The sequence below is a fragment of the Methanobrevibacter sp. UBA417 genome, from assembly GCF_002508845.1.
Lineage (GTDB): Archaea > Methanobacteriota > Methanobacteria > Methanobacteriales > Methanobacteriaceae > Methanobrevibacter_A > Methanobrevibacter_A acididurans.
Map to the genome: position 1 here is coordinate 534 of NZ_DAZC01000008.1, position 44,387 is coordinate 44,920.

45 protein-coding genes and 1 pseudogene are annotated in these 44,387 nt (G+C 27.4%); 19 read left to right on the forward strand and 27 right to left on the reverse strand.

All coding sequences use genetic code 11. The features are described from left to right. Positions 1-366: 366 nt before the first annotated feature. From BP769_RS00865 to BP769_RS00875, 3 genes are all read right to left on the reverse strand, one after another. The gene (locus BP769_RS00865) at positions 367-2,022 is read right to left on the reverse strand and encodes an ABC1 kinase family protein (RefSeq protein WP_409197973.1); all 1,656 of its coding nucleotides are present in this window, start codon (positions 2,020-2,022) and stop codon (positions 367-369) included. 68 nt (positions 2,023-2,090) lie between these two features. Further along, positions 2,091-3,998 (reverse strand): MutS-related protein, encoded by a 1,908-nt coding sequence (locus tag BP769_RS00870; RefSeq protein WP_413823551.1) that lies wholly within the window; start codon positions 3,996-3,998, stop codon positions 2,091-2,093. Positions 3,999-4,029: 31 nt separating this feature from the next. After that, positions 4,030-6,702 carry a DUF3656 domain-containing U32 family peptidase gene (locus tag BP769_RS00875; RefSeq protein ID WP_413823553.1) on the reverse strand — a complete coding sequence of 891 codons (2,673 nt, stop codon included), beginning with the start codon at positions 6,700-6,702 and terminating at the stop codon, positions 4,030-4,032. Between the two features lie 66 nt (positions 6,703-6,768). Here BP769_RS00875 and tmk point away from each other — a divergent pair, with 66 nt between their 5' ends. After that, the gene (gene tmk / locus BP769_RS00880) at positions 6,769-7,356 is read left to right on the forward strand and encodes a dTMP kinase (protein WP_409197970.1); all 588 of its coding nucleotides are present in this window, start codon (positions 6,769-6,771) and stop codon (positions 7,354-7,356) included. Between the two features lie 39 nt (positions 7,357-7,395). After that, entirely contained in the window at positions 7,396-7,797 is a 402-nt protein-coding gene (locus BP769_RS00885) for a hypothetical protein (RefSeq protein WP_409197969.1), read from the forward strand. Between the two features lie 16 nt (positions 7,798-7,813). On the opposite strand, the gene BP769_RS00890 is transcribed toward BP769_RS00885, so the two are convergent. From BP769_RS00890 to BP769_RS00910, 5 genes are all read right to left on the reverse strand, one after another. After that, positions 7,814-8,014, reverse strand: coding sequence for a hypothetical protein (locus BP769_RS00890; RefSeq protein WP_409197968.1), 201 nt, complete (start codon positions 8,012-8,014; stop codon positions 7,814-7,816). Positions 8,015-8,073: 59 nt separating this feature from the next. After that, positions 8,074-9,033, reverse strand: coding sequence for a tyrosine--tRNA ligase (locus tag BP769_RS00895; RefSeq protein ID WP_413823555.1), 960 nt, complete (start codon positions 9,031-9,033; stop codon positions 8,074-8,076). Positions 9,034-9,058: 25 nt separating this feature from the next. After that, positions 9,059-10,099, reverse strand: coding sequence for a 60S ribosomal export protein NMD3 (locus BP769_RS00900; RefSeq protein WP_413823556.1), 1,041 nt, complete (start codon positions 10,097-10,099; stop codon positions 9,059-9,061). 67 nt (positions 10,100-10,166) lie between these two features. Beyond that, positions 10,167-10,574, reverse strand: a complete 408-nt coding sequence (locus BP769_RS00905; RefSeq protein ID WP_409197965.1) for a translation initiation factor IF-2 subunit beta — start codon at positions 10,572-10,574, stop codon at positions 10,167-10,169. A gap of 184 nt (positions 10,575-10,758) precedes the next feature. Continuing rightward, a complete protein-coding gene (locus tag BP769_RS00910; RefSeq protein ID WP_413823557.1) occupies positions 10,759-12,759 on the reverse strand; it encodes an ATP-binding protein in 2,001 nt (666 codons plus the stop codon). Between the two features lie 158 nt (positions 12,760-12,917). Between BP769_RS00910 and BP769_RS00915 the strand changes: the two genes are divergently transcribed. Next, positions 12,918-13,349, forward strand: coding sequence for a hypothetical protein (locus BP769_RS00915; RefSeq protein ID WP_409197963.1), 432 nt, complete (start codon positions 12,918-12,920; stop codon positions 13,347-13,349). A 431-nt stretch (positions 13,350-13,780) separates the two neighbouring features. On the opposite strand, the pseudogene BP769_RS00920 reads toward BP769_RS00915, so the two are convergent. From BP769_RS00920 to BP769_RS00940, 5 genes and pseudogenes are all read right to left on the reverse strand, one after another. Further along, positions 13,781-13,960 (reverse strand): annotated as a pseudogene (locus BP769_RS00920) (hypothetical protein); the annotation flags it as partial. Positions 13,961-13,980: 20 nt separating this feature from the next. After that, positions 13,981-14,589 (reverse strand): transposase, encoded by a 609-nt coding sequence (locus BP769_RS00925; protein WP_413828448.1) that lies wholly within the window; start codon positions 14,587-14,589, stop codon positions 13,981-13,983. A gap of 47 nt (positions 14,590-14,636) precedes the next feature. Next, entirely contained in the window at positions 14,637-15,197 is a 561-nt protein-coding gene (locus BP769_RS00930) for a transposase (RefSeq protein WP_413828975.1), read from the reverse strand. Positions 15,198-15,549: 352 nt separating this feature from the next. Beyond that, a complete protein-coding gene (locus tag BP769_RS00935) occupies positions 15,550-15,861 on the reverse strand; it encodes an MJ0307 family thioredoxin (RefSeq protein WP_413823687.1) in 312 nt (103 codons plus the stop codon). Between the two features lie 39 nt (positions 15,862-15,900). Then, the gene (locus BP769_RS00940) at positions 15,901-16,761 is read right to left on the reverse strand and encodes a S49 family peptidase (protein WP_413823684.1); all 861 of its coding nucleotides are present in this window, start codon (positions 16,759-16,761) and stop codon (positions 15,901-15,903) included. Between the two features lie 164 nt (positions 16,762-16,925). Here BP769_RS00940 and BP769_RS00945 point away from each other — a divergent pair, with 164 nt between their 5' ends. The 8 genes from BP769_RS00945 to BP769_RS00980 all read left to right on the forward strand — a co-directional run bounded on the left by BP769_RS00945 (position 16,926) and on the right by BP769_RS00980 (position 24,207). After that, complete coding sequence (locus BP769_RS00945) at positions 16,926-17,804, forward strand: shikimate kinase (protein WP_413823681.1); 879 nt, start codon at positions 16,926-16,928, stop codon at positions 17,802-17,804. 91 nt (positions 17,805-17,895) lie between these two features. Beyond that, positions 17,896-18,231: a chorismate mutase gene (locus BP769_RS00950; RefSeq protein ID WP_409197959.1), complete on the forward strand. Its 336-nt coding sequence runs from the start codon at positions 17,896-17,898 to the stop codon at positions 18,229-18,231. Next, positions 18,224-18,421 (forward strand): 30S ribosomal protein S17e, encoded by a 198-nt coding sequence (locus BP769_RS00955; RefSeq protein WP_409197958.1) that lies wholly within the window; start codon positions 18,224-18,226, stop codon positions 18,419-18,421. Before BP769_RS00950 ends, BP769_RS00955 begins: the two co-directional genes overlap by 8 nt. A 321-nt stretch (positions 18,422-18,742) precedes the next feature. After that, entirely contained in the window at positions 18,743-19,963 is a 1,221-nt protein-coding gene (locus BP769_RS00960) for an aspartate kinase (protein ID WP_413823678.1), read from the forward strand. Beyond that, positions 19,960-20,856 (forward strand): 4-hydroxy-tetrahydrodipicolinate synthase, encoded by an 897-nt coding sequence (gene dapA, locus BP769_RS00965; RefSeq protein WP_409197956.1) that lies wholly within the window; start codon positions 19,960-19,962, stop codon positions 20,854-20,856. Before BP769_RS00960 ends, dapA begins: the two co-directional genes overlap by 4 nt. 34 nt (positions 20,857-20,890) lie before the next feature. Further along, positions 20,891-21,709 (forward strand): 4-hydroxy-tetrahydrodipicolinate reductase, encoded by an 819-nt coding sequence (gene dapB / locus BP769_RS00970; RefSeq protein ID WP_413823676.1) that lies wholly within the window; start codon positions 20,891-20,893, stop codon positions 21,707-21,709. 35 nt (positions 21,710-21,744) lie between these two features. Then, positions 21,745-22,794: an aspartate-semialdehyde dehydrogenase gene (gene asd, locus BP769_RS00975; RefSeq protein WP_409197954.1), complete on the forward strand. Its 1,050-nt coding sequence runs from the start codon at positions 21,745-21,747 to the stop codon at positions 22,792-22,794. Between the two features lie 30 nt (positions 22,795-22,824). Beyond that, entirely contained in the window at positions 22,825-24,207 is a 1,383-nt protein-coding gene (locus tag BP769_RS00980) for a hypothetical protein (RefSeq protein ID WP_413823674.1), read from the forward strand. Positions 24,208-24,237: 30 nt separating this feature from the next. Here BP769_RS00980 and BP769_RS00985 read toward each other — a convergent pair whose 3' ends face one another. Continuing rightward, a complete protein-coding gene (locus tag BP769_RS00985; RefSeq protein ID WP_409197952.1) occupies positions 24,238-24,864 on the reverse strand; it encodes a cyclase family protein in 627 nt (208 codons plus the stop codon). Between the two features lie 379 nt (positions 24,865-25,243). On the opposite strand from BP769_RS00985, the gene thsA reads away from it, so the two are divergent. Next, the gene (gene thsA / locus BP769_RS00990; protein WP_413823672.1) at positions 25,244-26,863 is read left to right on the forward strand and encodes a thermosome subunit alpha; all 1,620 of its coding nucleotides are present in this window, start codon (positions 25,244-25,246) and stop codon (positions 26,861-26,863) included. 170 nt (positions 26,864-27,033) lie between these two features. Further along, positions 27,034-27,681: a class I SAM-dependent methyltransferase gene (locus tag BP769_RS00995; protein ID WP_409197950.1), complete on the forward strand. Its 648-nt coding sequence runs from the start codon at positions 27,034-27,036 to the stop codon at positions 27,679-27,681. A 151-nt stretch (positions 27,682-27,832) separates the two neighbouring features. On the opposite strand, the gene BP769_RS01000 is transcribed toward BP769_RS00995, so the two are convergent. Next, a complete protein-coding gene (locus BP769_RS01000) occupies positions 27,833-28,441 on the reverse strand; it encodes an RlmE family RNA methyltransferase (RefSeq protein ID WP_409197949.1) in 609 nt (202 codons plus the stop codon). 22 nt (positions 28,442-28,463) lie between these two features. Then, the gene (locus BP769_RS01005; protein ID WP_409197948.1) at positions 28,464-29,021 is read right to left on the reverse strand and encodes a metallophosphoesterase; all 558 of its coding nucleotides are present in this window, start codon (positions 29,019-29,021) and stop codon (positions 28,464-28,466) included. Positions 29,022-29,269: 248 nt separating this feature from the next. Here BP769_RS01005 and BP769_RS01010 point away from each other — a divergent pair, with 248 nt between their 5' ends. Further along, positions 29,270-30,364, forward strand: a complete 1,095-nt coding sequence (locus tag BP769_RS01010; RefSeq protein ID WP_409197947.1) for a formate--phosphoribosylaminoimidazolecarboxamide ligase — start codon at positions 29,270-29,272, stop codon at positions 30,362-30,364. 99 nt (positions 30,365-30,463) lie between these two features. Here the strand turns inward: BP769_RS01010 and BP769_RS01015 are convergent, their stop codons facing one another. The 6 genes from BP769_RS01015 to BP769_RS01040 all read right to left on the reverse strand — a co-directional run bounded on the left by BP769_RS01015 (position 30,464) and on the right by BP769_RS01040 (position 36,099). Further along, positions 30,464-30,928, reverse strand: a complete 465-nt coding sequence (locus BP769_RS01015; protein ID WP_409197946.1) for a hypothetical protein — start codon at positions 30,926-30,928, stop codon at positions 30,464-30,466. 28 nt (positions 30,929-30,956) lie between these two features. Next, positions 30,957-31,340: a DUF5518 domain-containing protein gene (locus tag BP769_RS01020; RefSeq protein WP_409197945.1), complete on the reverse strand. Its 384-nt coding sequence runs from the start codon at positions 31,338-31,340 to the stop codon at positions 30,957-30,959. A 136-nt stretch (positions 31,341-31,476) separates the two neighbouring features. After that, complete coding sequence (locus BP769_RS01025) at positions 31,477-32,490, reverse strand: epoxyqueuosine reductase (protein WP_409197944.1); 1,014 nt, start codon at positions 32,488-32,490, stop codon at positions 31,477-31,479. 20 nt (positions 32,491-32,510) lie between these two features. After that, positions 32,511-32,939: an NfeD family protein gene (locus BP769_RS01030; protein ID WP_409197943.1), complete on the reverse strand. Its 429-nt coding sequence runs from the start codon at positions 32,937-32,939 to the stop codon at positions 32,511-32,513. Between the two features lie 19 nt (positions 32,940-32,958). Further along, entirely contained in the window at positions 32,959-33,435 is a 477-nt protein-coding gene (locus BP769_RS01035; RefSeq protein WP_409197942.1) for a flavodoxin family protein, read from the reverse strand. A 63-nt stretch (positions 33,436-33,498) separates the two neighbouring features. Next, positions 33,499-36,099: an ATP-dependent helicase gene (locus BP769_RS01040; RefSeq protein WP_413823669.1), complete on the reverse strand. Its 2,601-nt coding sequence runs from the start codon at positions 36,097-36,099 to the stop codon at positions 33,499-33,501. 219 nt (positions 36,100-36,318) lie between these two features. On the opposite strand from BP769_RS01040, the gene BP769_RS01045 reads away from it, so the two are divergent. The 3 genes from BP769_RS01045 (at position 36,319) to BP769_RS01055 (ending at position 39,032) form a co-directional block, all read left to right on the forward strand. Next, the gene (locus tag BP769_RS01045; RefSeq protein ID WP_409197940.1) at positions 36,319-37,032 is read left to right on the forward strand and encodes a HEAT repeat domain-containing protein; all 714 of its coding nucleotides are present in this window, start codon (positions 36,319-36,321) and stop codon (positions 37,030-37,032) included. 116 nt (positions 37,033-37,148) lie between these two features. Next, a complete protein-coding gene (locus tag BP769_RS01050; protein ID WP_409197939.1) occupies positions 37,149-37,619 on the forward strand; it encodes a MarR family winged helix-turn-helix transcriptional regulator in 471 nt (156 codons plus the stop codon). Between the two features lie 12 nt (positions 37,620-37,631). Further along, positions 37,632-39,032, forward strand: a complete 1,401-nt coding sequence (locus BP769_RS01055) for an MATE family efflux transporter (RefSeq protein ID WP_413861822.1) — start codon at positions 37,632-37,634, stop codon at positions 39,030-39,032. 37 nt (positions 39,033-39,069) lie between these two features. On the opposite strand, the gene BP769_RS01060 is transcribed toward BP769_RS01055, so the two are convergent. Beyond that, the gene (locus tag BP769_RS01060) at positions 39,070-39,921 is read right to left on the reverse strand and encodes a carbon-nitrogen hydrolase family protein (protein WP_409197937.1); all 852 of its coding nucleotides are present in this window, start codon (positions 39,919-39,921) and stop codon (positions 39,070-39,072) included. Positions 39,922-39,996: 75 nt separating this feature from the next. Continuing rightward, a complete protein-coding gene (locus BP769_RS01065) occupies positions 39,997-41,070 on the reverse strand; it encodes a zinc ribbon domain-containing protein (protein ID WP_413823667.1) in 1,074 nt (357 codons plus the stop codon). Between the two features lie 166 nt (positions 41,071-41,236). On the opposite strand from BP769_RS01065, the gene BP769_RS01070 reads away from it, so the two are divergent. Both BP769_RS01070 and BP769_RS01075 read left to right on the forward strand, forming a co-directional pair. Further along, positions 41,237-42,016: an EFR1 family ferrodoxin gene (locus BP769_RS01070; protein ID WP_409197935.1), complete on the forward strand. Its 780-nt coding sequence runs from the start codon at positions 41,237-41,239 to the stop codon at positions 42,014-42,016. A gap of 49 nt (positions 42,017-42,065) precedes the next feature. Continuing rightward, entirely contained in the window at positions 42,066-42,560 is a 495-nt protein-coding gene (locus BP769_RS01075; protein WP_409197934.1) for a hypothetical protein, read from the forward strand. A gap of 17 nt (positions 42,561-42,577) precedes the next feature. Here BP769_RS01075 and BP769_RS01080 read toward each other — a convergent pair whose 3' ends face one another. From BP769_RS01080 to BP769_RS01090, 3 genes are all read right to left on the reverse strand, one after another. Next, complete coding sequence (locus tag BP769_RS01080; RefSeq protein WP_409197933.1) at positions 42,578-43,129, reverse strand: manganese efflux pump MntP family protein; 552 nt, start codon at positions 43,127-43,129, stop codon at positions 42,578-42,580. Positions 43,130-43,154: 25 nt separating this feature from the next. Next, entirely contained in the window at positions 43,155-43,940 is a 786-nt protein-coding gene (gene nucS / locus BP769_RS01085) for an endonuclease NucS (protein ID WP_409197932.1), read from the reverse strand. A gap of 83 nt (positions 43,941-44,023) precedes the next feature. After that, a complete protein-coding gene (locus BP769_RS01090) occupies positions 44,024-44,338 on the reverse strand; it encodes a hypothetical protein (RefSeq protein WP_409197931.1) in 315 nt (104 codons plus the stop codon). Positions 44,339-44,387 lie beyond the last annotated feature (49 nt).

The following is a 44,387-nucleotide window of genomic DNA, read 5'->3' on the forward strand; positions in this document are numbered from 1 at the left end:
ATGGGAATTTCATTTCGCTGCCAATTCATTTTATAATTACTAATTTTATTATTCCAATTTTTATACTAATTTTTATATATTCTTTAAAAAATGTTATATACTATTTTTAATATATTTATTATTGTCGTATCATTAATTTTTTTTAGTGAACAATGATATAGGTATTTTTTATGAGATAAAGTTATATTTTTTTACCATCTGTGACTAAATTAATAACCTAACATTGCACAGGCTGCCTGTTTCGAGGGTTGCTCGAGGAGGGAAGGGTAATCTACCTATGATTCATGAGAGTTAGTATACGGGTAATATTTAGTCATAATCTATTTATTTAGGTTATGACTTTTTTTTAAAAAAAATAGTATGTTTTTATTTTCTTTCTTTTTTTATAAAGAAATTATAAACACTTATTAATGCTACAAATAAACTTATTGTAAATCCAATAAATCCTAAAAATGGATAACCCATTATCATTAAACCTTTATTTGTTATCATTACTAATGATGATCCCATTAACAATGCAGCTAATATGATTGACATTGATACCATATCTGTAGCACGTGAAAGGCCTTTAGGTTCTATTTCTATTTCTATTTTACCTTCTTCAATTTTGTATAACATACTTGTTGCAAATTTTGGTAAAATTTTCATTATATGTTCTACTTCTATGATATTGTGTTTTATATAATCTACTCCACGATGTGGACTAAATTTGTCTAGTAATATTTTTTCTGCTAGTGGACTTAATACTTTAACTACATTAAATTCAGGATCTAAAGCTAATCCTGTTTCTTCTATCATTCCTATTCCTCGTGCCATTAATACAAATTCTCTTGGTAGGGCAACATTATAATCTATCATTAAGTTAATTAAATCTGTCATTCCACCTTGCATTTTTTGTAATTCTGCACCATAATATTTTGCTATTAAATCATTTAAATCATATTTTAAGGATTTTATATCTGTTTCATCAGTTAATATGTCCATATATCTTAATTGGTTTATCATATTATCTGCATCTTTTGATATTAAAAATAGGAATAGTTCGGCTAAGTTTTCACGGAATGTTGTATCCATCCATCCCATCATTCCTTCATCTAAATAACATACTATGTTATTATTTAAAATGTATATGTTTGCAGGGTGTGGGTCTGCGTGGAAAAATCCATCTATTAAAATTTGTTTAAAATAGGATTTTACTCCTCTATTTGCTATTAATTTAGCATCATATCCTTCAGGATTTTCTATTACTTCTGATACTTTTTTTCCTTTAATAAATTCCATTGTTATTAATTTTTTTGTGGAATATTCTGGGTATCCTTTAGGTATATAAATTCCATAATCATCTTTGAAATTTTCTCTAAATCTTTGCATATTTGAAAGTTCTTGGTTATAATCTATTTCTTTGTTTAGGGATCTTTCAAATTCTTTTTCGATAGCGGGTAAGTTTAAAGTTTTTGCTCTGTATATATATTTGTCTATACGTTTAGCGAAGAATCTCATTAAGTTTAAATCAGTTTTTATTATTTCTTCTAATCCTGGTTTTTGTACTTTTACTACAACTTCTTTTTTTTCTTTTTTTAGGGTTGCATGATGTACTTGTCCTATACTTGCTGTTGCAATTGGTGTTTCATCAAAATCTGAGTAAATTTCTGTTAAGGGTTTTTCTAATTCTGTTTCTATTTGTGTTTTTATTTCATCAACTGGTATGGCAGGGTTATTATCTTGTAATTTACTTAGTTCATCCGCCATTTCATATCCTACTAAATCTGGACGTGTACTTAATGTTTGGCCTAATTTTATGAAAGTTGGTCCTAATTCCTGGAAACTTTTTCTTACTCTTATTGCAAGTAAGTTTGTATTTGCTTCTAATTCTTCTTCTTCACTACTTTTTTTCTTAAATGGATTTTTGTGTGATAGTTTTGCGTGTTCGTTAATATGTTCTAATCCATTTTTCCGCAGTACTTTGATTATTTCGTTTAATCTTTTTAGATTAGGATTTCTTGTGTTGCTTGTAACTTTCATTTTTATCTTTAGGCCTTTAATTTATATTTATTTAATTTTTGTTGTTTTTGTATTTTATTATTTTCTTTTTAAAATTTTTTAAGTATTTCTCCATATACTTCTTTTAATTTTCCGTGTGAGTTTTCATATATTCTTTTTAGAATAAGTTCAGGTGTACTTTTTGCTAGAAGATTGATTTGTGGAGTTCTATTCACTATTAAATTATAGTTTTTATCTAATCCTTTTGCTTCTATTCCATCTATACGTACTTTTGTGTAATTACTTAATTCTTTTGCCATATGGGTTACTATTATTCCATATGATTCTGTTTCTTTTAACATTTCAATGAAACTACTTATTATTTTCACTGCTGCTTCTAATTCTGTTATTCCTTCTAATTCATCTAATAATACTAATTTTTTATGATTATTTGTTACTATTGGCATGAATACATTAAGAAATGATTCAAATGCTCCTGCATCTAATGATCTTCCTTTGCTAAAGTAATATATTTCATTTAATATTTTTACTTCTGCTTCTTTTGCAGGTATAGGTAAACCCATTTGGGTCATTATATTTATTTGACCGATTGTTTCTAGAAGTGTTGTTTTTCCTCCACTATTTGCCCCAGTTAATAATGCTATATTATCTTCAGGGGATAAGTGATAATCTATTTTTTGGATATTTTGATTTAGGGCTAAATTTAAGTTTATTCCTTGTGTTATTTTTAAATTTTCACTTATTTTGGGTTTGTTTAAATTGTATGTGTATGCGAAACTTCCTAATGTGAATTCATAATCAAATTTTATAGTTTCTTCTATTTCCTCTTCAGCTTGTTTTCTGATATTATATAATTGGGATGCTATTGTTATTTTTTTATCATATAAATTTGTTGTTTTGATATTTTCTTGTTCTTGGTTTATTCTTTCTAATTCTTCTTTATCTATTTCGATTGGATATTTTTTTATGTAAGGATCAAAGTCAATATGGGTAGCTTCTAATAATTTTTCTTTACCTTTACTTATAATCTCTTCAAATATTTCCTCTATTTTTTTAGGTAAATCATTATTTAATAAATCGAGGACTTCATCTCCTCCAATATCAACATTTTTTATACTATTTTTTAACTCTTCATCCATATCTTGCTTAACATTTAAAACAATTTCTTCAATATTTATATCATTACTTTTAAAATCATCCAAATCACTTAATAAAGGTTCAACACAATCACAAACACTATTTAAGCCTAAAATATTACGAATTTCAAAAATTTTTTCAAATAATTCTCTATTATTATCAAAATAATCAATTACCATTTCGGGAACAATCTCATAAACAGGAGATTCATGACTAATCATAATAACATTACCCATATCACCAAAATCCAAGAAACCTTCATTATAAACATAAAAAATTACTTCATAATCTCTAATTTCATCAGCAAACAATTGGGAATTACTAGCAACAACAATAGGATAATACTTATTTAAATTCAAATCAGTTAAATAATTCCCATCTTCCTGAGATTCCACAACAATAACTTTACTTGGATCATAAGAACCTTTAACTTCTTCTGGTTCTCCTAAATTTTTCATTAAAACTTTTAAATCATCAATAGGTAAATGACTAATTTTATCCTTAGCTTCCATTACAAAATCTAAATGCCTATTAATCTTATTAATATCTGTTGTAGGGGACAATAATTGGACACGATTACGACTATAATTTGTATTAGAAAAATTTAAAATTTTACTTATAATCTCTTCATACAAAACATGAGCCCTTTCACTTTTTAAAAATTTCTCTTGAGGGTTTCCTAATAAACTATTCATAATTTGAATAGCTTTTCTTTGTGAAATACCATCAATTTTACTTAATTGCTCCAAATCTAGGTTTTCAACGATTTGGGAAAGATTTTCCTTTCCCCCAACACTATTTAATATTTTCTTAGATAATTTAGTTCCTACACCATCAATTTGTTCTAAATCCATTGCCATAATAAATAACCTACAATAATTAAATCGCTGTTTAAAATCCACGAGTAAAATTTCCACTACTAATATTAGGAGAATACTTCTTAATACTATTTAAATTATTTTTAGAAACATCATCAAGGTTAATAGCATCTTTATATATTTTCCCAATATTATTAACATAATCTATATTTTTCCATCTAGCATCTATACTGAAATTATTAACACCACTATCTTTAAAAAAATCAACTTCATTAATAAGACATAAATCTTGATAATTTAACATCATTACACCATCTTCATTAAGTGGACGATAAAGAGAATATTTATTCTTATTTTTATCATTTAAGTAAACATTATTAATCTCATTATTTGGATTATCCAATTTTTTAAGGGAATTCTTTATATCATGTGGAAGAATATTTTTTCTACTAATTAATGATTCCATATTTCCATGGATAAGAATTTCTAAAACTGGAAACTCTTTATTATAACTATTAAAAATATTCTTAAAATCTTTTTTACTTAACTCCGGGGAAATAGTAAGTAATTTGAAATTATTTAACTTTTTAACACTTTCACTATTAGAAATATTTAAATGATATGTTCCATAAATTTCAATTTTAAATTTATCCTTTAAGTATTCACCAATCCCTAAATTAGAAATCATTATTGAAGGAACTGTGCTTACTTTTGAAAGAATTCCACAAACTTTAACCAAATCTTCAAATAATTCGTCATGGACTATACTTGGCCACATCCAAATAAAATTACAATTTTTTTCAGCACAAATTCTATTAGCTTCTTTAATAATATTAACACAATAACTAATATCTAAACTTTTATGTTCATCTATTAACTTACTATTTTTTGTTGGAATATCAAAATATATATTATTAAAAATATTTTCATTTAAATTTTCTAAAACTGTTAAATTATTAATGTATACATTTAAGTTTTTATCTATTGATTTATTATTTATTGAGATTTGATTCTCTTTTTTAAGATATTCCTTAATCTTTTCTTTTGAATTTTTAAGATCCCTATTTTTAGGAAGATATGTACCTAAAATTTTTTCTTCAGCTTTTTTGAAAAAATTTCTTCTTAATTGATTCAAATCACTTATAGGAGTAAATAAATTTCTATTTATTCTCCCTACTTCTACTGTTTCTAAATAATAAGGCAAATCACTAATTTTGCTGATTTGTTTTTCTATAGTTTTTTCATTAATAGGTCGGTTTTTAGCTGTTTCCCAAGGTTTCAATCCTTTTTGTTTAACTGTTACAAGTTCACCATTACTTAATTTAATAGTTCCTTTTATTATTGGATAATTTTCTTTATCCACATTAAATTTTATGTGAAGTGTAGATTTTCTAAAACCTTGACTTTGAGAATCATGCTCTAATTCTTTTAATGTTTTATTAACACTATTTCTTTTGTTTAAATAAACTTTACATCCTTTTTCAATGTTTATATAAGGTTTTTTGTTTTCCCTAACTTTTTGAACTATAAGAACTTTACCTTCCACTTTTTCTTTTATTAATCTATTTTTTTTCCAATAAGCTTTAGATTTTTTAAAATGGGGATTTCCACTAATATCAAAACCATAAGTATGAGTTTTACTATCTTTCTTTAAAGGAGTTCCTTCAATAACTAAACCATCACCTTTTTGGGGGATATGGATTAAATTTTCGTTTAATTGTATGAAAAATTTTCCAGATTCTTTATCAAATTCCTGAATTTTTCCAATATATAATCCAATATGGCTGGGATTATCAATATTCATTATCTTATTAGAATCCTCATTATTAAATAAATGTCCAGTACTTAATTTTCGATTAAAAACTAAACTTAAATCTTCATGACCTTTTTGTGTTGTGAATTCTTTGTCCTTACTTCTTCTTCGTAACTTATTTAAAGATTGACGATATGTACTAGTTGTAATCATAACATATTCTTTATTACGCATACGCCCTTCAATTTTTAAACAATCCACTCCAATATCACTTAAAACATCTAGTTTACCATATAAACTTAAATCTTTAGGACTTAAAAAATATTTTCCATCATTATTTCCTAATTTGTAAAAATTACCATTACAACTATCAGCAGTTAAAGTATAAGCTTGTCTACATGGTTGTGCACAAGTACCACGATTACCACTACGCCCTCCAATAAAACTACTAAATAAACATCTTCCACTATAAGAGTAACATTGAGCTCCATGAACAAAAAATTCAACTTCTAATCCTATTTTATGCGCTTCTTGAGTCATATCTTTTAATTCATTTAAAGTTAATTCTCTAGGTAAAACCACACGACTAATACCACTTTTTTTCGCCCATTTTAAATCATTTATATTTTCAATATTCATTTGTGTACTAGCATGAATATTAAAATCTGGAATAAATTCATGAATTAATTTCATTAAACCTATATCTTGGATAAGTACACCATCAACACCTAAAGAATATAATTCATAAACATATTTTAAACATTCCCCTAATTCTTCCTCTTTAATTAAAGTATTTACAGTAATATAAACTTTAACATTATGCATATGTGCATATTCCACACTTTTATTTATTTCTTCAATTGTAAAATTATCTGCATACTTTCTAGCACCATAATTCTTACCAGACAAGTATACACTACTTGCACCAGCTAAAACCGCAATTTTTAAATGTTCTACATTACCTACAGGAGATAATAATTCAGGTATTTTCATAAGTTGTACTCCAATTTTTTTATACTATAACTATTTTATATATTTTAAACTATAAAATTATATTATATGTATATTGTTTTTGAGGGAATTGATGGTAGTGGTAAATCAACACAAATAAATTTACTAAAAAATTATCTTGAAAAAAATGGTTTAAAAGTTGAATGTGTTGTGGAACCTACTGATAAAACTGTTGGTAAAGTAATTAGAGAAATTTTAACTCATGAAGATTCAACTACAAGTAATGTGCAAAAAACATTAGGTTTACTTTTTGCAGCAGATAGAATGCAATTAATGAACACTATTGAATCATATGAAAAAGAGGGTAAAATAGTCTTAAGTGATAGATCATTTTACAGTAGCTTAGCTTACCAAGAACCACAAGATTGGATATATGAAATTAATAAATTTGTTAAAAATCCTGACATGGTTTTATACTTAAATATCGATTTGGATAAAAGTCTTAAACGAACAACTGGAATTGATGAATTTGAAAATAAAGAATTTTTAACTAAAGTTCAATGTAACTATGAAAATTTATGTAGAAATCATAATTTTAAGATTATCAATGCAAACAATGGAGTTAATCTTGTAAGTAGAGACATTCAAAAAGCAGTTGCACCATTATTTGATATTTGTGTAAATAACATTAGATAAGATAAATAAATAATTATTGTAATTGAGGAATAATATCATATGTTAAATTTTTTAGAAATAGATGAAATTGATTGGAAATTAATATGCATTGGTGGAATTGTAACATTTATTATATCTTACATTTTAAGTTTTGTGTTACAACAATTTTCTATTAATGGTTTATTATTATTACTTGTGTTAATTGGAATTATAATTTTTTCAACACATATTAATAAACCTAATGTTGGAAAAGGAGTTATTCATGGAATATTAATGGGATTAATTTCTGGAATCTGTTCTGTTATTGTTGGAACACTTTTAGTAACTATAGAATATAATTTTATATTAAATGTGCTTTTACTTCTTTTAACTTATATTCCAATGTACTTACTAGTTGGATTCCTTGGTGGTTTAATAGGTGTAGAAATATCCAGTTTAATATCTAAAAAAAGAAAAAGTTAAGAAAAATAATATATGTTTAATTTTCTAATTCTTTTAATCTTTTTTTTATTGAATCAGTCATAAAATCTTTAGCTTTTTCTAATTCTTCTTTAGTCCCTATAAGTTTAGGACCATATTCAGTTTGTTTTAATTTAACTTCAAATTTATCAATAGTGTGTGCTAAGACTTGTTCTCCAACACCATTAGGTAATCTCATTTCGTATTCTTCAGCATCCATTATATCAACTCAAACATTTTAATTAATAATTATTATATTATTCCAAATATACTTTTTTTTTATTCTTCCATGAATTCACGTACAGGTTCTAAAAATTCTATTAAGAAATCACTAACACCATTTTTTAAGTCCATAGGATGTAATTCACTAGCACTAAATTGTTTTATTAATTCTTCGTGAGTTAATTCTAAATTTCCACCAAATTTTTCGGGACGACTAATTTTAATAGTTTCTTGGTTAGGGAATAAAAAGTTTTCACAAATTTCAATCATAGGATTATTTTCAATTTCTCCTTTAGGACAATATCCTTTATTAATTTTCTTCTTAATATCTTTAGGGGTATCATCAACAGCAATAAAGTTACCTTTACTACTACTCATTTTATCATCACCATCAGTACCATGTAATAAAGGAGTATGTATACAAACAGGAGCTTTTTCCCCTATTTTAGGTAATGTTTCACGTGCTAACATTTGAATTTTTCTTTGTTCCATTCCACCTAAAGCAACATCTGCTTTCAAATAAGCCATATCTGCGGTTTGCATAAGTGGATAAATTGTACTAGCAACTTTTGGATTGTCATCATGACGACTAACTTGATCCATACTACGTTTAGCTCTTTTTAATGTAGTTAATGTAGCTAATTGGTAAACATTATTAGTATATTCTGGTTCAGTTTGATATGAAGAACCTAAAACATATTCAGTTTCAGAGTCTAAACCTAAAGCTTGGAAACATTTTTTATTATATTCTGCAGTAACTTTAATATCTTCAAGATTACCTTTTCCATTTAAGTAAGCATGATAATCTGCAAGTAATATTTTTATATGAAAACCCATTTTTTGTAATTGTTTTAATTTCATTATTGTAATTGCATGACCTAAATGGATTTTACCAGAAGGCTCATAACCAGTATAAGCTATTGGTTTTTCATTATCAAATAATTCTATTAATTCTTCTGGTTCTATAATTTCAAGTGTTCCATTTTGGATTATTTCTAATTTTTCTTGATTACTCATAAAATATCACTAAAATTCTTTTCATTTATAATAAGTAAACTTGGCCTTCTAATTTAATAGTATCTACTTCTTGACCAATATTAATGTTATTAAATTTATCATTCATTTCTAAATCAACTGTAGTATAATCATCAGGATCTAAAATTTGTATCATACTAGGAGATTTATCCGTAACAATACTTTGTTTTACCTTTGTATTTTTTTCAAGTAATTTTACTTTAGTACTGTTTTTCCACTGGATATTAAAATCTTTTCTGTCTTGAAGATTTTCGCAGTGAATATTATGTCCACTAATATGTGTAATTTCTAATATTTTATCCTCAAATTTTACAAAATCACCAATTTCGTATTCGGGTAATCTGAATGAAATCCATATACGATATAAACCTTTTCCTGTAGATTTATCTTCACTAATTAATCTTGGAGATTCTTTACTTTCTCCACCAATTTCATTTTTTAAATTATTAATTATTTTTTTTGCTGTTTTATATGAACCAATATAATAATCAAACCCTTCTTTAGGGGTTAATATTTGGGGAATATAAGCTAATTTATCTTTTTTGGCTTGTTTATTGATTGTATGTTGTACTACCCCTTCAATTTTATTAAGTTCTTCTTGTTTTATTTCTCGATTATCTGCTCTTAATTGTATTACTGCTTCATAATAACCTGATTCTTTTTTACTGCAATTAGGGCATACGTTATGATTTAATTTAACATTAACATTATAAATTTCATTTATATCGGTGTTTAACACGTTTCCATTAACTATTACTTCACATTCAGCTATAGTTCCACGCATTTGAAGAATTTCTAAGTCAATTATAGGATTTTCAGTTAATTCATCAATTTTTATAGCATCTTCAATAGCTCTATAAATTATTTCTTCTTCAGGTATTTCTTCATCAATCCATTGTCCTTGGAAAAGTTTAGCATTACAATGTTTACAAATTATAACATCAATATTTTCAGGGATTTTTATCATTTGGTATGTTTTTAAAAAACAGTTTTTACACACGCCATTGATTAATGGTTCTTCGGTATTTCCACATTCTGGGCAAAACATAATAATCAAAATAGTAAAAAAAGATAACTTTTTTTTAAAAAAAGTTAATATAGGAGATTTTATCTCCTTAAATTGGTTTTAAAGGTGCTCTTGCACCACAAGCTGCACATTTAAGTATGAATATACGGTCTTCTCTAATAATTTTTGTATCTGGTCTGTTACATTCGTGGCAGATAACATATTTTTCCACATATTCATCTATTCTTTCATTAATAAGGAAATGGTTGAATTTTCCTTGTAATATTGCTCTTTGACCTTCTAAGTTTCCAGCGGTACCTAATTCACGTAATAAAAATTTTAATATGTGTTGAGGGTCTCTGTTTAATACTTCAGCTACATCTTTGAAGTTTTGTATGAAAGTACGATTTCCTTGTATTACACTGTATGCTTTAGGTACTTTGAATCTTTTTGTTTCAAAAACTTCAGGAGGTAGTTGGTCTATTGCACGATCTAGTAATTTATTATAATCATCCATGATTTATCTCTCCATTAATCTATATTTTTAATTTTTCATGAAAAAATTTGTTAAAAAAAATAATATTTTGTTTAAAAAGTTATCAATAAAAATATAATATATAAATTTAGTTTTTTATATTATATTAAACTATTGTATAAATAATTATTATATAAATAAAATTTTATTTTTTATAAAATTTTTTTTAGACTTTTTTTAATTTTCCAGCATTAGGTTCGAATATAACTCCTCTAGATTTAAGATTTTTAATCATTTGATTTAATTTTTCTTCACCAACATCATAATCTTCTAACATTCTTTGTTTTAAAATGTTTATTGGAGCATTACCTTCAAATTCAGATTGTAATTCAGTAATTACTTCAATTACAACCTGTAATTTGTCCCGATCTGATTTAGGTGTACGGCCTTCTACTTTATCAATATCTATTTTCCCTGTTTCAGGATCGTATCCTACTTCTTTAAGACATGCTTGTTGTAACTTTATAGCTTTTTCAGCATCTTCAGGTTCCACATACTCTTTTAATCTAATTTTAGCACTAGCTTCTGCTAAACGGATAATTGCTTCTAATTGTCTTGCAGTTATTGGTACTGGTGCTTCTTCTTCTACTGCACCACTTCTCATACTAACATAAAATTCTTCTAATACTTCATTTGCTTCATCTGTTAATTTTGGGTTAGCATTTTTACGTGCATATGCAATATATTTTCTTAGTAATTCTGGTTCTATTTCATAATTTACATTGTTCTCTTTATGAATTGTTAATATATGTTTTGCTAGTTCCCTATCGTTTTCTACATTTGGTTTATCTTCTATGATGAACATTAAATCGAATCTGCTTAAAATTGGGGAAGGTAAATCTATTTGATCTGCTACTGTTTTATATCGGTCAAATCGCCCAAATTTTGGGTTTGCTGCTGCAAGTACACTACAACGACTGTTTAATGTTGCCATTATTCCTGCTTTTGCTATACTTACAGTTTGTTGTTCTAATGCTTCGTGAAGTGCACTTCTATCTTCAGCTCGCATTTTATCCAATTCGTCGACACAAACATTACCTTGATCCCCAAGTACTAATGCACCTGCTTCAAGGGACCATCCTCCAAGTTCATCTCTAACTGCGGCTGCGGTTAATCCAGCACCTGTTGTACCTTTACCACTAGTATATATACTTCTAGGAGCTAATTTGGATACATATTTTAATATTTGAGATTTTCCTATACCTGGATCCCCTACTATTAAAATGTGTATATCTCCCCGTAGTCTAGTTTCATCTTCTAAGATTTTTGCAGATCCTCCGAAAAGTTGTAATGCTATTGCTTCTTTTACTTCTCGATATCCTTTAATACTTGGAGCTGTGGATTTGATAATTTTATTGTATATGTCAGGATCTTTACTTAATTCTAAAATTTCTTTTTCATCTTCTTCGCTAAGTGATAATTCTTCAAATTCTTGTTCTAATGGTTCAATGTAATTTACATAGATATAATTTTTAAATTTTCCGCTACGTTCTTCTCTGAATGTTTTAAGTGTTCCAGTTATTCTTACTTTATCTCCAGGATTTAATTTATCAACTAAATCATCTTCAAGAACCATCAACATTTGTTTAGGTTCTGTTCCTCCTGATAAGTTTTCTAATGGTTCTTGCATACGTGCTGTTTGTGTGTCTATGTATTTACTTTCCCCCTCTAAAAGTCTAAAAGATCGTCCACCACAATCACTACATAAACTTGGTTCCATGACATGTCTATCATTTGTCTGTTCTACTTCATGTAACCTCATACACCCTCGGCATTCAAATACTCCAGTTTCTATACGGGGACGTATTTCGTCTGTTTTTCGTATAATTCCATCTGCAGATACAAAACTTCCTATGTATTTACTTAATAAAACTTTTAATGGAATTATATTTGTCACATGTGCAAATCTTATATTAATATCCGCATCTTTCATTAAGGGATCAATATTTTTCAGTGCTGTTTTAGCAGCATTTATTACTTCTTCAGGTTTGTCAAGTAATAAGTCCGCTTGATCAGGATCAAACATTTCCCATTCAGGATATTCAATTATAAGTGATTTTTCATCGGGAAATTTTTCTAAAACATCATATACTTTATCTTTATATTTTGTTGTGAAAAATTCTTCGAATTTGGTGGTTGTTAAATTTATTTTTTCACTGGAATTCATAATGATTTCTAATTTATTTAATATTATATTTATAAATTTCAGATTATATTTTTTTATTATAATTTTTTTATTAAATTTAAATATGTGTTTTGATATATTATTTTATAGTTATTTAGGTAGAATATTTTTTTATATTTTATCTTATAAAGGAGATTTTTATGAAAAAGTCACGTTTAAATTTATTTAAATCAACATCGATGCTTATCTCTATTCTTGGCGTTATAATGATAATTGCTACAATAGTTGTAGCTGCTTATATTGGTTTTAACTTAGTGAGTAGTAATTTAACTGGTGGGGTATCTAGTGGAACTCAATATGATGAGTTAGCAAGTCTTAGATCTAATTATTCTGATTTGGAAGGTCAGTTTAATACTACTAAGGTAGCTGTTTATGCTTCTGGTAATGATTCTCTTCAACAACAATTTGCAGATGCTCAACTTGAATTGGTTCGTTCTAAAAATAGTTTAGATGGAGTAGACAGTGCTTTATCTACGGGTAAACCTTCTTCTGAAGTTAATCAAAGATTAGAACAAGCTAAAAAGGATTTGCAAACAGCTCATGAAGCTTATGCAGGCATTCCTCAAAGTTAAATATTTAACTTTTTTTATTTTTTTCTTAGTTGCTATTTTTTATATTTTATAATTTAAAACAAGGCTTATTTTATATTATTTTTCAGAAAAAAGTTATTTAATTAATGTATTAGTTAAAAAAAAGTTTAAACTATGGGGCTGTCCCATAAGTGAAAATTTTTTTTAGAAAAAATTGAGGGGATGTGCTGTTTTTGGGTGTATTTATGTTAATTTTACACTTGAAATGGCACCTAACCATTTTTTTTAATTAGTAAACTTCTGTTTATTAAGTGTTGATTTATTTAATTGTAGATTAGATTAACTAGGTTTGTTATTTTTTTTATTTATTTTATATGTGATGTTTTTTTTAAATGAGTGTTGTGTTTAAATTTTTATGTATTTTTTGTATGTTGTGTGCTATTGCTTTAAGTGTTAATTCGTGTTTTGCATTTTTAAGGTGTTTGCGTTCTACTTTTTTGCATTTTATAATTTTTTTTAAGAGATCCGAAGTATCCTTCACTTAAGGGTGCTCTTTTTTGATACATGCTTTCCCCTAGTTTTGAGTTGAAATCTTGTCTTAATTTACTCCGTAATGGGTGTTCTCTGTCCATTATTTCCCGGACTCTGCTTTTTGTACAATCATTGTGGGATTTTACAAATTTTTACACATACTGGTAGAATAAACACGATAAAACACATTATTAATCTTTCGATTATGCTGATAATTTAGTATTTCGTTTTGTGGACAAATATAACAATCTGCTTTTTCATTATAAATGAAATTAATTTTACTATAGCTTTTTATTTTATTTCCTTTTTTATGTTTCATGCTTTCCACTCTGCTGGGAATTAATGGTATGGAACCATTAATGAAAGCGTGTTCTAGTGCTTGATTGTTTAAATATGCATTATCTGCTAAATAAAATTTTGGTCTTTGACCTAAATTTTCTTCAACCATTTTCATCATTTTAAGCATCTGATGATGATCAAGTTGGGAGCTATGAGTTAAATACTCAGCAACCACCATTCCATTGTGACTATCCACTGCAACTTGATAATTATAGTTTAATCCCATTTTATCCTCTTTATCTTTCATCCAACGTGATTCAGGATCCGTGAAACTAATCGTATGCTTACCATCATAATTTTCTTTTAAAAAAATTAGAAAACCCTTAACATAGTCTAATCTACTTTTACTAATTAAACAAGTTTTTAAAAGTTTCAAACCATTCTTATTCAAATTTTCATCTATTTTATCCACTAAAGGTTTTAAATCTAGGCATGATTTACCTTTTTGAATGTATTTTCTTAATTTATAACCAATGTACTGTTCTTACTTTTCTTATCTGAATATTTTTTAATCAGTTTTTCTAGGAAATTTATTTCCTCAATTTTTATTAAATTAAAATTATTAGCATTTGCCTTTAAAATAGTCCCATCAACCGTAACACAATTATTATCAATCAATTTAAGTTTTAAACCCAAAAACACAGTATAATAAAATAATTCACCAATCAAAAACTTATTATATTTAAAAAAACGTGAAATAGTTGATTTACTAGGCTTCTTATTATTTAAAATATAATTACAAGACTCATCATTATTATCTAACCAATCAGCTAATTTCCTACAACTTAAAACATTATTAAAAACACCCCAAACAAACAAACCCAATAATTCATCAGGCAAATACTTTTTAGGACGACCACGACCCATATTAAAATCTTCAAAAAAAGAAGGAAAATCCTCTTTAAACTTACTCACAATAAATTTAACAGTAAAAACCAAACCCTCATCCTTTAAATTATATCCAGGAACATTTAAAATAAAATTAGCCTGCAAATCAGCTTTAAAACTACAACAAACCATAAATTAAAACCTATCCGTACTTTTTTCAATTTTGTATAAAAAAAAAATTTTAAAAACCACAAAAAAACAGTGAAAAAACCAAAAAATTTAAATGCCACAAACCACATAAAAAAGTAATGTGGATTTGGTTTTTGTTTTTTGTCGTTATTAAACTATTTATCAATTTACACATTTATAATTAACTATTTCTAAACGATAGAATAACTAAAACAACTTCTATCAATCAAAATTTATACAAAATAAGAAAAATAACAAAATCAAAAAAGTAAAAAAAGAAAAAATTAATTATGGGACAGTCCCAACTATTTTTTATAAAAAAATAGTAAAAAAATTTGAAATTTGGTATTTTTATTTAGTTTTGTAATTTTGTAAGTAATTCTTGAAGTGTAGGAGCACCAACGAATTCAACATTACCATCAATTACTATTGTTGGTACTGCATATATTTGGTATTCCATAGCTTTTTCACGGTTTTCTTCATTTGAAGCATCTAATACTTCTATTTCTATTCCTTCGATTTGTTTTTTTGCTTCTTCAACTACTTTAACTGCTGCTGGGCAGTGTGGACAAGTAGGTGAGGTAAATACTTCTATTTTTGTCATTATATTTTTCTCCTTTTTTATGATTTTTTTTAATTTTATTTTAAAGTTAATTATAATAATCATTCTTCTACTATTTAATAGTTTTTATTGATATGAACAAATTTAATATTTATATTTTTTAGTAATTGCATTTTTGATATTGTCCCAACAATCAGTATTCAAATTTGTACTTGAATCATATTTAATTACTTCATATTTAGTTAAATTAGCTTCATTAGCAGCAATTTGAATAGCCTTTTTTTGAGTTCCTAAACCATCAATTAAATTTTTATTTAAAGCGGTATTACCATTACAAACCTTACCATTCACATAATTTTGCACGGTTTCACTGCTCAAATTACGATTATGACTAATTGTAGAAACGGAATAATTAGAATCACTACTTAACATATTTTTAATCATAACCTTTTGTGAAGAGGATAAACTAGTATAACTTGGTGAAATACTATTAAAAATATTTCCTTTACTGGTATCGGCTGTAATACCTAACTTGGAATAATACGCGGATAAATCTGCACTAGATAATGTAAAACCAATATCTCCAATTGCAGAGTTAGGACTAGCAATAACCTTATCGGTACCTGTAGACAATAAATAACCACAAGATGAACCACTATCTCCGATCCATGCAACTATAGGTTTGTTGGTTTGATTAATACAATCTAACATTTCTTGAGTAGCAACTAAATTACCTCCATTACTATCAATATCTAAAACTATGGCTGCAACTTTATGATCAGAATTTGCTTTATTTATCATGGCTTCAAAGGTATCTGGATTAGTTACTGTAATGTTAGAATTATTATCATAACTAATTTCACCATGAATTGGAATAACAGCAATAGTATCTGGTGTTAAAGCATCAACTCCTATAGGTATTAAAGTGGCAATTAAGATTACAATTAATAAAATTGTAATTCCACCTACAATACCATATCCAAAGTATTTTGATTTTTCATCCATATTCTATCACTTTTTAAAAATCATAAATTATTTTTTATATTATAATTAATTTAATTATAATATCTATTTTTTACAATTAATATATTAGTTATAAAAAATAAAAAATTATTATATATTTATATTAAACTTTTTTTTAAAAAAGATATTTATAAAAGGGAATTTTCATGAAAAAAATAGTTCAATCTCCAGGTTCTGCTACAATAATTAATGCAATGGCAACAGGTTTTGGATCTGCTTTTGGAATAAGTTTAAACAATATTATTGATGCAGAAATTATTGATAAACCTAATATTTGTATTTCTGATATTAATGCTGATACTAAATTAATGTATCATTGTATTGATAAAGTTTTAAATTATTATAATATCAATAGGGATGAATTAGATTTGGGAATTAAAATTAAAACAGAATCTAATGTGCCATTAGGTTCTGGTTTATCTAGTAGTAGCTCTATATCTAATGCAGTAACCATGGCAAGTTCTGCTTTAATAAGTGAAGAATTAAATTTAAAACCATTAAATGATATGGAAATAATTAATTTAGCTATTAATGCATCAATTGATTGTGGGGTTACAATTACAGGATCATTTGATGATGCAACAGCTTCCTATTTTGGTGGGATTTTAATCACGGATAATACTAATCGTAAAATTATTTTACATGAGAACATGGATGAGAACAATATTCTTATTTACATGCCAAATAAACCCTCTTTAAGTGGTAGTGTTGATTTAGATAGAATTAAATTATTTTCACCTTTAGTTAGTATGGCTTTTCAGAAGGCATGTGAAAGAGATTTTTATGATGCATTAAATTTAAATGGTCTTATTTATGGAACTGTTCTTAAATTCAATAATCAGATTGCTGTTGAAGCTTTAAATGCTGGAGCATTAGCTTCTGGATTGTCTGGTTCAGGTTCTGCTTATGTTGCAATTGTAACTGATGAATATGTGGATGATGTTTATGATGCTTGGTCATTTTTAGAAGAAGGTGAAATTATTAAAACTTCTGTTAATAATAATGGAACTAAATTTTTGGAATGATTTTTTTCAAATTTTAATTTTAAAAAAATACCTTTATATATTACTAAATATAGATTATAATTATTATCAAATAGTTATTGGAGAAATTTTCATGGATAATGGCAAGAAAACTGACTTGTGTATGAACGAAGAAGAAGCTAATGAACTTCTTCAAAAATCTAGGAAAAGAATCGATGAAATTGATAATGATTTAGTTAACTTAATTGATGAAAGAACAGCTTTAGCTAAAGACGTTGTAAAAGCTAAAAAATTTTTAGGTATGGAAATTTATGATAAATCTCGTGAAGATGAAGTACATAATCAAGTTTTAAAATTAGCTAAAGAAAAGGATATCGACGGAGATATTCTTACTATTATAATGAATATGCTTGCTATGTTAAGTAAAAATAAACAAAAAGAATTATTATGGAGGGAAAATAATGGGTAATATTAGAACTACTTTTGTTAAACGTATATCCAAAGAACTTATAGAAATTCATCCTGGAGTATTTACTACTGATTTTGATGAAAATAAAAAATTAGTTGCAGAATATTCTACTGTAAGTACTAAACATTTAAGAAATAAAATTGCTGGTTATGTAACTAGATTAGTTAGACAACAAGCTGTTCAAGCTTAAATTTAATTTGTTACATATTCTATTTTTTTTACTTTTATTTTTAAATTTTTCATAAAATTTTTTTATTTATATTTGGAAACTTTTTTTTTAATGGATTTATTGAGAACTATTCAGATTATCCTATTTTTTATAATCTTCTTTTATTTAATTTAATTAATTAATTAGATTTATAAATGTTAAATGACTATAATAATAAATGAATAATAGTTTATATGCACTTTGGTAAAATATTTGATTATGAATCCCTATTTTAAAGTGCTTTATTAATGAAATATCTTTATAATAACAATATTATCAATAATCTTAGGTCGTGAATAGAATATGGAAACTTTAATAGCCAAATTTGGTGGTACATCGATAGGAAATGGTGAACGGATTCGAAAAGCCGCTCAATCTGTAGTTAATGAATTTATGAAAGGAAATAGAGTAGTTGTAGTTGTTTCAGCTATTAATAAGACTACTGATAATTTAATTTCAATTACAGAAGATTCAATTGGCGATGATCCTACACCAAAACAAATGGCTGAAATATTGTCCATGGGTGAAATGACTAGTGCAAGAGTTTTTTCCTCCGTAGTAGAATCATTAGGTGTTAAATCTGAATTTATTGATCCATATAATAGATTTTGGCCAATTTTAACTGATTCAAATCCTTTAAAAGCAAAAATTAATTTTGCAGCTTCTGAAGAAAAATCTAAAGAAATATCTGAGTTATTAGACCAAGGAATAATTCCAGTAGTATGTGGATTTCTTGGAAAAGGGCCTCGGGATGAAATAACTACTCTTGGAAGAGGGGGAAGTGATATAACTGCATTCTTTTTAGGACATGCATTAGAAGCTAATGAAGTGATAATTGTAACTGATGTAAACGGTGTAATGACAACTGATCCTAATAAGATAGAAGAAGCTGAAAAATTAGACCATATCTCTGTAGAAGAAATGAGAGACTTAGCAACACATGGAGCACAAGTATTGCATCCATTTGCATTACAATATAAAGATCCTAGAATCAAAGCAAAAATAATAAGTTTTGAAAAAGGGGATCTTTCAGATTCTGGGACTGCCATTATTGGGCCATTAAATGGAGATATGTTAAAGACTGCAACATTATATCCTGAACCTATATCTGTAGTTGCAATTGTTGGGGAAAAAATGCTCAACAAAAAAGGATTATTGGCAAATTTAACATCTGTTCTAGCAGAAAATGATATAAACATATTTGGGATTTCTGCTGGTGAAAACAGTGTTACAACATTTATTAATAAAAAAGATGCAGATAATGCATACCACTTATTACATACCTTAGTAATAGGTAGTGATAGATTAAGTTCATTATCTTTAGGTCAAGATATAGCAATGTTAACTGTTGTAAGTCCGGATTTTATAGAAACTCCAGGCATAATATCTGATATTACAAACCCATTAAGAAAAAATAATATTAATATAGTAGAAATTTCATCTTCACAAACAGCAGTTGTGATATTTGTAGATTGGGAAGATGGTAAAAGAGCTTTTGAATACGTTAAAGAGGTATTAGAATGAAATTAGAAGGAACTTTTGTTGCAATGGCTACTCCTTTTACATCAGATGATCAAATTGATGAAGAGGGATATCGTGCAAATATAAATTTTTTAATAGAAAACGGTGTTAATGGATTATTAGCTGCAGGAACTTCTGGTGAATCAGCTACAATAACTCATGAGGAACAAAAAAAATTAATTGAAATTTTAATTGATGAAGCTAAAGGTAGAGTTATCACTATTGCAGGGGCAGGAAGTAATTCCACTGCTGAATCTTTAGATTTAGTTAAATTTGCTGGTGAAGCTGGAGCAGATTATGCTCTTGTTATAACTCCATATTATAATAAACCACAAATGCATGGTTTAATCAAACATTATGAAACATTAAACAACAATACTAAAATTCCAATAATTGTTTATAATGTACCTTCTCGTACTGGAACAGATTTAACTTCTGAAACTATTGTTGAATTAGCTAAAATGGATAATATAGTAGGTTTAAAAGAAGCTGTTTCTGATCTTGAAAAATTTACAACAACATTCAAATTACTTAAAGATGCAGGAATAACTGATGATGATTTTTCAATATTATCTGGGGAAGATGGTTTAACAGTTCCAATGATGTCTCTTGGTGTTAAAGGAGTAATTAGTGTTGTGGCTAATATTGATCCTAAACGTATGAGTGAAATGGTTAATGCGGCACTTAAAGGGGACTTTGTTAAAGCTAGTGAATTAAATTATGAATTATATGATTTAATGAAAGCTTTGTTCGTGGAAAGTAATCCTGTGCCTATGAAAGAAGCGTTAACTATGATGGGTAAACCTTCTGGTGATTTAAGATTACCATTAGTTCCTTTATTAGATGAAGATAGGGAAATTTTAAGAAAAGCATTAAAAGATGCTAATTTAATTTAATTATATTAAAAAAAATAATGTTGGAGTAAAGATTATGATAAAAGTTGCTGTAACTGGGGCTGCTGGAAGAATGGGCTCTGGAATTGTTAAAAAAATTAATGAACAAGAAGATATGGAAGTTGTTGCTGCTATTGAAATGCCTGATACTCCTCTTGCAGGTAAAGATGCAGGTGAATTTGCAGGTATAGGGCCAATTGGTGTTGAAATTTCTGATTCAAAAGATTTAGAAGAAACATTAAAATCTTCAGGTGCTGAAGTTTTAGTAGATTTCACTATAGCTCCTGCATCAGCTGAAACTATTAAAAGAACTGCTGCATGTGGTGTTAATTTAATTGTTGGTACTACTGGGTTTACTGAAGAACAAAGTAAAAATAATGCTGATGAAATTAAAAAGAATAATGTTAAATCTGTTATCACCACTAATTTTTCTATTGGTGTTAATGTATTTTGGAAAGTTTTAAAAGATTTAACCCCTATTTTAAATGATTTTGATATTGAAATTATAGAAGCACATCATAATCAAAAACAAGATGCTCCATCTGGAACAGCTATGACTGCATTTGAAATAATTTCTAATCAATTAGGAAGAAATCCTGAAGATATTGGTGTTTATGGAAGAAAAGGCCATGTTGGTAAAAGAACTCCTGAAGAAATAGGTTTACATTCTATTCGTGGTGGAGACATAGTTGGAGACCACACTGTATTATATGTTGGTGATGGTGAAAGATTAGAAATTAAACATCAAGCTCACACTCGTCAAGTATTTATATCTGGTGTTATTAGAGCTTTAAGATATGTTAACTCTGCTGAACCTGGTAAAGTAAGTACAATGAATGATGTATTAGGGATATAATAAAATAAATTAATAAAAAAGAGGATGTATTAAAAATGGTAGATGTTGGAATTATTGGTGCAACTGGTATGGTTGGTCAAAACTTTATAAGATTATTAGATCAACATCCAGATTTTGAAATAACAACTTTATTAGCATCTGAAAAATCTGCAGGAAAAAGATATGAAGATGCAACTACTTGGTTATTAGATAGTGAAATGCCTGAGTCTGTAAAAGATATAAAAGTAGTTGAATCTAATCCAGATAAAGTTGATAAAAATGTTGAAATTTTATTTTCTTCTATACCTTCAGATTTTGCAGCTAAAATTGATCCAGATTTTGCAAAAGAATTTGTAGTAGCATCTAATGCAAGTGCAATGCGTATGAAACCTCATATTCCGCTTTGTATTCCTGAAGTTAATCCGGAAACTTTGGATATGATAGATGATCAACAAAAAGCTTATGATTGGGATGGTTTTTTAGTTACTAATCCTAATTGTTCTACTATTGCTTTAACATTAACCTTAAAACCACTTGTTGATAATTTTAATATTAATAGAATTTATGTTTCAACAATGCAAGCTCTTTCTGGTGCAGGATATAATGGTGTTCCATCAATGGGTATTTTAGATAATGTTATACCTTATATTGGTCAAGAAGAAGAAAAAATGGAAAGTGAATCATTGTACCTGTTAGGTGATTATGAAAATGGTGTTGTGAAAGATGCTCCTTTCAATTTAAGTGCTTCCTGTCATCGTGTTGCTGTTATTAATGGACATACTGAAGCAGTCTTTATTGAATTGGATAAAGAAGAAGATATTGATGATATAAAAAGTAAAATGGCTAATTTCCAAGCTTTACCTCAAGAATTGGGCTTACCTTCTGCTCCTGAATATCCAGTTATTGTTAAAGATGAAGTTGATAGACCGCAACCAAGACTTGATCGGGATGCTTGTAATGGTATGGGTGTAACTGTTGGAAGAGTTAGAAAAGATCAAGCTTTCCCTAATAGTTTTAAATATGTTCTTGTTGGTCATAATACTATCCGGGGAGCTGCTGGTGCATCTATATTAAATGCAGAGTTAATTAATGAAAGAATACTTTAAATTTAAAAAATAAGTTAAGGATTGAATATAATGTCATTGAAAGAGGATAATGAGCTTAATAAGCTTCAAAATTTAGTTAAATCTAGTTTATTGGAGATTAATAAACTTAAACTTAAAATTGTTCAAATTGAAGCTGAGAAAGATTCCCTTAAAGAAACTAATGATACTGCGGAATTAGAATCTATTATTGTAGAAAAAAATGATGAGATTACTAATCTAGTTTCTGAAGTTAATAAATATAAACAGATTATTCAATCCAAAACTTCTAAAATTGAAGAATTATCATTAAAAATAGATGACCTTAATAAAACACAGGAAAGATTTGAGGATTTAAAATCTTCATTTGAAAATGATTTAACTAATTTTAAAAATATTGAATTAAAAGAAGTTAAAGATAAATTACAACAAGAAATTTCTTTAAATTCGGATAAAGAAGAAGAAATTAAAGAATTGAATCAGAAACTTATAAATTCTCAAGATGATGTTTTGAAATTTAGTAAAGAATTAGATAATTTTAAAAATGTTAATTATGTTGAAATTAAAAATAAGTTAGATGATTCTCAAGGTACTGTTAAACTTCGAGATGAAGAAATTCGTAATATTTCTAAAGATTTAATTTTATCAAAAGATAAATGTAGTAAACTTGAATTTGAATTAAATGATTTTAAAAATAATCGTTTTACTGAAATTAAGATTCGTTTAGATAAAGCTAATGAAACTATTGATGATAAAAATATTGAAATTAAATCATTAAATAGTAAAATTAACGAATATAAAGAAGAAATTGCTAATTTAAACAGTAATTTAATTAGTAAAGATAGTATTCTTTCACTTAAAAGAGAGATTGATTCTAGAGATTTAGATTTAAGTGAAAAAGAGATTCGTATTAAAAATCTTAAGGAACAATCTGTGCCTAAAGAAGATTATATTAAAGTTCAACAAGAAATATCTGAAAAAGATGCTCAAATTAAACGTTTACAAGAAGTGAAAACTTTACTACAGGATATTAATAGTGATCCTGTTTTTGATAAAGAAAAAATTAAGCAAACTATTTTATCTGGTTCTGATAAAACTTCTGGATCTGATGTTAATGAGATTGCTAAATTACGTAAAGAGTTAAATGAAACTAAAGATGATGTTCGTAAATTAGAGAATATTAAAGATTTATATTCTAAATTAACTGCTCCTAGGGTTAAAAATTTAACTAGTATTCAATCTCAGGTTTTCAATATTTTACCTAATAAATCTATGACTACTTATGAAATTCAACAGTATGTTAATGATGTAGCTTTTGATAATTTGTCTTTTGGTAATATTACTAATATTTTAAAGAGTATTGAAAGAAAAGGTTATCTTAAAAGTGAAAAGTTAAATAATGATGAAATTTCTTGGATTAAATTAGAAAAAAATTAATTTTAATTTTTTTTATAACCTATTCTTTTTTTATTCTATTATAAATGCTCTTATAGGGGAGGCTTCTGTTTCTATTTTTAGGGGTATGAAATAAGCATGTTGATACTTGTTGTTTTTTAGTTGGTTAGTTTTAGTTAAGTTTTCAACAATCCAAATATTGTTTTTTAATAATAATTTATGATTTTTGTCACTATTTGGGGAATCTATGCTGGGACTGTCTATTGCTATTCCTTTTATTCCTTTTTTTATTAAGTATTTTGTTAATTCTTTTGATGAGTATGTGTTTTGTTTAAAGTAGTTTGGGTTTTCCCAATTTTCCCACCAATTTGTTTTTAGGATTATTATTTTTTCAAATTTTTCTGGCATGTTGTTGATGTGTTTTATTTTTATTTCTTTTTTGTGGGTGTTTGTTTTAAGTACGGTTGTTTTCCCTATTAAATTTTCTAGTTTTATTTCGTTTATGTTTTTGCTGTTTTTGATGTAGTGTTGTGGTGCATCTATATGTGTTCCTGAATGTGTCCCCGTTTTTAAGAGAGAAATTTTGTATGTGTTATCTTGGGGGCTTATGTCTTTTATTTCTAGTTGGGGATCTTCGGGGTATGTTGGAATTTTTGTCTTTAACAAATGACTTAAGTCTATTATTTTTATTATAATCACCTTTTGTTACTTTTATTTTATGTTGTACATTTATATAATATTTTTTTATTTTATTATACATTTGTTGATATATCTTTAGAAATTTTTATACTCCTGACCACAAAGTATTTATATAACCTCTAACCCATGTTATATTGTAAGTAAATAAAAATCATAGTTAATTACATAATCCAAAATTGTGAATTAATTAAAATTACAAACAATTTTTAAAATACTATTTAATAATTTTATCACAAGTCATTAAATAGTGTAAGGTTAATTATGTAATCAACTTAAAAAAAATCTTGCTACAAAAAGATAAAAAAATCTCAAAGTACAAGATTACTTAATTATATTTACTCAATGAAATTATATTAAAAAAAATACGAGGCGAATATTAATGGCACAACAACAACAACAACCAATTTTTATTTTACCTGAAGGAACAAACCGATTATTAGGTAAAGATGCTCAAAGAAATAATATTTTAGCTGGAAAAGTTTTAGCTGAAACAGTAAGAACAACATTAGGTCCAAAAGGAATGGATAAAATGTTAGTAGATGGACTCGGAGATATCGTTGTAACCAACGACGGAGTAACCATTCTTAAAGAAATGGATATTGATCATCCTGCAGCTAAAATGCTTGTAGAAGTAGCTAAAACACAAGAAGATGAAGTTGGAGATGGAACCACTACTGCAGTTATCATAGCAGGAGAATTACTTAAAAAATCCGAATCCTTATTAGATATGGATATTCACCCAACTATCATTGCAATGGGATACAGACAAGCAGCAGAAAAAGCACAACAAATTTTAGAAGACATTTCTATTAAAGAAATCGACACTGATATGTTAAACAAAGTAGCTATGACTGCAATGACTGGAAAAGGAACTGAAAAAGCTCGTGAACCATTAGCAAAACTCATCGTTACCGCAGTAGAACAAGTAGCTGATGGTGAAGAAGTAGATACTGATCACATCAAAATTGAAAAGAAAGATGGAGCAGTTGTTGAAGATTCTGAACTCGTTCAAGGTGTCATTATTGACAAAGAAAGAGTACACCCAGGTATGCCTGCAGAATTAGAAAATGCAAAAATAGCATTATTAAACTCCGCATTAGAAGTAAAAGAAACTGAAGTAGATGCAGAAATCAGAATAACTGATCCTAACCAAATGCAAGCTTTCATCGAACAAGAAGAAAACATGGTCAAAAACATGGTTAAAGACATCTCCGATGCAGGAGCTAATGTATTATTCTGCCAAAAAGGTATTGATGATTTAGCACAACATTACTTATCCAAAGAAGGAATCATGGCTGTCAGAAGAGTTAAAAAATCTGATATTGAAAAATTATCCAGAGCAACCGGTGCAACCGTTGTAACTAACTTAGATGACTTATCCGCAGATGACTTAGGTGAAGCAGGAAAAGTAACTGAACAAAAAGTATCTGGAGAAGATATGATCTTCGTAGAAGAATGTGCAGAACCTAAAGCAGTAACTTTACTCGTAAGAGGAAGTACCAAACATGTTGTTGACGAAATCGGAAGAGCAGTAGAAGACGCAATAGGTGTAGTAGCAGCTACCATTGAAGACGGAGAAGTAGTTGCTGGAGGAGGAGCACCAGAAATCGCTATGTCCAAACTCTTAAAAGATTATGCTGAATCTATCAGTGGAAGAGAACAATTAGCTGTAACTGCATTTGCAGAAAGTTTAGAAATTGTTCCTAAAACTTTAGCTGAAAACGCTGGATTAGACAGTATCGATTCCTTAGTAGATTTAAGAGCTTCCCATGAAACTTCCCCATACATGGGATTAGATGTTTTCACTGGTGATGTAACAGATATGAAAGAAGCTGGAGTTATTGAACCAAAACGTGTCAAAAAACAAGCTATTCAATCTGCTTCCGAAGCAGCTGAAATGATTTTAAGAATCGATGATGTAATTGCATCTTCAGCATCTCCACAAGATGCAGCAGGTATGGACCCTAGTCAAATGGGCGGAATGCCTCCAATGATGTAATCTCATTGAGTTTTACAATAAAAGGAAAAAATATACATAAAAACATTTAAATCCACATTACTACATATTTGGTGTGGAAAATAGTTTAAGGAGTAAAAAATACTAAGTATTAATTTAGTTTTTTTACTCCTTTTTTTTTAAAAAAATTAATAGTAAGGAGTTGACAAAAAATGGATGAAAAATTAATTAAAAATGCCCGAAAACCAGAAGGAGAATATGGGGAAAAGATGATTGAAAGAATGAATAAAAGTCATGAAAGTTTAGCTCAATGGGGAGTATCTCATTTAGATATTGGATCTTCAGATATTATTCTTGACATCGGTTGTGGTGGAGGAATTAATGTTCAACGATTTTCTAATATGGCTCCTGAAGGAAAAATTTATGGTTTAGATTATTCTGAAGTTAGTGTGGAAAAATCTAAAGAACTTAACAAAGATATTATAGAAAAAGGTCAAGTTGAAATAGATCAAGGTAGTGTATCTGAATTACCTTATGATGATGAAACTTTTGATCTTGTTACTGGTTTTGAAACTGTTTATTTCTGGCCAGATTTTATTAATGATTTAAAAGAAGTTAAACGTGTTCTTAAAAAAGGTGGAAGTATCTTTATTTGTAATGAAGCAAGTGGATCTAATGAAGATAAAGAACTTATGGAAGATCATATTAATTTATTGGGTATGAAGGTTTTCACTGAAGATGAATTAGGTGATAGTCTTATTGAAGCTGGTTTTAATGAAGTTTTAACTTTCACTAAAGAATCAAATGATAAACTTACTCACAAAGATACTGATTGGTTATGTGCAATTGCACGAAAATAAGAATCACTTTTATTAAATTAAATTTATCTATAATTATTCTATAAATGAAAAGGTTCTTTTATAGAATAATCAATAATTTCTCTTTTTTAATTAATTTTAAAATTAAATCAATTTACCAATTTAATATTTTTATAAAAATTAAAATAATATTTTATTTTTTAAATCTAAGACCTACAATATACATTTCTTTACTTTTCTTCCTACTGCTAGGAGGTTTAGTGGTCTTTAAAATTTTAAACTTTTTCTTTAAATTATCAACAGTTTCCTTATAGTAAGGTCCTTGGAATATTTTCATAACCATATTCCCACCAGGTGCAAGTATATTATCTGCAATATCACTTACAGTATTAATTAAATCAATACTTCTTAAATGATCAATATCTCTTATTCCTGATAATGAAGGAGAAGCATCACTTATTAATACTTGTGTTTGCCCATCAATTATGTCCATTATCTGATTTTGAATTTCAGGGCTTGTGAAATCTCCCCGTATACGGAAACAATTTTCTTCTTCAAAAGGTTTTATATGGTTTAAATCAATACCTACAACAATTCCTTCTTCACCAACTTTTTCAAGAGCAATTTGTGACCATCCTCCAGGTGCAGCACCAAGATCAACAACTGTATTACCAGTTTTCATAATTTTATATTTTTTATCTAATTGTTTTAATTTATATGATGCTCTAGATCGGTAATTTTCACTTTTAGCTCTTTTATAATAGGGGTCATGTTTTTTTTCTACTTGCCATCTACTTCCCATTTTTTTCCTTCCACTTAAACTTTTAATCAATTTTTTTACTATTTTCTAATTTAGATTGTGCAAATTGTAAACTAGAACAAACTGGTTTACCTATTTTTATAACTTCTAAATCTACTTCATTATCATTTATTTCTAAAATCATCACACTAGGATCTGAAAGTCGTGGAACAGTTGGACTTCCAGGGTTTATAAGTAAAACATCATTTACTTCTTCTGCCATAGGTATATGTGTATGTCCAGTTATGAGAATATTTACATCCAATTCTTTGGCTAAGTAATATAACTGTTGTGTATCTCCTCTTGGGCGAATATCTCCATGGTTTAGTCCAATTTTTGTTTTACCTGCAGTTATAACTTTTGATTTTGGTAAATCTAAACCATTTAAAATATCAACATTTCCTTGCACAGCTATTACTGGTGCTAAACTTTCTAATTCCTTAATTACACTTTCTTCAATTACATCTCCAGCATGTAAAATTAAATCCACATTTTTAAATGTTTCAAATACTTTTTCAGGAATTTTACTTGCACGATTTGAAATATGTGTATCTGATATTAAACCTATTATCATTACTTTCACCTCTAGTTAATGTTTTAGTTAAAATTAGTTGTTATTTTTATTTTCAAAATAGGAAAAATACTTAAATTTTATTTTAAATTTATAACACTTATTAATATATTATTCAATACAATTTATAAAATTTGTCCTAAAATTAAGGAACAAAAATCAAATAATAAATTATATATGTTTATAAAAAAAAGAAATATTATTACTGATAATATTTTATTGAAAATATTATGAATTTCTAAATAATGGAGAATTAGAAAATGGGAAAAATCAAAAAAGATGATATTTTAGATATCTTAAAAGGATACGACAAAGAAAATATAACAATAGCTACACTAGGAAGTCATACAAGTTTACATATACTTCGTGGTGCGCAAGAAGAAGGTTTTCATACAGCTGTAGTCTGTGAAAAAGGACGTGAAGTTCCATATCAAAGATTTGATGTAGCAGATGAATTTATAATGGTAGATAAATTTAAAGACATAGTCAATGAAGATGTTCAACAAAGATTACGTGATATGAATGCAATTGTTATCCCTCACGGATCTTTTGTAGCATATGCTGGTTTAGATAATGTTGAAGATAAATTCATGGTACCAATGTTCGGGAATCGTGATATCTTAAGATGGGAAGCAGAAAGAGATCTTGAACACAAATTACTTGAAAATGGGGATATACGTATTCCACAAAAATACGACAATCCAAGTCAAATTAATAGAGAAGCTATGGTAAAATTCCCAGGTGCAAGAGGAGGAAGAGGATACTTTGTAGCAAGTTCCCCTGAAGAATTTGATAAAAAAATTGAAGCTATGAAAAAAAGAGGCTGGATTGAAGACGAAGATGTAGATCAAGCACACATTGAAGAATATGTAGCTGGATGTAATTATTGTATACATTATTTCTATTCAGCATTAGAAGATGAAGTAGAAATTATGGGAATGGATACAAGATATGAATCAAGTATTGATGGTTTTGTTAGAATGCCTGCAAAAGATCAATTAGATATTGATAAATCCCCAAGTTATGTTGTAACTGGTAACCATCCTGTTGCAATACGTGAATCATTATTAACTCAAGCATTTGACTTAGGAGATAAATTTGTAAAAAGTGCACATGAACTTGTAGCACCAGGTTTAAATGGACCATTCTGTTTACAAACACTCGTTAATGATGATTTAGAAATTGTTGTATTCGAAACAAGTGCCCGTACTGATGGGGGAACAAACACATTTATGGACGGTTCATCTTACAGTCATCTTAAATATGGTGAAGGTATGAGTATGGGTCGTAGAATTGCTTTAGAAATTAAAAAAGCAATTAAAACTGAAGGCGGTTTAGAAAAAGTCATAACATAAAATCTTTTTTAGATTATATAAAATATTGGATTAAAGAAGTAGGAGTGTAATATTTTTTTTATTATGCTCCTATTTTTTTTAAAAAAATTAAGAAAGAGTTTATTTTTTAATATTTTTACTTGTTTCACGTTCTTCTTTTTTCTTTTCTTTATTTGACTTTTTTTGATTGTCTTGTTTTTGTTGTTCTATAGCTTTTTGACGGTTACTGTTAAAGAATGCACCTACAAATCCTATAACTCCACCAACAATTAAAACAAGAATTATTAAAATAGTTGCTGTTTGTGGAATACTCATTCCTTTAATAGTAATAGGGCCCATTGCCCCATAAAAACTAACAAAAGCAAGTGGAAGTGCTCCTATAGCACCCATTATAATAGCTAAAATCTTATTTTTACTTATATATCCAATATAAAGCAAACCTATTGCTGAAAATGGTGCTAACCAATCTAAAGATTTTTGATAAGATAATGTTGCAATAAGTGTTGTTAATGCTGCAGCTACTATAAAACCCATCCAATTATAACTAAATAACCAAGATTTAAATCCATTTTCAAAAATTTTCATAAATTACTCCTCTTTTAACTTAAATTTTTTAATATCTGTCATGTGAACGGCCAGCAATTAATCCTCCAAATCCACCTGCAATACCCATAACAATCATATAATAAATCATATATCCTAAAACTACAACTAAACTACTAACTCCAGATATTGTAAATCCTGCAAGACCTCCAAATAATCCAAATAGTAAACTACTACCTGTAGTAATTAGTAATATAAATATTATAGCAGAAACTATAGTTCCTAAAGCACCAGCTACAGCAGCATTCACCATGCCTTTCCAAAATCCTCTTTTAACCATAATTCCTACTAAGAATCCAACAAGGATTAAACCTATGAATTCATAATGTGGAAAATATGATTTAACTATTATAGCTAAAATAAATCCAACTATTACTGCACTCCATTTCACCATACATATTAGCTCCTGAATAATTTTTAATTAATTATTTAAGTATATTATTATAAAAAAATTTTTTATTACTTATAATATAATAAAAATTCAATATAAATTTTTGTATTTTTTTTCAATCTTTAATATTAGTAATCAATTATGGATTTAACAAATTTTCCCATTTTTTTAACATTTTCATTAGAATCTTTAATTGAAATTTCAACACTACTTTCATATTTTTTTGCCAATTATTTAGCATACTGTTTAAAGCATTAACCTTAAATTTCCATAATTTATCTTCTGGAATATACCATAATTTATTTTGAACAATAGATTGTAATTTAGAATAATCCATTTCAACTATTTTACTTAAACTTACTTTTTTACCAAAATCTTCTAAATTAGGAAATTTTGCATGACCTTCCCATTGATTAAATGGACACACATCTTGGCATATGTCACATCCACAAATCCATTCACCTAATTGTTCACGTAAAGGTTCGTCCATTAAATTATTTTCATGATTACAAGTAATCCCACTAATACAAGTCATTTTATTTGTGGCATAATCTTTTAATAAACTAGAAGTAGGACACATTTCAATACATAAACTACAGCTCTCTGGACAAGGTTCTAAATTAGATTTAAATTTATACTCTAATTCTTTATCTATTAACCATGATTTTAAAACAATATAAGATCCATCTTCTGTATAAAAAAAGTTATTTTTACGAATAATACCAATACCAGCTTTACATGCTGTCCATCGCATAGTTGTTAAATCATGGTCTTCACCAATTAATGCTTTTATGCCGATTTCATCTAAATATTTTTGAAATTCCTTTTGTATTTGATATTGTTCAGATTCACAATTGCGTCTACCATCTACAAGATAGTACTTTCCAATTTTTCCATTTAAATGCTCTGGAATTTCAAATTTATTTATTGAATAAGCACATATTATTATACTTTTGGCCCATGGAAATTCTTTTTCTGGATGCGCATAATGTTTTAGTTTATTCAAGTCTTCCTTACTTTCTGGAAAAAGTTTTATTCGTTTATTTAATTGATTTTCAAAACCATTAATATCTTCAATTTTTATGATTCCACATTTATCGTAACCAATTTCTTTTGCTTTTTCACAAATTTTTTTAGCTAAAGTAGTGTTCATAAGAAAAATAGCCTCCTTTTTTATAATTTTTTTTCAACTACTAATTTTCTTCCATCTACTCCAACTATAGTAACTAAACTTCCTTCTAATAATTCTTCATTACTTATTGCTTGCCAATTTTTACCTTCATATTGAATTGTACCAATAATATTTTTGTTTAAGTAGTCATTAACAATGGCATCTCCACCAATTAATTCATTTACTTCAAATTTTTTTTCATGACTCTTTTTAATTTTATGTGCTATTGGTCTTGTGATAATTATGCAAATAATTGTAACTATTAATAAACTTATTAATTGAGTGGGGATTGGGTATTTTAGGAGGTTTAATATTATAACTGAAATAATTCCTATTGTTATGCTTATAAAGTATAATTTTCTTGTTAATACTTCTATGAGTAAAAATATTATACTTAACAGTATCCAAAATTCAATATATTCGATTATCATAAAGCTTAATCCATGTTTTTCATGTTAGTTCGTATTTTAGTTCACTTATGAAATTGTTAATTTTACCATTCATATTATTTTTTAGTTCTTTTTTAGTTAAAGATAAAGTGCTAACAGGTTCTTTTCTAATAAGTCGTTCCATATTCTTAAGAGTACTTTCTGCTCCATTACTTCCACAAGTACAGAAAAATGCAACTTGATCAAATTTTAAAAAGTTTTGTTTCATATATGTGAATATGGGGCTACTCATTGTACCTGCCCAAACTGGTGTTCCAATTATAACTAAATCATAACCTTGAGGATCTATTTTTGAAGGTTTAATTTCTGTGTTATGGCCTAAAATAGATTCAAAAGTTGATTTTAAAAATTTACTTGGACCTTCTCTACTCTCCACATCTTCGATACGTTCAATATCGCATTGAAAGATTTGTCTAATCCTATCTGCCACTTGTTTAGTTCGTTCGCTTCTTGAATAATAAACTACTAAAATCTTCATGAAAGTAATGTTTATTCTTTTAGATATTTAATTTTTATTAAAATAATTATTTTATTTTATTTTTTAATAATATTCCTCTTTAAGTTTACTTTTAACTTCATCAAGTACTGCTTGATGCATTCGTTTTGTAAATTCGGCTTTATCTGTTTGGGCTAAAACATCTAAATATCCCTGACTCACTAAATTATAAGCAAAAGGTGAAGGTATTAAAGTACTTATAGTTTCTACTTCCATTCCACCAGATTCAATCCATTCTAAAACTTTCTTAGCACCTTTAATGTCCATATAATCTTCAGTAGATTCTCTTCTAGCTTCTTTTAATATACTGAAATTATTATCCATTTCCTGAACAAATTTTAATAATATTTTTCCACGTACTTGTTGGCGTCCTGCAGATTTCTGATCCCCTTTATACCTACGAAGTGTCATTAATGAACGTCCAGCACAGTCCCTGAATCTATGGGCTAAAACTTCAGTTTTATTCAATGCTTTTTCAAGTACATTATCAATATTTCCACTATTTAACTTTTTAAATGATTCAAGTGCATTAATTTTTTTATCACTACTCAAATAGAAACCATTATCACTAATGCTTATTGTTAAATCTCTATTGTATTCTGTAGCTGCAATATATGCAATGGCACGACTTAAAGCATCATTTGTTTTTCTCCCAAATAAACTATGGAAAACAACAAATTTTTTCCCACCAAAACCTTTGTAATATTCGATTAACATTTTTCTACTACTAGGTACTTTAGCATAAACATACTGTTCATGGAAATATTCATAAATTGCATTAGCTGCAAAATCATCTACATAAAGATAATCATGAATATACTCTAAAATTTCTGTTTTACTTTTTTTATATTGAAATTTACCTTCCATTAAAGATCTAAATCTCTGAATATCTACTGCAAGATCAAAAGCTAAAGGTAATTGTTCACTAAACCATGAAGGAATAGTTGGAGGTCCTTGTGAAGGAGTTACATTTATTGTCATTCCCCTACCATAATTGAAACGATAAATACTTCCACCAAGAACAAAAGTATCTCCTTTTTTAAGTTTTTCCATAAACTCTTCTTCAACTTTACCTACAACTTCACCATCACATTTTACTTGTACAGCAGAACGATCTGGTATTGTTCCAATATTAGTACTGTATAATACTCTTGCAAGTTTTCCACGTTTTCCAAATCTTTTTTTATCATAATCTATCCAAATCTTTGCATAAACGTATCGGTCTTCAAGTTCAACATATTCTCCAGCTAAATAACTTAAAACATCTTCATAGTCATCTCGGGATAAATCTTTGTAACAGTAACTTTTACGGATTATATCATAAGTATAATCTATATCACATATATTTTCGATACTCATTCCATACAAGTGTTGTGCTAAAACATCTAAACAATTAACGGGTGTTTTTATTTTATCTATTCTACCTTCTTTTGCATTTTTAAGAAGTACTGCACATTCTACTAAGTCGTCACGATCAGTTACTATTATTCTTCCTTTTGATTTTTCATGTAATTCATGTCCGCTTCTACCAATTCGTTGTAATGCTCGGGACACACTTTTTGGTGAATTTATTAATATAACTAAATCAATGTATCCTATATCTATTCCTAATTCTAAACTTGTTGATGAAACAACTACTTTTAACTTACCTTCTTTTAGATTAGTTTCTGTTATTAATCTAGATTCTTTAGATAATGAGGAGTGGTGTGCCATTATATTATTACTATTATAATGTTTAGGATACATTTTTTTTAGATTATAAACAAAACTTTCAGTTCCACTTCTTGTGTTTGTAAATATTAAAGTGGTTTTATGTTGCATTGCTAATTCATCAACTAAATCATACATTCCTAAACGTGTATCTTCATCATCTGCTAGAACTATGTCATCAACTGGACATAAAACTTCCATATCCATTTCTTTTAAATAGTTTACATCAATTATTTTGCAATTTCTTTCTACTCCATATTCATACCCTACTAAAAATTTTGCAATTTCTGTTAAAGGAGATACTGTTGCGGATAGGCCTATTCGGGTATAGTTTCCAATTAAGAATTGTAATCTTTCTAAACTTAGTGATAAATGAACTCCTCTTTTATTTTCTGCTAAAGAGTGGATTTCATCTATTATAACATATTTAACATTGCTTAATTTAAGTCTAAATTTTGGTGCTACAAGTAATATTGATAATGTTTCTGGGGTTGTGATAAGAATATGTGGTGGTTTTTTTAACATTTTTTGTCTTTGATATTGGCTAGTATCGCCTGTTCGTACAGCTTTACGTATTCCTAAAGGTTTTCCTGCAATTTTTTCGATTTCTTCTAAAGGTTTTTCTAAATTTTTTTCAATATCATTGTCTAATGCTTTTAGAGGGCTTATATAAATACAATAAACTTTATCTTCTAATTCTTCTTTTTCTGCAAGTGTTGTAAGTTCGCTAATAATACTTAAAAATGCAGTTAATGTTTTACCTGATCCTGTTGGTGAACTGATTAAAACATTTTCATGATGGTGAATATCTATTATAGCTTTTTTTTGGGCTGGTGTAAAATCTGTAAATGTTTTATCAAACCATTCTTTAACCCATGGGTGAAGATTTTTATAAATCTCTTTTTTGCTGTAAGATTTTTCTTGTTTGCTTATCATGTTTATTCATAACTATAATTTTTTTATATTTGTATCTTTTTTTTAATTTAATATTTATAACTAGTTTTCTATTAAAAATTTAAATATTAGTTTTAATAAAAAATTGTATTAGTGAATTTTTTTATATTAAATTTAGTTAATGCTTATTAAGCTTAATTAAACTATATTATTTTCTTTATTATTGAATTTACTTTTTATTAATTAATTTTGGTGTGATATATGAGTGATGAAAAATTATCTATGAATGAAGCTTTAGAACACTTAACTAGTGAAGATGTTAATACTCGTAAGTTAGCGGTTAATAGTTTAGTTGGGGTTACTGATGATGTTGCTATTGATCCTTTGATTGAAGCTACTACTGATGAAAGTTCTCCTGTTAGATTTAAAGCTGCAGAAATTTTAGGAACAATGGGTGAATCTGCTGTTGATAAACTTATTGAACGATTTAATAATGAAAATGGTCAAAATAAAAGATTTATTACTTATGCTTTAAAACAAACTGGTGATGAAAAGGTTATTCCTTGTCTTGCTGAAGCTGTTGAAGATGATGACGCTATTGTTCGTAAGGTTGCTGTTCGTGGTCTTGGTGAGTTAAAAGCTAACGATAATATTGATGATATTTCTAAAGGTTTAGATGATGAAGATTGGGGTGTTCGTCTTGCTGCTATAAGATCCTTTGGTGATTTAGGTACTGAAGAATCTATTAAATTAATTAAGAAGGCTAGACGTAAAGAGAAAGATAAAGATTTTAAAAAGGCTTGTAATAAATCTATTCAAAAAGCAGAGGAAGCTGTTATCCCTTATCAATTTAATCTACTTGTTGAAAATGGTTTAGTTGATGTGGATGAGAAAGATTTAGGTTCTACTCCTAAAAAACGAGTTAAAGCTATGAAAAAAATTATTAAGGAAAATAAAGATTTTTTTAAAAATTAATTTTTCTTTTCTTTTTTTATAACTTAATAGTTTTGTCATAAAACTGTTTTGTAACAATACTTTTAAATATTTTTAAAACAAAATAAATAATAAAGAAAAAATTTCAGGAACAAACAATGATAACAGAAAAAGACATTTTAATAAAAGAACCTAAAGAATATATTGATAAAGTAGCATTAATAGCTCAAATATCATTTATTGAACGAAGCCAACAACGTTATATGTCTAATAAACTAAAAGAATTAAATTTGTTCTTAGGAGAAGTAAAATTAATAATGTCAATATGTGCAAATGAAGGTTTAAGCCAAGAAGATTTAGTAAAAACATTTGGATTAAATAAATCAACAGTAGCAAACTCTTTACGAAGTTTAGAAGAACAAGGATATATATTAAGAAAAGTTAATCCTAATAATCGGAGAAAAAATCAAATTTTTGCAACAGAAAAGGGGAAAAATCTTTCTAATAAATTTATTAATTATAATTTAGAATGGGAATTAAAAATGGGAATAAATAATTTGAATCCTATTTTTCGTGAAGAATTAGCTAAATTAGCTAGTAAAAGTTTAAATGATTTAAACTCTTATTAACCGTGATTTTTTATGTCAAATAAAAATTTAGATTTACTTTTTGGGGATTATAAAGTAGCATTACGTACAATGATGATCCCTATGATGTTAGGAATGCTTATAATGCAATCTTACAATCTTATTGATGGAATTTGGATTTCATTTCTTGGACCAACAGCTCTTGCAGCATTAGGTGTCACTACTCCATTATTTATAGTTTTAAATGGTTTTGCTAATGGTATGGCTGCTGGTGGAACTAGTCTTATAGCTCGTTTTATTGGAGCTAAAAATAAAGATAAAGCAGATCAATCTGCAACTCAGGCAATAATTCTTGCAATAATTATTTCTATAATTATATCAGTAATTGTATTAGTTTTCCAAAAACCAATACTTTCATCTATAGGTGGTAAAAGTATTTTAAGTATTGCTGTTCAATACAACACCATAATATTTTCAGGTGCTATATTTGTCATGCTTATGGCTATGCTATCTGGAATACTTAGAGCAGAAGGTGATATGAATAGGGCATTATACATAATGGCATTATCCGGTGTAATGAATGCAGTACTCGATCCTATTTTCATGTTCAAATTAAATATGGGAATTCAAGGAGCAGCTGTATCTACAGTTATATCCGCTATAATACCATGTATTGTTCTTATTTACTGGTTATTAATAAAAAAAGATGCATATGTTAAAATCAAAGTAAAATTTTTAAAACTCAATAAGAAAATATTATATGTATTGCTAATGGTAGGCATACCTGCTAGTATGGAAATGCTCTGCATATCTATACAGTTAGGATTTATGAATACAATACTCTCCACTATAATTAATACAAATGCAGTAGCAGCTTATACTGCTGGAATGAGAGTAATATTATTTGGTATAGTGCCAGCAGTAGGATTAAAATTAGCATTAGTTACAGTAGAAGGAGCATCTTATGGTGGAAAAAAATTTTTAAGAATCAAAAAAGTATTTCAATATGGAACTAAACTAGGAATATTAATAGGATTAAGCATAGGTATTCTAATTTTTATATTTGCACCACAAATAGCATTATTATTCAGTTATTCTCCACAAACAGCACAATTAATACCACAAATAACGTTAATGTTACGGGTAATGATAATATTCTTTTTATCTCAACCAATTGGCAGTATATGTAGTGGATACTTCCAAGGAATAGGTAAAGGACCAACAAGTTTATTTACAGCAATATTACAAGAAATAATCTTCCCCATAAGTATTGTACTAATTTTAGTATTATCATTTAAAGTGAATTTTACAATTTTACTTATAGGATTAGTATCAGGTAAACTTATTGGGGCAAGTATAAGTTGGATATACTCTTATATACATTGTAATAAAGATTTAAAACAATATGGTTCAGAAGGAGAATTAATAACAGAAAATAATAAATTAAATTTATAAAATAATAAAATTAAAAAAAAGTTAAAATAAAGAAGATTTATTCCTTTTTCACTTCATTTATTTGATAAAGATCTGTTCTTCTATTTGCAAGTACAGGAATATCTTTTCGAACATTATCAATTAAATCTAAATCCAATATTTCAGTAATTAATTTTTCATCATATTTAGCTTCAGCTACAATATCTCCCCAAGGATCACATATAATACTATGTCCAAATGCATTATATTCTCCTTTTTGATTTAATGCAGGTGAAACACCAATACAATAAACTTGATTATCTAAAGCTCGTGCCTTAAATAATGTTTCCCAATGACTTGGCCCAGTAGTTAAATTAAAAGCCCCTGGATAAATCAGTATACGAGCACCTTTCTGTGTAAGTATTCTAGCTAGTTCGGGGAATCTAATATCATAACATATTCCTAAACCTATCTTTCCCCATTTAGTATCTACAAGTGTAAAATCATCACCAGCAGTCAATGTATCAGATTCTTTAAATCTAATTTTTCCTTTAACATCAATGTCAAATAAGTGCATTTTTCTATGTTTCCCAATTAATTTCCCATTATTATCATAAAAAAAGCTAGTATTATATATTGATTCACTACCATCTTCATTAATCTCTTTTTCAGGAATACTTCCAGCCAATATATAAATTTTTAATTCCTTAGCTAATTTTTGAATGTGTTGTAATGTAATACTATCTTCAGCTATTTCAGAATATTTTCTAAATTTACTATTTTCATAAGGACAATTAAACATTTCAGGCAATATTGCTAATTCAGCCCCTTTATCTCTAGCTATTTTTATATAAGTTTCTGCTTCTTTAATATTTGCTTCTTTATTATCTATTACATTTATTTGACATAATGCTACTTTTAAAATGTTCATTAAAATGGCTCCAATAATATTTGAATTAAAAAAAAATTTAAAAAAAGTAAAAAAATTTTAGATGAAAAATTTTGTTTAATCAGTAAAATGAATACTATTTATCATCTTATTGATTGCAGATGTATTTGTTGCATTTAAATATGGATTATCACTTTTACCATTGTTGATTACCCAATTATAATAAGTATCGTCATGAATAACAGATATATATCTTGAATAACCATGTCCAGTAGTATTTATTGATATATCAGTTGCATTTACACCATCAATAGTTATATTATTCACACTAATGATTTTCCCATCTAAAGATTTCGCAGTTTGATTAATACTATTTTTAACATCATTAAGTGTTATATCACTATTATTAATACAACTAAATCCAATCACCGTTTTATCAGGTGTACGGAAAGCAACTTCTCCTTGATCTGAGTCTCCACTAGTACTATTATACTGTGACCAGCTAGTAGGATAACTAAATGATACTTTATCACTACTATAATTTCCTGGACCCATATGTGTTTCTTCACTAGTAAACATTGTTGAACCAACAGCTGCAATAATTATTGCAAGCAATGCTATCACAATAACAAATATTGCAATGTTCCGTCTACTAATTTTATTTAAGAAATTAAGGCTGGAATCTTTTTTAGGTTCATTATTACTTTTAAAAACATCTTTAATATCTTTAAAAACATCAGGTTCTTCGGGAACTTTAGTTTTAACTGATTTTGGCTTTTGTGTTTTCTTTACTTCTTTTTGTGTATTTTTAACAGTTGTATAACTTACTTCTTGATCTTTACTAGCCTTAAATCGTTCATATTTTTCCTTATCACTCATAAAATAAGAATCTGGATGAATATTTTTAGGTTCTTCTTTTTTTATATTATCTTGGCTTAAATCATAACCACTTAAATCAAATTTTTTAATATTAAAAGATGGTTTATTAAAATTAGAAGATTTAGGTTCTTCTTTTTTGCCATTTTTAGAATCACTTAAATCTTTAAAACTACCCATTATTTGGTCTTTAAAGCTACTTTGTTTTACAGATTCTTTTTTATTAGTTGATTTTGTGAAGTCATACCCACAATTTCCACATTTAGGTGCACTATCATAACTTGCATTCCCACATTTTGGACAATATTTAACCAAAACTTCAAACCTCCACTAATTTATAATATAAATATTTTTTTATGAATACTAATATTTAATAGTTTTTAAAATATTTTTTTAAAGTTTTATCAAAAAGTATTTAATAAGAATTATATAAATAAAACTAATTATTAATTTTAAAAAAATTTTCAAGGAAGTTAAAAAAATGTTTAAAGTTTCAGAAGTATTTTTTAGTCCAGGAAGCACAACTAAAAAAGTTGTAAAAGAAATATCCTCCAAATTCGATGGTGAAAAAGATTGTTATGATCTATTAAAAGAACACAATAAAATAATTCTTCAAGAATTTCAAGAAGATGAACTTCTAATTATAGGGTTACCTGTATTTAGTGGTAGAATCCCACAAATAGTAAAAGTAGATTTAGAAAACTTAAAAGGAAATAATACCTTAGCAATCCCCGTTGTTGTTTATGGAAACAGAGATTACGATGATGCTCTTCTTGAATTGAAAGAAATCTTAGATAAAAATGGATTCAAAACAATAACTGCTGGAGCATTTGTAGCACAACATTCAATATTCCCTGAAACTGCTAAAAATAGACCAGATTCAAAAGATTTAGAAAAAATTAATGAATTCACAACTAAAACTATTGAAAAAATAGAAGATTACACAAACAATAAAGAAAACTTTAAAGAAATCACAGTTCCTGGAAACAAACCATATCGAGAAATTCAAGGTGTTCCTCTTAAACCAACATCTAATAAAAATTGTACTGAATGTGGAACATGTGCTACTCTATGCCCTACAAAAGCAATCGATATAGAAAATCCAAAATCAACAGATGGAAGTAAATGTATTACATGTACTGCATGTATATATGCATGTCCAGAAGATGCAAGAGAATTTAATAAACTCATGTTTGTTCCAGCATCAAAACTATTTGCTAAAAAATGTAGTGAAAGAAAAGAACCCGAATTCTTTTATTAAACAATTTTAAATAATTTAATAAATATCATATTTTTGGAGAAATAATAAAATGGTAAAAGAAAATATAGGAAAAGAAATAATTTTTGGAAATGATAATTACACAATATACCGTGTAGGTGACTGGAAACATGATTACAAATTAAATGTAACCGGAACTTCCTCACAATTACCTGCATCCGAACCAACTAAAAAACATGTACTTTCACAAATGGAACAAATAAGAAAAGCAGAATTTGAATGGGAAGGAAAAAAAGTTAATGGTATGATTGGTATAGGATTACAATTAAATGAAGATTTACAAAAATTATCTGCTGAAGAATTAATAAATTTAGAAGAAAAAGAATATAAACAAATTTTAGAAGAATTAGATAATTTAAAACTAGAAGATAATAATAAATTTTTAAGCTTAGAAACAAAAGATTTCCTAGTTTATAAACTTGAAATGGCACATGAAGGTCTTCAAGTTCAACCAGCCACACCATACACTTTAGAATATCATTTAAATGAAATTGAAGAATTAAAAAATAAAGAACAAAAGAAATAATTAGGAATACAAATTTTTTATATTCCTAATAATATTTTTAAACCGATAATAATTAAAATTATACCTCCAATAATTAAGAATTTATCTCCGAGGTAATCACCTAATTTTTTACCAATTAATGCACCAATTATAGTGAATATAAAAGCTACAGATCCTATTAATAATATAGGAATCCAATAATTTATATGTAATAATGCAAATGTTAAACCAACAGCAAATGCATCGATACTAGTAGCTATTGATAATAATGTAACTTCTTTAAAACTAAACTCATCAACGGTTTCTTCGTCATTTTTTAATCCGTCACGAATCATATTTAAACCTATAAGTAAAAGAAGTATAAATCCTATCCATGTTGCCACATTTGATACAAATCCACTTAATTGATTACCAAAAAAGTACCCAATTAATGCCATAAGTGCTTCTGAACCACCGAAGAATATAGCATACCATAAAATTTGTGATTTTGTTAAACCTTTTTGGGAAAAACCTTTAGTTAATGACACACTGAAACTATCAGTACCTAATGCCATTGCTAATAATATCATTGAATAAGAATCTAATATCATTTTTATGTCTCACATTCCATTTTTTTTATTTAAATATGTCTAATGTTACTTTTTTATCATTTTTCAATTCTTTTGGAGGGGTAACACTTACGAATTCTATCCCTTCTTTTTCAGATAATTCTTTTGCATCCTCATTAATACTAGGTGCAACAAGTAAGCCACGGATTTTTTGTTTCTCTGCTCCTAAATCTTTCAGATAATCATTTTCAGGATTTTCAAAATCACTCAAGTATCTTTTGATTTGTTTCACGGCATTAGTTCCAGCTTTTCTAGCTTTTAATTCTAAAACCATTAAGTTTCCATCATAATCTTTACCTAATATGTCAATGAATCCATGTTCTGTACTATATTCTCTTGCTGTAGGTTTAAAACCTTCTTCTATTAAGTAAGGTTTTTTCATTATCATATCGCCCATATCTTTTTCATAACCAGCAAGTTCAATTTCTGCATAGTCTTTAGCTACAGAATAACTTGCAAATAAAGTTTTTTTTACTTCAACTTCTAATCGTTCTTTAGGGGTTCTACGATAACTTTCTAAAAAAAGTTCATTATCATGGACATTTACCTTTGTTCTGGATTTAGGAGGTTGCCAATTAACAGGTTCAACCTTTTTTTCTTGATGAACTAGAAATGATCCGTCAGGTTTAATGATTATTAAACGTTCTCCAAAATCTAATTGACTCAGAGCACGACCTTCATAAATTATTTTACAACAACTAAAAAGGGTAATCATAGCTTTTTTACATAAACCCTCTTTAACTAAGTCATATGCTTCTTCACAATTAGGTTTTTCTAAAATTTTATATTTCATATAACTTATTAATTGTTGATTATTTCTTTTAAGTTTAATCTATTTTTTATAAAATTAATAAAATTAGTAATTTATAATAATTTTTAATCATATACAATTTTTTCTTTATTAATTTTTCTTGCAGTAATGAAAGCATCAACAATACTGTAAATCCATATTAATATATTTAATACTATTGGATATACACTGTAAGCTAAGCAAAAACCTATAAAAATGAATATTAATAATATTACTGCACCTTTACCTTTTTCACCATTGTATATTTGACCAAAACCAGGGATTATGGATAATACTGCTGCAAGAATAGGATTTTTTTCTTCAAATTCAAAATCATCATTTACTTTAATTTTTCCTTTAGTTTCTATTTTAACTTCTTCATTTTCTTTCTCATCAGGCATTTAAATTACTATCCTTAATGTTTTATTTTTAATTAATAATTATTTTAGT

What these genes read in the sequence shown, in the direction of transcription:
- BP769_RS00865 (WP_409197973.1), bottom strand. Translation starts at nt 2,022, where the DNA reads ATGAAAGTTACAAGCAACACAAGAAATCCTAATCTAAAAAGATTAAAC.
- BP769_RS00870 (WP_413823551.1), bottom strand. Translation starts at nt 3,998, where the DNA reads ATGGCAATGGATTTAGAACAAATTGATGGTGTAGGAACTAAATTATCT.
- BP769_RS00875 (WP_413823553.1), bottom strand. Translation starts at nt 6,702, where the DNA reads ATGAAAATACCTGAATTATTATCTCCTGTAGGTAATGTAGAACATTTA.
- tmk (WP_409197970.1), top strand. Translation starts at nt 6,769, where the DNA reads ATGTATATTGTTTTTGAGGGAATTGATGGTAGTGGTAAATCAACACAA.
- BP769_RS00885 (WP_409197969.1), top strand. Translation starts at nt 7,396, where the DNA reads ATGTTAAATTTTTTAGAAATAGATGAAATTGATTGGAAATTAATATGC.
- BP769_RS00890 (WP_409197968.1), bottom strand. Translation starts at nt 8,014, where the DNA reads ATGGATGCTGAAGAATACGAAATGAGATTACCTAATGGTGTTGGAGAA.
- BP769_RS00895 (WP_413823555.1), bottom strand. Translation starts at nt 9,033, where the DNA reads ATGAGTAATCAAGAAAAATTAGAAATAATCCAAAATGGAACACTTGAA.
- BP769_RS00900 (WP_413823556.1), bottom strand. Translation starts at nt 10,099, where the DNA reads ATGTTTTGCCCAGAATGTGGAAATACCGAAGAACCATTAATCAATGGC.
- BP769_RS00905 (WP_409197965.1), bottom strand. Translation starts at nt 10,574, where the DNA reads ATGGATGATTATAATAAATTACTAGATCGTGCAATAGACCAACTACCT.
- BP769_RS00910 (WP_413823557.1), bottom strand. Translation starts at nt 12,759, where the DNA reads ATGAATTCCAGTGAAAAAATAAATTTAACAACCACCAAATTCGAAGAA.
- BP769_RS00915 (WP_409197963.1), top strand. Translation starts at nt 12,918, where the DNA reads ATGAAAAAGTCACGTTTAAATTTATTTAAATCAACATCGATGCTTATC.
- BP769_RS00930 (WP_413828975.1), bottom strand. Translation starts at nt 15,197, where the DNA reads ATGGTTTGTTGTAGTTTTAAAGCTGATTTGCAGGCTAATTTTATTTTA.
- BP769_RS00935 (WP_413823687.1), bottom strand. Translation starts at nt 15,861, where the DNA reads ATGATTATTATAATTAACTTTAAAATAAAATTAAAAAAAATCATAAAA.
- BP769_RS00940 (WP_413823684.1), bottom strand. Translation starts at nt 16,761, where the DNA reads ATGGATGAAAAATCAAAATACTTTGGATATGGTATTGTAGGTGGAATT.
- BP769_RS00945 (WP_413823681.1), top strand. Translation starts at nt 16,926, where the DNA reads ATGAAAAAAATAGTTCAATCTCCAGGTTCTGCTACAATAATTAATGCA.
- BP769_RS00950 (WP_409197959.1), top strand. Translation starts at nt 17,896, where the DNA reads ATGGATAATGGCAAGAAAACTGACTTGTGTATGAACGAAGAAGAAGCT.
- BP769_RS00955 (WP_409197958.1), top strand. Translation starts at nt 18,224, where the DNA reads ATGGGTAATATTAGAACTACTTTTGTTAAACGTATATCCAAAGAACTT.
- BP769_RS00960 (WP_413823678.1), top strand. Translation starts at nt 18,743, where the DNA reads ATGGAAACTTTAATAGCCAAATTTGGTGGTACATCGATAGGAAATGGT.
- dapA (WP_409197956.1), top strand. Translation starts at nt 19,960, where the DNA reads ATGAAATTAGAAGGAACTTTTGTTGCAATGGCTACTCCTTTTACATCA.
- dapB (WP_413823676.1), top strand. Translation starts at nt 20,891, where the DNA reads ATGATAAAAGTTGCTGTAACTGGGGCTGCTGGAAGAATGGGCTCTGGA.
- asd (WP_409197954.1), top strand. Translation starts at nt 21,745, where the DNA reads ATGGTAGATGTTGGAATTATTGGTGCAACTGGTATGGTTGGTCAAAAC.
- BP769_RS00980 (WP_413823674.1), top strand. Translation starts at nt 22,825, where the DNA reads ATGTCATTGAAAGAGGATAATGAGCTTAATAAGCTTCAAAATTTAGTT.
- thsA (WP_413823672.1), top strand. Translation starts at nt 25,244, where the DNA reads ATGGCACAACAACAACAACAACCAATTTTTATTTTACCTGAAGGAACA.
- BP769_RS00995 (WP_409197950.1), top strand. Translation starts at nt 27,034, where the DNA reads ATGGATGAAAAATTAATTAAAAATGCCCGAAAACCAGAAGGAGAATAT.
- BP769_RS01000 (WP_409197949.1), bottom strand. Translation starts at nt 28,441, where the DNA reads ATGGGAAGTAGATGGCAAGTAGAAAAAAAACATGACCCCTATTATAAA.
- BP769_RS01010 (WP_409197947.1), top strand. Translation starts at nt 29,270, where the DNA reads ATGGGAAAAATCAAAAAAGATGATATTTTAGATATCTTAAAAGGATAC.
- BP769_RS01015 (WP_409197946.1), bottom strand. Translation starts at nt 30,928, where the DNA reads ATGAAAATTTTTGAAAATGGATTTAAATCTTGGTTATTTAGTTATAAT.
- BP769_RS01020 (WP_409197945.1), bottom strand. Translation starts at nt 31,340, where the DNA reads ATGGTGAAATGGAGTGCAGTAATAGTTGGATTTATTTTAGCTATAATA.
- BP769_RS01025 (WP_409197944.1), bottom strand. Translation starts at nt 32,490, where the DNA reads ATGAACACTACTTTAGCTAAAAAAATTTGTGAAAAAGCAAAAGAAATT.
- BP769_RS01030 (WP_409197943.1), bottom strand. Translation starts at nt 32,939, where the DNA reads ATGATAATCGAATATATTGAATTTTGGATACTGTTAAGTATAATATTT.
- BP769_RS01035 (WP_409197942.1), bottom strand. Translation starts at nt 33,435, where the DNA reads ATGAAGATTTTAGTAGTTTATTATTCAAGAAGCGAACGAACTAAACAA.
- BP769_RS01040 (WP_413823669.1), bottom strand. Translation starts at nt 36,099, where the DNA reads ATGATAAGCAAACAAGAAAAATCTTACAGCAAAAAAGAGATTTATAAA.
- BP769_RS01045 (WP_409197940.1), top strand. Translation starts at nt 36,319, where the DNA reads ATGAGTGATGAAAAATTATCTATGAATGAAGCTTTAGAACACTTAACT.
- BP769_RS01050 (WP_409197939.1), top strand. Translation starts at nt 37,149, where the DNA reads ATGATAACAGAAAAAGACATTTTAATAAAAGAACCTAAAGAATATATT.
- BP769_RS01055 (WP_413861822.1), top strand. Translation starts at nt 37,632, where the DNA reads ATGTCAAATAAAAATTTAGATTTACTTTTTGGGGATTATAAAGTAGCA.
- BP769_RS01060 (WP_409197937.1), bottom strand. Translation starts at nt 39,921, where the DNA reads ATGAACATTTTAAAAGTAGCATTATGTCAAATAAATGTAATAGATAAT.
- BP769_RS01070 (WP_409197935.1), top strand. Translation starts at nt 41,237, where the DNA reads ATGTTTAAAGTTTCAGAAGTATTTTTTAGTCCAGGAAGCACAACTAAA.
- BP769_RS01075 (WP_409197934.1), top strand. Translation starts at nt 42,066, where the DNA reads ATGGTAAAAGAAAATATAGGAAAAGAAATAATTTTTGGAAATGATAAT.
- BP769_RS01080 (WP_409197933.1), bottom strand. Translation starts at nt 43,129, where the DNA reads ATGATATTAGATTCTTATTCAATGATATTATTAGCAATGGCATTAGGT.
- nucS (WP_409197932.1), bottom strand. Translation starts at nt 43,940, where the DNA reads ATGAAATATAAAATTTTAGAAAAACCTAATTGTGAAGAAGCATATGAC.
- BP769_RS01090 (WP_409197931.1), bottom strand. Translation starts at nt 44,338, where the DNA reads ATGCCTGATGAGAAAGAAAATGAAGAAGTTAAAATAGAAACTAAAGGA.